The organism is Ancylobacter sp. TW_SC_1 (genome assembly GCF_056836805.1).
Map to the genome: position 1 here is coordinate 4,316,894 of NZ_CM166365.1, position 55,942 is coordinate 4,372,835.

Here is a 55,942-nt window from a genome sequence, read left to right on the forward strand (position 1 = left end):
AGCAGGGCTGGCAGGAGCGCGAGGCCAAGCTCAACCGCGACACCGACGAGGCCGTCGCCAAGTACCAGGACAAGAAGGATGAAGTGGCGCGCCTTGATCGCGATGAGCTTGATCGCCGTGCTGGCCGCTGGGTGCGCCAGCCGCCCGGCGGCACCGCCCCCTGATGCGTGGTGCCTCATGAACGCGCCACGCTACCCCAGCCCCGAGGTCTTCGCCGTCATGAGCGTCGGCGAGAAATCGGACCTCGTCGTTCACAACGAGACCGGCGAGCGGCTCTGCGGGTGGGAGGCAGCCCGCTGATGGCCGACGAGGTTGATCTCGCTCAGGCGCTCGAACAGCGGCAGCGGGAACTGGCGATCCTGCGGAACGCGGCGGCGATGGAAGGGGAAGGCCGTGCCAACTGCAGTGTGTGCGGCTTCCCCATTGGAGGGGAGCGCCGCCGAGTCATGCCCTCGGCGACGCGTTGTGTCGATTGCGAGGGGCGCCGTGAGCGCTGGCTCAAGGTGCGGAGAAGGTAATGCCGGACTGGTTGAAGGAGTGGTGGCCGGTTTTCGCCTTGCTGGGGCCGTTCGCTGTCGCAGTGCTGGGCTGGATCATCCGTCAGGGTCTTGCCTCGAAGGCCGACCTGAAGGCCGAGCAGGAAGCCCGGAGCCAGCAGATTGAGGCCGCGGAAAGCAGGATCGCCGCCTCGCTCAAGTCGGTCGCCGACACGGTCGGCAAGGTGGACGGCCGGGTCGCGAAACTGGAACACGACTTCCAGCACCTCCCGACGAAAGAGCAGGTCCACAAGCTGGAAGTCACCACGACCGAGATGAAGGGCGACGTGAAAGCGATGAACGAGATGGTCAAGGGCGTAGCGGGCACGGCAAGCCGGCTGGAGAGCTACCTGCTCAACGCCGAAAGCCGCCGGGGGACCGCGTAGGGAGCCGTCATGAGTTTCGAAAAGTTTCTCGCCGAAGACGCCCGCCTTGTCATTCTGCGCGAGCTGAAGGGCCAGCTGGACGGCCGGTTGAACGATACGCTCATCACCCGCGTGCTCGAAACCTTCGGCCACCGGCGATCACGCGAATGGGTCCGCACCCAATTGCTGGTTCTGAAGGACATCGGCGCCATTGGCATCACCGATGCCGGCACTGTCATGGTCGCAGAGCTGAAGCGGCCAGGCATTGACCATGTCGAGCGCCGCGCGCGGCTCGACGGGGTCGCCATCCCGAGCCCGGATGCGTGATCATGAGCGAAAGCGCTCGTCTCAACTCCGTGGATCTGCTGCCGGCCGAGGCCGAGGACGATGTCGTGTGGGTATGCCAGGAGCTGGCGAGCCGGAAGCGTACCCGCCTGGAGATCCTCGTCGAGTTCAACGAGCGCCTGACGGAAAAGGGGATCAAGCCGATTTCCCGGTCGGCGTTCTATCGCGCGGCGGTAGACCGAGCGGCCGCGGTCACGCGCATGCAGCGCGCGCGGGAGATGTTCAAGGGCATCGCCAGCCAGTTCACCGCCGAGGACGTCGACGAGAACACCATCATCCTCGGCGAGTTCATCAAGACGCTGATCATCGAGCTGACGGCGGACGGCGCCGGCGCCAAGTCGCCGAAATGCGCGATGGAGCTGGCGCGGGCCTTCCAGGCCACCGTAGCCGCGCAGAAGATCTCGACCGATCGACGCCAGAAGCTGCAGGCCGAGTTCACCAAGCGCACCGAGGCGACCATCGAGAAGGTAGCGCGCGAGGGCGGGCTTTCCGCCGATGTCGTCGCCCAGCTGCGCCGCGACTTCCTCGGCGTCCGGCCGAAGCCGGCAGCGGAGGGCGGCGATGCAAGCCCCGGATCCTGACAAGGTCGTCGGCCAGCCGGTTCTTGCCCGCACCGACGCCGGGCTGCCGGCCGAGCTGCCGCGCGGCGCGGAGATCCCGGAGGATCTCGATCCGCTGGCCGAGGGCGTGCTCATGCGCCACCAGGCCGACTGGCTGGAAGACGAATCCGACCTGAAGCTCGCCGAGAAGGGCCGGCGCACCGGCGTCACCTTCGCCGAGGCGCTTGACCACACGCTGATCGCCTCGCTGAAGAAGAGCGCGGGCGGGCAGAACTGTTTCTATATCGGCGACACCAAGGACAAGGGCCGGGAGTTCATCGGCTATGTCGCGCATTTCGCCCGCATCATCGCCGGCGAGCTGGGCAAGGTCGAAGAATTCATGTTCGACGACTACCGCGAGGACGGTAGCCTCGCGGGTCAGATCTCGGCTTTCCGTGTGCGCTTCTCCAGCGGGCGACGCGTCGAGGCCCTGTCGTCCCGGCCGGAAAACATTCGCGGCTTGCAGGGCACGGTGTGCGTCGACGAGGCGGCGTTCCACCGCGACGTGCGGGGCGTGCTGGACAGCGTCAACGCGCTGCTCATCTGGGGCGGCAAGATCCGCGTCATCAGCACGCACAACGGCGTGCTGAACCCGTTCAACGAGCTGATCCGCGAAGCCAAGGCCGGCAAGGTTCCGTTCTCGTGCCACTTCATCCCGTTCGGCAAGGCCGTGACGAACGGCCTGTTCCGGCGTGTCTGCGAGATGTCGGGCAGGACCTGGTCGCCGGAGGCCGAGGCCGAGTGGGAGGCGAAGATCCGCGGCGCCTATGGCGTTCGCAAGGCGGCCATGCGCCAGGAGCTGGACGCGATTCCCGCCGAGGCCGAGGGCGCCGCGCTCACGCGCGTGCAGATCGAGGCCCGCATGGACGGCTTGATCCCGATCCGCCGGTGGCAGCGCGACGACGATTTCAAGAACGCGCCGGAGCATGTGCGCAAGGCCGATGCCCGCGACTGGTGCGAGCGCGAGCTGAGGCCGATCCTGGAGGCGCTCGATCCGCGCCGCCCGCACTATTTCGGCGAGGACTTCGCCCGCTCCGGCGACGCGACCGCCATCCTGGTGTTGGAACAGGAACCCACGCTGGTTCGACGCTCGAAGCTGCTCGTCGAGCTGCGCAACGTGCCTTTCGACCAGCAGCGCGAGATCCTGTTCTATGTCGTCGATCGGCTTCCGCGCATGTCCGGCGGCGCGCTCGACGCCAACGGCAATGGCTCGTACCTCGCCGAGGTGGCGGCGCAGCGCTATGGCGCGCAGCGCATCGCCGAGGTGAAGGCCAGCCCGGACTGGTATCGCAAGAATTCGACCGCCTATGTCGAGGCGTTCGGCGACCAGACCATCGTGCTGCCCAGGCACGAGGACGTGCTCCAGGACCATCAGGCGCTCGCCTATGTCAACGGCGTGATCAAGGTGCCGGACGATCACCGCTTCAAGGGCGCGGATGGCTATGAGCGCCACGGCGACACCGCGATCGCCGGCACCATGGCGTGGTTCGCCAGCACCATGTCCCCGGTCGAATACGGCTACCGGGCCGCGCCGACGCCGCGCGAGGCTCTGGGCGGGGGCTCGTCGTCGAGCTGGTCGCGGCCGAACCATGATGATGACGACGATCGCCGTGGCGGCATCCTGCCCGGCCTGCGCGGAGGGATTTGATGGCGCGGCTCTCAACCATTCTCGGGCTGGACGGACGGCCGATCGACAAGGATCAGCTCTTCGGTGAGGCCAAGTCCGGTCCGACGCTCACGGGCGTGCGCTCGCCGATCTCCGGCCACCCCGCCGATGGGATGACGCCGCACCGCCTGGCGGCGATCCACCGCGCCGCGGCGTCCGGCGACCCGCTCTCCTATTTCGAGCTGGCCGAGGACATGGAGGAGCGCGACCTGCATTACGCCGCCGTGCTCGGCACCCGAAAGCGCCAGGTCTCGCAGATCCCGATCACGGTGGAGGCGGCAAGCGAGGACAAGGAACACGAGCGCCATGCCGACTTCGTGCGCGCCTGGCTGGCCGAGAAGGTGCTCGCCAACGCGCTTTTCGACATGCTCGACGCCATCGGCAAGGGCTTCTCGATCATGGAGATCGAGTGGTCGAGCACGAAGGAAGGCGTGACGCCGGCGGCCCTGCTCTGGCGCGAGCCGCGCTGGTTTGGTCTCGATGACATCTCGCTCGACGAACCGCTGCTGTGGGAGCCGGGCGGCAAGGAGCCGCTGGCGCCGTACCGCTATGTCGTCCACCGCCACAAGGCAAAATCGGGTTTGACCATCCGTGGCGGGCTCGCGCGAGTCGTGTCCTGGGCGTGGATGTACAAAGCCTTCACCCAACGCGACTGGGCGATCTTCGTGCAGAATTACGGCCAGCCCGTGCGCGTCGGCAAGTATCACCCCGGCGCCACCGGCGACGAGCGCGAGGTGCTCTGGTCGGCGGTGCGGAACATCGCCGGCGATTGCGCCGCCATCATCCCCGAGTCGATGACCATCGACTTCGTCGAGGTGAAGAACGCCTCGGATGGCTCGAAGGTCTATGAAAGCCGCGCGGCCTGGTACAACAGCGAGGTCTCCAAGGTCGTGCTCGGCCAGACCGCGACCACGGACGCGACGCCGGGCTCTCACGCGGCCGGTAAGACGCATCGGCTTACCCAGGAGGATCTTGAGCGCTTCGACGCGGGGCTCACCTCGACCACGGTGCAGCAGCAGCTGGTCGAGCGCATGGTCGCGTTCACCTACGGCCCGCAGGAGAAGTACCCGGTCGTCACCATCGGCCGGCCGGACGAGCTGCCGATCGAGGTCGTCGCCTCCGTGCTGGATAAGCTCGGGCCGCAGGGGCTTGAGATCGAGGAGAGCCAGATCCTCGATCGCTTGGGCTTTACCGGACCCGCCGAAAGCGCGAACGGCAAGCCGGTGCGGATGGTCGGCGGTCGCCGCCCGGCGCCGGCGGCAACGCCGCCGGCCAATCCCGAGCCGCCGTCGGACAAGAAGGCGCTGGAGTTGAACAGCCGCTTCCTCAACAGCCTGTTCGACCTGCATGCCCGGCAGAAGGAGCCCGAATATGTCGAGCGCCTGACGCAAGCGCTTGCCCAGGACGCCGCCGGCGCGTTGGCCGGGCTGAAGGACAAGATCCGCGCCGAGTTCGAAGCCGCCACCGACATGCCGGACCTGATGTCCCGGCTGGAGCGCCTGCAGCTCGATCCGGCCGAGCTGCGCGACGCGATGGGGCGTGGCATGGCGCTGGCGCATCTCGTCGGCCGCGCCGCCGTGCTGGACGAATTGCGCGAGGCGTGATCGCGTGACCACCACCCTCAGCGCGATCGACCTGCCGTTCGACGAGGCCATCGCCTATCTGCGCCAGAAGACCAACGTCACCTCGGAGCACTATGCCGACGTGTTCGGCGTCGCCAACGTGAAGAGCTTCACCGTTGCCGGCGCCGCCACCGAGGCGCTCGTCGGAGACTTTCGCGAGGAGGTGGCGAAGGCGCTGGAGAGCGGCATGTCGCTCGGCGCATTCCGCGGGGGCTTCGACGACATTGTGCGCCGGCGCGGCTGGGAGCACACCGGCACGCCCGGCTGGCGCGCCCGCGTCATCTACGAGACCAATCTCGGCATGGCCTATTCGGCCGGCCGCTTCGTCCAACAGACCGAGCCGGAGACGCTCGCCGCTTTTCCCTACTGGCAGTATGTCCATAGCGGCGCCACGCATCCCCGCCCCGAACATTTGGGCTGGAACGGCACGACGCTGCTGGCCAGCGATCCCTGGTGGAACACTCATTACGGCCCGAACGGCTGGGGCTGTGGCTGCTGGGTCCGCGCGCTCTCCGCGCGCCAGCGCGCGCGACAGGGCAAGATCGGGCCCGACACCACGCCGCCGATCGAGTGGCGCCCCTGGACGAACCCGCGCACCGGCGAAGTCGTCCAGGTACCGAAGGGAATCGATCCCGGCTTCGCCTACAATCCCGGCCGCGAGTGGAAGGCCGAGCGGGTCGACCTGCCGGCGAATGCCACGCTGACGCCGGGAAGGTCGATCGGCCCGGCTCCATCCCCAGTTGCCCAGCCCGCCATGCCGGCGGCGCTTCCCGCCGCGACTGTCCCGCCCGCGCCTGTTGGCGTTCCGCCGCCTCCGGCCCCAACGCCGCCGCCGATCCCGGTCAGAGCCGCGTCGCATGCGGACGCCGAGGCCGCCGATTGGCTGCTCACCTCCGACTTCGCCGGCTGGGCGCGCCGGCTGCGGCGCGACGAGATCAATGCCTTAAGCGGCTACAAGGGTGTGCTCTATCGCGAAATGAATGAGCAACTGCGCGGCGATCGCGTCATGTCCTATCTGCAGCCCGCTATTGACGCGCTCGATTCGGCGCTGGCGCGGGCACGGACGTCGCGGTCTATCACCGTGTTCCGCGGTGTCACCGGACGTGCGCCATATGTGCAGGCGCGGCTGGGCGACATCATCGAGGAGCGCGGATTCCTGTCGACGTCGGTCAGCCCCGACACAGCGCGAACATTCGCCTCTGCTCATGACGGCGCCGTCATTGAGATTCGCCTACCGCAAGCGTATGCTGGTGGCGCTTATGTTAATCATGTCCCGGACCTCGATCATCTGGAGTACGAGTTCCTGTTCCGGTCCGGTGCCCGTTTCCGGGTAGTGGAACGCTCCGGGTCCCGTATCGTCGTGGAGCCTGTCCGTCGTGCAAGCCGCCGAGCGTCAAAAGCTGCTGGATCGCCTGGTTGAGATCAACCGGGGCAACAGGTTTGTGGCCGACGCGTACTCGGCGGCAAGCGACGACGAGTTGCGCGCCGTGGTGCAGCGGCTCGAACAGACCGCTTCCCGCGCCCGCGCCGGCGGCCGTCTTGCGGACATGTGGAGCGACGACGAGAGCGCCGTCATCGTAGAGCGGGCCGAGAAGGCCGCGGCCGAGTAACGGCCGACATGGCCGGCGTGATCCTCGAAACCAAAGTCGTCGGCGATGCCGCGATCCGCGCCTTCGCCCAGCTCAGCCTGGTGGTGAGCAACACCACGCCGGTCATGCGCGCGATCGGCGTCGGCCTGGTCGGCATCCGCCATGACCGGTTCCAGCGCGGCTCCGGTCCGGACGGCATAGCGTGGGCACCGCTGAACCCCGGCTATGCCGCGATCAAGCGCGGACCGGGCATATTGCGCGAGAGCGGCATGCGTGGCGGCCTGATGGGCTCGATCACCAGCCGCGCCGGCAGCGACAGCGTGGAGATCGGCTCGAACAAGATCTATGCGGCAATCCACCAGTTCGGCGGCATCATCCGGCCGGTCTCGGCAGAGAAGCTGCGCTTTCCCCTCTTGGGCGGCCTGGTGGCGGTCGACCAGGTCGAAATTCCGGCGCGCCCCTATCTCGACATTGACCGCGAGGACGAAATAGTCATCCTCGAAACGCTGGTCGACGCGCTCGGTCGCGCCGCCGGGATCGGGCGGTGAAGCTCGTCGCGGGTTTTAAGAGCCCGTAAGAGCCGTAAGAGGCGCCATGGGCGCCCGATCGGCAGGCGCCGGCTAGATCGGCCCGGCCCGGTTCCCGCGAGCGGCCCACGGTCGCCCTGTGCGAGGCGCTCTAGACCGCGCCTGCGGTCATGAACTTCCCCCGCATGCCCCGCCACAGTGGCGGTCATGCTGACTGTCATCCTTCATAGCGCACTGCCCGCCGGTAATGGCGCGCCCCAATGGGTGCACCTCGTCCCGGCCGGCACGTTCACCGGCGCCGATGGGCGCGGGCCGTACCATGTCCGCGATGCGGCCGCAGTGATCGCGGCGTCGATGAAGGCCGTGCGCCTGCCGATCGACGAAAACCACAGCACCGATCTGAGCGCGCCGAAGGGCGGGCCGGCGCCGGCACGCGGCTGGATCGTCGAGCTTCAGCAGCGCGCCGACGGGATCTGGGGCCGCGTCGAGTGGACCGACGAGGGCCGCCGCATGGTGTCGGCCAAAGAGTACCGCGGAATCTCCCCCGCCATTTCGCGCACCGAGGGCGGCGAGATCGTCCAGGTGCTGCGCGCCTCGCTCACCAACACGCCGAACCTCACCCAGCTCGCAACCCTCCATAGCCGGAGCGACTCCATGGATCTCCTCGAACAGCTGCGGAAGCTGTACGGCCTCGGCGCCGATGTGCCCGAGGCCGACGTGCTCGCGGCGGTCACCGCCAACAAGACGGTGGTCGACAGCCATTCCGCCTCGATCAAGGCCATCGCCACGGCTGCCGGCCTTTCCGATGCCCTGGCGGCGGACGGCATCGTTACCGAGCTGCAGTCGCGTCAGGCAGGCGGTGACCAGGTGGCGGCCACGCTGCGCAGCGCCGTCGCCGATCTGCAGTCGCAGCTCACCACGCTGCAGGCGGACAGCGCCAAGAAGGAAGCTACCCGCTTCGTCGATGACGCGATCGCGCTCGGTCGCGCCGGCGTCGTGCCGCTGCGCGACCACTACATCGAACAGCACATGAAGGACCCGGCAAGGGTTGAGAAGGAGATCGGCGCGCTGCCGATCCTCAATTCGCGCCAGAGCCGCACGCCGGCGGCCGATCCGGCCGACCCCGTCGCCGCGCTCACCGATGATCAGCTCAAGGTCTGCGAGCTGATGGGCGTTGATCCGGCCGAATTCGCGAAGACCGCGAAGGCCCAGAAGGAGCTGGTGTGATGGCGGCAACCAAGGACCGCATGGTGCCGCAGCGCGACGGGCGTCGCTGCGGTTACCCGATCAAGGGCGCGACGCGCATCTTCGCCCGCACTCTTGTCGGCGTCACCGCCGCTGGGCTCGCCGTGCCGGGTGGCACCGCGGGCGCCGTCGTCATCGTCGGCTTCGCCGCGCACCATGCCGACAACCGGGATGGGGCGGACAGCGCCGGCGTGATCAGCGCCGAGCGCGGCGTGCTGCCCTTCGCCTTCGCGGGCGCGGCGCCGACCCCCGCCAATATCGGCGCGACCGTCTACGCGGTCGACGACGAAACCGTCTCTCTCGATTCCTCCTCCGGCACCCGGCTCGCCGCCGGCACGCTCGACGGCATCGAGGGTTCCATCTTCTGGGTCCGCGTCTGAGAGGGCACCATGGACGTCAATCCGCAGAACCTGCGCTCGATCTACACCGGCCTTTCGAACGCCTTCAACGCCCGCTTCGCCGCGACCCAGACGCTCTACGAGCGCGTCGCCATGACCGTGCCGTCGACCACGTCGAAGAACGAGTATCCGCGCCTCGACGACCTTCCCGGTTTCCGCGAGTGGATCGGCGACCGGCAGGTGCACGACGTCTCGGCGAACATGTTCGAGATCGTCAACCGCGACTTCGAGAAGACGATCAGCATCGACCGCAACAAGATCGAGGACGACAGCTTCGGCGTCTTCACGCCGATCGCGGCGCAGATGGGCCAGGACGCGAAGGCGTTTCCCGACCTGCTCACTTTCGGCCTGATGAAGAAGGGCGCCACCACGCCGTGCTTCGACGGCCAGAACTTCTTCGACACCGACCACCCCTCCTACGATTCCGAGGGGCAGGAGATTTCGGCCTCGAACTACCAGGCCGGCGCCAATCCGGCCTGGTACCTGGTCGATGACACGCAGGTGCTGAAGGCGCTGGTCTACCAGAAGCGCAAGGACTTCAAGTTCGTCAGCATGACCCGGCCGGAGGACCCGAACGTCTTCAACCAGAAGAAGTTCGTCTATGGCGTCGACGGTCGCTCGAATGTCGGCTTCGGCATGTGGCAGTGCGCCTTCATGTCCAAGGCCGAGCTGAGCACGCCGAATTTCGAGGCGAACCGCGCCACCTTCATGAGTCGGTTCAAGCGCTCGGGCGAGGCGATCCCCGTATCCCCCCGCGTGCTCGTCGTCCCTCCCGTGCTGGAGGGCGCGGCTCGCCGCGTCGTCGGCGCGGCGCTGATCGCCGGCGGCGAGACCAACGTCTGGGCCGGCACGGCCGAGATCCTCGTCGTTCCGCACCTCGCCTGAACGGAGGGCGCCGATGTCGACCATTCGCATCCTGTGTCGCCGCCCCGGCTTTCGCCGGGCCGGCATCGCCCACCCGGCGGTCAAGGACTACAAGCCGGGCGAGCTGACCGCCGGGCAGCTCGACGCCATCCGCGCCGAGCCGATGCTTACCCTCGTCGAGCTGCAGGACGATGCCGACGCCACGATCCGTGTCGGCAATGGCGAACTCGCGCTGGCCGAGCTGCGCGCGGCCGCCCGCGCGGCGTTCTTCATCGGCATCCCGGTCGCGGACTTCTCGTCCATCATCATGGGCTTCATCGCCGACGAGTGGAACGCGCTGCAGGCGGCAAAGCCGGAGGCCGAGATTGCCGATCAGCACGGCAATGAGGTCGTCAAGGCGTCGGGTTCCGAGGTCTCCAGCCTCCCGGATGAGGTCTCCAGCCTCGCCGTGCCGACGTTGACCGGCGAGGCGGAGGGGAGCGGCACGGCTGCGGCCGCCCCCGCCGCCGATCTCTCTCATCAGGATGCGGAGCAGCCGGCTAATGCCGGCGCCGCCCCGGCCGAGGGGGCAGGTGCCGCCGCTCCCTCGGCCAACCCTCCCGCCGCGAAGCCGGCCAAACCGCCCCGCAAGGGCAAGTAAGACCCCTCTTAGAGCGCCCTGACCCATGGCTTACGCGACCGTCGACGACATGATCCAGCGCTACGGGCAGGAGGAGATGATCCGCCTGTCCGTGGCCGATGGCGACGTGCCCGAGGCGATCGTGCCGGGGCGCATCGAGGGCGCGATCGGCGACGCGTCGAGCCTGATCGATTCCTATCTGAGGGCGCGCTATGCCACGCCGGTCCTGCCGTCGCCGCCCGAGCTGGTGCGCTCGGCTTGCCTGCTGGCCCGCTACGATCTGGCTCATGGTGGCCAGCGCGAGCCGACCGAGCAGATGCGCCTGGCGCGCAAGGAGGTCATCGCCTGGCTGCAGGCGCTGGCGGATGGCTCGACCTCGCTGGAAGGCGCCGTGGCGCTCAATTCAGGCGGCGGCGCGCGGACCTCCGATCGGCCGGCGGCTTTCACCACTCCCGCGAATGGGGGGCTTTGATCATGGTGGCTCTCGATCTTGCCGAGCTTGATCCGATCTCGGCCGTGTCGCTGGCACTGGCAGCGCGGGTCGCGCCTGTCTTCAAACCGCGCGAGTGGGGCAAGCCGAACGTCATCGGCCTGCCGTTGACCGCGGACGAGTTCAAGCGCCTCGCCGATTCGACGCCGCGCCTGCATATCGGCTTCGAAGGGTTCACCCCGAAAAACGCCGGAGCCCGTCAGTTTGCCGGCGAGCTGTCGTTCCGGCTCATCGCCGTGGTCAAGAACACCGGCAACCGCGAGGCCGTACAGCTCGGCGACCGCCTCGGGCCGGGACTCTATCCGGCGGCGATCGCGCTGGTCGTGCTGCTGCACGGCTGGACGATCGACGAGGACATCGGCTCGGCCGAGGTGACTGGCGTCAATCAGGCCACCATTGACGGCTGGCGTGCCGCCGGCACCGGGGCTGTCATCGTCGATTTCAAGGTGCACACCAAGCTCGGCGACGTGCTGGGCGAGGCGGCCTCGGCACCGGCCTTCCTGCGGTTCCTGTCCAATTTCGAGGTCAACACGCCCGCCGACGCCGAGGCGTCGGTTGCGGTCGAGGCCACCATTCTCCTTTCCGGAGCGCCCGCACCATGAGCCAGAAAGTCTATGTCGTGCCCGCGCTCGGTGAGCCGCTGCCCTATCCCGGCGGTGTCCTGCCGATCAAGGGCGATTGGGTCGATCCGACCGACACGTTCTGGCGCCGGCGCCTGGCCGACCAGGACGTCACCAAATCGAAGCCGCCGGCGGCGACCGATGCCGTCGAGGTGCCCGCCAGCTCGGCCGAGCCGGCCGCCCCCAGCAAGCCGAAGAAGTGAGGTGAGCCGTGCTGTCCTTTGACGAGATTCCGTACTCCTGGAAAAAGCCGGGCGTCTATACCGAGGTCAAGCCGGCCTATGACCGCATGGGCGTCGCCGACTATCCGGCGCGCACCCTGCTGATCGTGCAGAAGCTCGTAACCGGCGCCGCGATCGCCGGCCAGCTCTACCCGATCACCCGACCCGAGGAAGGCATCGGCTATTTCGGCGCAGGCTCTGTCGGCGCGGAGATGGTCGATTATTACAAGCGCGCCAACCGGACCACCGAGGTGTTCGCGCTCGCCCTGGCCGACAACGTCGCCGGCATCGCGGCGACGAAGACTTACACCTTCACCGGCACGGCCACGCTCGGCGGCGCCCTGGCGCTCTACATCGAATCGACGCGCATCCCGCTCGCCGTCGTGGTCGGGCAGACCGCAGCGCAGATAGCGACTGCGGCGGCGGCGGCCATCAACCTCCTGACCGACTGCCCGTACACCGCCGCAGCGGCCGCCGGCGTCGTGACCCTGACCGCCCGCCACAAGGGCGAGGTTGGCAACAATTACTCGGTCACGGTGGCGCGCCGTGTCGGCGACACCATCCCGCCCGGCATCGCGGTCGCGGTCGCTGCCGCCACCGCCGGCGCGACCAACCCGGACGTCCAGGCCGCGCTCGACGCGATCGCCAGCGAGTGGTTCACCGACATCGTCATCCCGTGGGACGATGCGACGAACCTCGGCAAGATCGCGGCGGACTTCGCCACCCGCTACAACGCCATGAGCAAGCGCGACGCACATGGCTATTTCGGGCACCGCGGCACCTATGCCGAGCTGGTCGCCAAGGGCGCGCTCACCAACTCGCCCTTCATGACCGGCATCGGCGCCAAGAACTCGCCGACCGCGCCGCACAAATGGGCGGCTTCGCTCGCCGGCGTCGCGGCCTTCCAGCTCACGAACGATCCCGCGCGCCAGCTGCGCTCGCTGGTGCTGCCGGGCGTCGAGGCGCCGGCGCCGATCGACACCTTCCTGGAGAGCGAGCAGAACCTTCTGCTCGGCAAGGGTATCTCGACCTTCAACCGGCTGCCGGATGGCACGGTGACGCTCGACCGCGTGGTGACCACGTACAAGGTGAGCGCCCTTAATGTGGCCGACACCGCCTGGCTGGACATCATGATCCCCAAGACGGCCAGCCGCATCCGCTACGACTGGGGCGCCTTCTGCACGCTGACCTATCCGCGGTCCAAGCTGGCCGATGACGACTCGATCGCCGCCAACCATGCCGCGAATGTCGCCACGCCGCGGCGCGTATGGGGCTCCTGGATGTCCCGTTGCACGCTCTATGAGCGGCTCGGCTGGATCGAGCAGTCGACCGAGACGGTCAAACACTCGATCTTCGAGCGCGATGTGAGCGACCGCAACCGCCTGAACTCGCGCCTGCGCATCATCATCATCGGCAATCTGATGGTGCTCGCCGGCTCGCTGGAATTCGAGGTCTGACGCGCCGCGCGCGCAAGAGGAGAGTGAGCCATGGCGCAGGTGCTCGGCATCGTCGACATCGTCTGGAAGGGCGTGAACATCCCGGTCGAGAAGGGGGCGAAGCTCCGGCTCGGCGGGCTCAAGAACAACCCCGTCACCTATGGCCGCAAGGTCGGGCGTGCCCAGGAGTTCCAGGGTTCAGAGGTCACGGCCAAGACGCATCTGCAGAAAGGCCAGCGCTGGAGCGACCTCTATGGCGAGGGGGAAGGCGAGTTGCAGGTGCATTGCGACACCGGCCAGATCTACACCTTCCCGGATGCCTTCCTCTCCGACGACATCCCCAGCATGACCGGCGGCGCCGGCGGCGAGATCGAACTCAAATGGTCCGCCGGCCAGTGGGAAGAAGTCGTTTCCTGATGATCGGTGCCGGCGCCGGACGCCGGCGCCTCCTTCCCTAGAGATCCGGCCGAGGAGCCACCATGACCCCGCGCACCGATTCCCCCGTCATCATCGAGGACGAGCCGGCCAAGAGCGCCGTCGTCGCCGCGCCGATCGTCGTGCAGGAGGCGGGCGATACCGCCGTCGTCAACGAGGATGCCGACGCTGGTTTCGAGCTTCCCGCGCGCGCAAAGCGTAACGACGACGGTACCATCACGCTGGCGCTGTACAGGCCGATTCCGGTCATCATCCGCAATTCGCGCAACGGCGAGCGTACCGAGAGCTATGACAGCCTCACCTTCGGCCGGCTGAATGGCGAGGCCATTACCGCCGTCACCAATGCCGCTGAAGCCAGCCGCCCGATCGTCATGCTGGCGAAGTCTGCGGTGATCAACGAGCAGCTGATGGCCGCGCTCTGGAAGAAGATGGACGGTGCGGACATCACCGCGGCGGTGGAGATCGTCGCGTCTTTTTTCGAGAGTGGCCCGAAGACCCGCCGCCCCAAGTGATCCTTGGCGGGCTGGCGGCCGAGAGCAGCTTCGGCCGGGCGGAGATCGAGGCGATGACGGCGGACGAGGCGCGCTGGTGGTGGAACGCGATCGGCGCCTTCCACCAGTTCGTCAAGGATCAAGCCTCGGACTGACAGGAGCATAAGCATGGCCGGCCGCACGATGGACGTCTCGGTGCTCGTGCGGCTGGTGGACCGCATCACCGGCCCGCTCGGCGCCATCCAGCGCAAATTCGCCCAGTTCGCCGCCATCGGCCAGCGCATCGGCATCCTCGGCGCTGCGGTTGCCGCACTCTCCTTCATGGGGCCGATCACCTCGGCCGCTCAGTTCGACCAGTCGCTGCGCGACATCGTGGTCACGGCGAACTATGTCGGCGATGCCGCGGAAAGGCGTATCGCAGCGCTTTCCAGCACGGTGTCCCAGCTCGCCCTGCAGGTCGGCATAGCGTCATCGTCCCTGGTCGACGCCGGCGGGCTGCTGATCGCCGCCGGCATGGACGAGGCGCTGGCGGAGCGCCTGCTCACCCCGATCGCCCGCGTGTCGAAGGCGGCGAGCGCACTGCCCAACGATGTGGCCAAGGTTGCCTTCGCGCTCAACAACAGCCTGCGCATTCCGGTAGAGCAGTCCGAGCTGGCTCTGGCGAAGCTGGTGACGGCGGGCAAGCTCGGCCGATTCGAGTTCCGCGACATGGCGCGCGAGATCCCCGAGCTGGCGGCGCAGTTCCAGAAGTTCGGCATCACCGGCATGGAGGCGGTCGAGACGATCGGCGCCTCGCTCCAGGTCGCGATGTTCGGCACCGACAACACCCAGGCGGCGGCGAACAACTTCAAGAATTTCCTCTCCAAGCTGCTTAGCCCGGAGACGAGGAAAAAGTTCGAGGATATGGGCGTCAACATCGCTGGCGTGATGCAGAACGCAGCGGCGCGCGGCATCAACCCGGTCGAGGCGGCGATCCAGAAGATCGTGACGCTGACGGGGCTATCCTCGGAGAAGCTGAGCGGCATTTTCCAGGCGAACAAAGCGAAGGGCTTGACTGACGCGGAGGCAACCGCCGCGGCGCTGGAACAGATCAAGAAGATCGCCGGCGCGGAGAAACTTGGCCAGTTGTTCGGCGACATGCAGGTGCTCGACTTCCTGCTGCCCATGCTGGCGAACATCGACGCCTATAAGAAGTTCAAGGAGGAGATCAAGAGCGCCGGGCTCGACGTGATCGCTCAGGACTACGCCACGCAATGGGCCGGCATCTCGACGCAGCTCGCCATTACCGGCGAGATCGGGACGCAGGCGATCAACCGCATCGGGCTCGCCTTTGCGAAGAACCTGCCCTGGATCAACGAGCTGGGCATCGCCGCGCTCGCCTGGGTGCGTGAGGTCGACGCGCAATATCCCGGCGTTATCGACCAGGTGCTCGCCATTGGCGGCGCCTTCCTCGCCGCGGTTGCCGGGCTCGCCATCATGGTGCCGGTGCTCACCGTCCTGTCCGCCGCCTTCGGTGTACTCGCGGGCGTGATCGGCTTCGTGCTCTCGCCGATCGGCCTGCTGGTCGCGGCCCTCGCGGGACTGGCCTATCTGATCTATTCGGAATGGGACGAGTTCGCGCCGTACTTCCAGGACATGTGGCACATGGTGACGGCCGCGTTCGACGCCGGCGTTGCCATGGTCAAGGCCCTGTTCGCCGGCGACTGGGCGGGCGCTCAGGCAGCCGGCGCGCAGGTGCTGGCGGCGTTGGGCGATCTCGGCAACACTGCGCTTGATGTGCTCTCGACGGCGCTCAGTCCGGTCATGGCCGCTGTCGACGAGAAGCTCGGCGGCATCCCCTCCAAGCTGGTGTCGATCGGCGCGGGCATCGGCACCGCGCTCGGCTCGGCGTGGGACGTGCTCGCCACCCGCTGGGGGCCGGGCATGGAGGCTGCGGCGCGCGGCGCGATCGACTGGGCGACCGGCTTGCCGGGCCGGATCGTCACGGCATTCGGCGGCGATGGCGGCGCGGTCAGCCAATGGTTCGCCGATCTCGGCCCTCGCGCCCTCACCGCCCTGTCGCAGATCGTCGATGAGCTCGCCGGCATGAGCGACGAGGAGTGGGCGGCGCTCGGCACGCGACTCGGCACCGCCATCGCCGACAGCGTGGAAAGGGCGGTCGACGGGCTCTCCTCGTTCTTCTCCGGCCTGCCCGGTCGCATCATGGGCTGGATCGGCAGCATCGACATCGGCAGCCTGATCAAATGGCCGTCGCTGCCGAGCTGGCTCGGCGGCACCGATGCCCCGGCCGGCGCGACGCCGCCGGCCGGCAATGACAATGCGCCAGGGGCGCCGAAAGAAGGTGGCGGGCGGTATGGGCAATCCCGCTTTGCGCCGGCCTCCTCTGTCGCGGCCAATGCTCAGGTCGGCGGGCAGATCGTGGTCTCGGCGGCGCCGGGAAGCCAGGTCGAGAGCGTCAAGAGCAGCAATCCGGCCGTGCCGCTGAAGCGTGCTGATAACGGCCGCGTCATCGGGAGGGTATGAGCCGTGTTCTGGGACAATTGGAGCGAACTGCTTCCCGGCCTCTTGCCCGCCTCTTACCGGGGCGTGCGCTTCCACGTCGTCAATTCCGATCATGAGGTCGGCCGGCGGCTGATCCTGACCTATTTCCCCGGCATCGATGCGCCGGCGGTCGACGATTTCGGCGCCTATGAAGGCGCGATACAGCTACGCGGCCTGGTTATCGGCGACGACTACATTGCCCAGGCGGCGGCGCTGGAGGCCGCCTTCAAGACGCGCGGCATCGGCACGCTCATGCATCCGTGGCTCGGCGAGAAACTGGTGCAGATGGAACAGCCGGCGCGCATCCGCTTCTCGGATCGCGAACTCCGCGTCGCGTGGTTCGAGGCGGGCTTTACCCCTGTCGTCATCTCGCTGGCGCCCATGGTCGACACCGCCTCGCTGGTGCTGGGCGGAGCGGACGCGCTGCTCGACGCGGCGGCGGGCTATCTCGGCGACGTGCTCGGCGCGTCCATGGCGGTCGCCACGCTCGCCCAGGCGCAGACCGCCGCCGGCGCGGTCGCCAGCCTCGTCGCCTCCCGCGTCGCGCTGGCGCCGGAGGCCGCCGGGCTCGTGCCGCTGGTGACGCCGGCGGTGGAGCTGGTCGGTACTGTGCTCTCCGGAGCGACCGCATGACCACGCTGGCCGAGGCCGTCACCGCCCTCACCGTACCGATTGCCGACGCGGCGCTGGATCGGCCGGCACCGGCGATCGGCGCCGCGGCCGGTTATGAGGCACCGGCGGCCGTGCTGACGCCGCGCCGGGCGGTATCGCTGCTGCGGGCGATCGCGACCGATATCGCCGCGCTGGACGTGATCGGGGCGGAGGCGGAAGCGGTGCGTCTTGCGGCCCGCTGCGCCGCCTTGGCGCAGGCGGTGCGGGCCGCCGTCGATATCGCCTATGAGAGCCGGCAGGACGCCGAGACAGTGCGCCAGGCGCTCGACGCGGATCTCGCCTCGGTCATTGAGGTGGCCGCCGAGGCGGCGCTTGCCTCACCCGGCTATGGGGCTGTGCTCTGGTCGGCCCTGCACGAGCTGCGCGCCCGGCTCTCGCGCGACCTGCACGAGATCATCGGCCGGCTGCCGGCGGTCATCACTGTGGCGCCACCCTATGGGATTTCGGCCTGGCTGATCGCCCAGCACTTCGCCGGCGACGATCCGCGCGGCGTGATCGCCATGTTCGGCGACATCGTCACCCGCAACCGGCTGCGCCATCCCGGCCTCATCACCGATGATGCGATCGAGGTGCTGCCATGATGATACGCGCGACGCGACGTTGGGCGCTGGTGCTCGCCGGCCAGATTTTCGACGAGTGGACCTCGGTCGAGATCAACCGCGACATCGAGGATCTGACAGGCAGCTTTTCATTCGAATTGCGCGACGCGGCGCGCTCCGGTGCCGCGCATCCCTTCGCGACGTTGGCCAGTTATCGTCGCATGGTGCCGGTCGGCCTTGAGGTCGAGATCCGGCTGGACGACCGGCCAATCCTCAAAGGCTGGATCGACCGCATCGCGCCGCATGCCGGCGAGGACGGCGCCAGCGTCACCATCGAGGGCTCGGACAAGGCGCGCGACCTGATCGACGGCGCGGCGACCGTCGACGGACCGAGCGAGTACCGGAACAAGACCGTGGACCAGGTCGGAAAGGAGATCGTGAAACCATATGGCCTCGACTTCCGTGCCGAGGTCGATCCGGGCGAGCCTTTTGAGCGCTACGTAATCGAGCCCGGCGAGACCGCGCTGTCGGCCATCGAGAAGGGCTTGCGCCAGCGCGGCGCCTTGCTCACCTCGGATGGTGTCGGTGCCGTGGTGATGACGAAGGCGGGCAAGGAGCGCGCCGGCGCGCTGCGCTATCCCGGCAATGTCACCTCGACCGATGGCGAGTTCTCGATAGAGGGACGCCACAGCGAATACTGCGTCAAGGGCCAGGCCGAGAAGGCGCAGGGTCAGCGCGGCGCAGCGCGATTGAGCGCCAGCGCCGCCCCGCTCGTCGGCGACCCGACCGCGTGGATCAATGCACAGCTCGACCGCGAGCTGGGCGGCGTCGCCATCGAAGGGCGCAAGAAGGACGCCGAGATGGTGCGCTATCGCCCGCTGGTGACGCTCGGCCGGACCCAGCTCACTGCCGAGGGCGCTCAGAAGCAGGCCGAATGGATGGAGCGCACGGCCAAGGGCCGCAGCGAGGAACTACGCCACCAGGTGAAGGGCTATCACGACGAGGACGGCAAGCTCTGGCGACCGAACACGCTGGCGCCGGTGTCGGACGCCTACCAGGACGTGGAGCGCGACATGCTGATCGCCGGCACCATCTACCGCTACAGCGAGGATGATGGCGAGGTGAGCGAGCTGCGCATCACCCCGCCGGACGCCTATGACACCGAGCCGGTGGCTGGCCGGCGTACCAACCGGACCAAGACCAAGAAGTCGGGCACCTCCGCCCCACTCGATTCGACGGCGAGCCCATTATGAAGCTTTGGGAGATCGCCCAGCAGCTGCGCGGCCTGGTGCGCCGCGGCGTGGTCAAGAAGACCGACGACGCTGGCGAAAGCCAGACGGTCAGCGGCACCATGTACAAGGGCCACGACTTCGCCGATGTCGAGGTGTTGTTCCCGAGCGGCTTCGTCTCGCGGCCGCCCAAGAATAGCCTCGCCATCTTGCTGGCGGTCGGCGGAGACGGCGGCGACCTGGTCGCGCTGCCGACCACGTCGCCGGGCAACCGCCTCGGCAATCTCGCCGAGGGCGAGGCGGCGATGTATTGCGTGTTCAACGGCTCACGCGTGCTCATCAAAGCAGACGGGACGGTGCATTCGTGGTCGACCAAGCGCGTGATCGCCCAGGTCGACGACAATGAGATCGACCTCTCGGCCGAGCTGATCCGCATGCGCCGGGGCACCGGCGAAAGCGCACCGCGCGTCACCGTCACCGACGAGGTGGTGAAGATGCGCCTGGCCAATGACTGGGTCGTGGTGCGCGACGGCCAGATCATCGTCTCGAAGGCGCCGATCGTCGGCCCGGACCCAGACCCGAACGTCTAGACCGCACATGCGGTCATGAACCGCGACGCGCGCGCGCGGGATGATCCGCGCCATGGCTGACTTCTTCGACCTCGCATTCACGTTCGATCCGGACACGCGCCGCTGCGACCTGCAGCTCGGCGCGGACGGCGATCTTGCGATCGACGAGACGCCGGCGACGGCCATGATCCTGTCGTATGGGCTCGATCGTCGCGCCCGGCCGGATGACGAGCTGCCCTCGGGCATTTCCGAACTCAACCAGCCTGTCAGCTTCGTCGAGCGGCGAGGCTGGGCCGGCGACGCGCTCGACATCGACTATCGGCAGGCCGGGTGCCGGCTGTGGCTGCTGGACCGCGCCAAGGAATGGCCGGCCACCACGCTCATGTGCACGCAATGGCTCAAGGAGGGTTTCGCCTGGGTCGCGGATGAAACGGGCAAGGCCGCCGAGATCGAGGTCGACTGGGTCTCGCGCGGCATCCTCGGCACCCGCATCGTCGTCGACGGCCGACCGCTCAAGGCCAACCTGCGAATCGGCGGGGGCACCTGATGGCCTTCCCGATTTCCGACCCACGCACGCTGACCCGACGTCTCGAAACTCTCATGGAGAGCGAGATCCGCACCGTGCGTCCGGACGTGGCGCCGGCGGCGATCGCGCGGGCGGTGCGCAGCCCGCGCGGCATGCTCGCCATCATCATCCGCACCTTCGTGCTCGGCCTCTACGAAGTGCATCTGCATCTGCGCTGGTGGGGCCAGCAGTATTTTCCCGATACCGCCGAGCTGGAGTTCTTGGCTCGGCACGCCTCGATCTGGGGCGTGGTGCGCCGGCCGGCGACCAAGGCGATCGGCAAGGTCGAGGTCGAGGGCACGCCCGGCACCATCGTCCCGGCCGGGCGGCTTCTCCAGGGCGCCGGAGGTACCTATGAGGTGCTCGCCTCCGAGACCATGGGCGACAATGGCGGGGCGGTGCTGGACGTGCGCGCCACCCTCGCCGGGCCGATCGGCAATGCGGCGGCCGACACGCCGCTCTCCTTCATCGAGGAGATTGCCGGGCTCTCGACCCAGGTCGCAACCGTCGACGCGTCGGGTCTCGCCGGCGGCGCTGATGTCGAGGTGCCCTCAGCACTGCTCGGCCGGCTGCTCGCCGAGATCCAGGATCCCGCCCATGGCGGCGCCAAATTCGACTATCCGCGCTGGGTCACCAACGTCTTCGCCGCCTCGCAGGTCGAAGCCTATGGCGACTGGGTCGGCCTGGGAACGGTCGGCGTCGTCGTCGCCATGGGCACCCTCTACGCGCCGCGCGTGCCGACCGAGGCGGAGCTGGACGCGATCGCCGCCGAGATTGAGGTCCAGCGGCCGGTCACCGCCGAGCGCGTCATCGTGCCGGTAGTGCTCAAGCCTGTACCGCTGTCGATCGAGATCGAGCCTCTCTCGGCGCCGGTCAAGGCCGCCGTCGAGGCGGCAATCCGCACCTTTTTCGCCGTCGAGAGCAAGATCGGTGGGAAGCTCTATCTCTCGCGCCTGTCGGAAGCGATTTCGTCGGCCGCCGGCGAGTATCGCCACCGGCTCGTCGCGCCGAGCGCGACCATCTCGACTGAGCGCTATGAGCTGGCCACGCCCGGCGCGATCAGCTGGAGCGCGCCGGAATGAGCCGCTCGGCCGAGGATGCCGATCACGAGCTGATGTCGCTGCTCCCGCCCGGCTGGATCATGCCGCGCGTCGGCGACGGCTCGCTGCTCGGCGCCGTGCTGGCCGCGCCGGCGCGGCTGATCGCTGAGGTCGAGGCGGTCGCCGAGGAAATGATGGATCAGGTCGACCCGCGCACGGCGACCTACACGCTGGGCGATTTCGAGCGCGTGCTCGGGCCGGACCCGTGCGGGCGCGACCCGGCGACGATGACACTCGCCGAGCGCCAGCAGCTCGCGCATCAGCGATGGACCGCGCGCGGCGGCCAGAGCATCGCCTACTTCACCGACCTTGCGGCAAAGCGGGGCGTGGAGATCCGCATCCGCGAGGCGCATCCCAGCCAGGTCGGCGTGCTCCTGGCGGGCGGCGAACTGGTGGAGACGCCGGAGCAATTCATCTGGCGGGTCGAGTTGCTGCTGGGCGAGTGGGACTATTTCCGGGCGGGCGAGCACGCCGCCGGCGACCTGCTCTACAGCTTCGAGCTTTCGGACATCGCCTGCGATCTGCAGCGGCTCCAGCCGGCACAGTCGCGGCTCATCTTCGCCACCCTGCCCGAGTTCACGGAGCTGGTCGGCCTGTGGGCCGAGGGCGAACCGCTTTTCTGCGATGGCGAGCAGCTCGCCGCCTACGTTCCCGAGGGGCAATGACATGGATCGCGTAGACGGACTCAATACGGTCGACATCGGCGCCGGCCGGCGCGGTTTCCGGGGGCGCAACGGTTCGGTCGGGCAGCCAGGCACCGAGGTAACGGAGGCGTGGCTCAACGACGTCCAGGAAGAGCTGCTCTATCTCTTCGAACCCGCGGGCATCCTGCCCGTGAAGGGCGATACAACGAGCGTGGCGCGGGGCCTGCGCACCCAGATCCTCAACTATGCGGTGGCGGGTGGAACGCCGAATGCCTTGGTGGTCGCTCTGGCGCCCGAGCTAACGGCGCATGTGCCGGGCATGCCGCTGAGGGTCAAGATCACCTCGGCCAACAGCGGGCCTGCCACGCTCGATGCCGGACCGGGCCCGCTGCCGATCCGGACGATGCGGGGCGCGGGCTTGGCCCGTGGTGATCTGCCCATCGGCGCGGTCATTACGGTGATCTGCACCGGCACGGCATGGGTGCTCGCCGGGCTGGCCTACTCCGAGACCCTGATCCCCGACGTGTCTCCAGTCTTGTATGTGCGCCCCGACGGCAACAACGCGAACGATGGTCAGGCGAACACGGCGGAATCCGCCCTCGCGACCATCGCCGAAGCGATCTCGCGGCTGCGGCGGTACATGCTGTTTAACGTCCCCGGTCGGGTCATCCTCGGCGTTATGGGGACCTACGCCGCGCCGGACGTGGTCGCGGTCAATGGCAACGTCGAGATCTCCGGCAATCCGGCCAACCAGAATGGCTACATCATCGAGTGCCAGCCCGGTCAAGCGAGTGTCATTACCGTCAATGGCGGGATCGTCACCACAAACGGCTGCTTTCTGCAGTCACCGGTAGATGGCACGTCTGTCGCGGGCGCGACGGATGGCGCCAGGTTGCGCCTCAATAACACGTCGCTAAAATTCACAACCGCCGCCGGAGCTTTCCTTGCATCCACTGCTTACGCCGGCCTGATCCAGGTCGGCGGCGGCTGCCAGTTGCGCGGGGCCGCCCAAAGCGCATTGCGAGCCGGAACCGGCTCGCAGATCCAGATCGCGGGCGCAGTTACCTACACGGATTCCGCAGCGTTTTCTGTCGCGAACGTCTACGCATCGACGGGGGCGGTGATCTCGCTGGGCGGCGGGGGGTCCGTCTCCGGCAGCGCTACCGGGAAACGATACAACGCGGTGTCGAACGCGGTGATTTCGACCTCTGGCGGTGGTGTAAATTTCTTCCCGGGCACGCTCGCCGGCACTGAAGATGGAGGCCGATATGTATGATCCCCGCGCCTGGTACTGGCGCGCCGACGACGGTGTGCGCCTCTATGCCTCGGCCGCCGGGGCGCTGATCGAGGACACTGACCCCGCCTATCTCGCATGGCAGGCGGGCGGGCATGTCGCCACGCGGTGGCCTTGTGACGATGCCGGCGAGCAGACGGACGCGGCGCTGCAGGCGGTGCTGGCGCCCTACCGGATCGGCGTCTCGCTCGCCACGCGCAAGGTGCTGCTAATGGCCGATGTGGATGCCGCAGCCGAGGTCGAGCGGGCACGCTACATCACGCCCGGCGCCGGGCAGGCGATGACCTATCAGGCCAAGGCGGACGAGGCGCGGCGGTTCGCGGACGCGGTCGCCCCCGATCCGGCGGACTACCCGCTGCTGTCGGCCGAGGTCGGCATCACCGCGCCGACGCTGGCGGAGGTGGCAGGCGTAGTGAGCGCCGCTCACCAGCAGTGGCAGCTGATCGGCGGGGCGATCGAGGCAGCCCGGCTCGGCGCGAAGAAGGCCATCGCGGCGGCGGAAACGGCAGAGGCGGCCGAGGCGGCGGCCGCCGTCGCGTGGCCGGGAGGCGCCGATGCGTGACATCACGTCGGCCGGCTTCCGGGAGGCATATCCCGGCACAATCAAAGCCCTGCGGTCGATCCTCGGACCTGTCGACGTCGTCCAGGTCAGCGGCCCTGTCGCCTACGATCCGGCGCTGCACCTGTGCGCCGTCCTGCGTCTGGATGCGGGGCTGGGCGAGGTGGTGATCACAGTGCCGGCGGACACACCGGCCGGGCACAGCTTCGCCGTGGCATCGCCGGCAGCGTCATGGCCCCGCATCGTCATGGCCGGCGGCGGCACGCTGGAGCACGCCTTCAGCCACGCGGCGGGCCTGCCGAGTGGGATGGTGTCGGTCATGATCGTTGCGAATGCGAGCGGCACGGCCGCCGTAGCGCAGCTGTTGGGAGTGACCCAGCCGTGACCTTCGCGGGCCTCGCCATGGCTCCCATGCTTTCCGCCCTCGCCGGCGCGACCGTGCACCCGCTGGAGGCCGCGCTGGTCGACACGCTGCGCGGCCGTGACGGCCTGGTGCTGGACTTTGCGCGCGGCCACGCCCTGCAGCGTCTGCCGGGCGGTTCGTTTCTCCGGCCGATCGGCGACGTGACCAGTTTCGCGCGCACATCGGCGGCGGGCCGCTGGCCGGCGGCCGGGCCCTACGAGATGGTCGGCAGCGGCGTGCTCCGCCACGACCACGACCCGGTCACCCGGACGCCGCTGGGCGCACGGATCGAGAGTTCTCTTTCATCGATTACCACGAGCACCGTGGCGTTCACGCTGGGTGACACAGACTGGGTAAGTGGTTTCTTCGCAGAAAACGTCGTGCCTGTTACAAGCGCCTTCACAGGCGGCGCAGCGAAGCACATTTGCCACGTCGGGGGCTCTCAGGCTCGATATCAGACCGTGACCATGACCGCCGGGCAAAGCTATCGCTTGGATGTCATCTTGGAGAGGCTGCCCGACCAGGCCCCGTATTCTACGTTTGGCTTGCTGGCCGGATCGTGGCTGGGGCTGCTCTTCTATAACTGGTCAACCGGGGCGGTGACCGTCCCTCAGGGCGCCGCTACCGACATCGTTGTCGAGCATCTTGGCTCCGGCCCCAACGGCGGCCAGATGGTCCGGCTATCTGCTGTGATCAACGCGGGCGCGAACGCTTCTGCGCTCGTCTACGTGTATCCCAACGGGTCGTCGGGCGCTGTCACTGGTCAGGAGTGCATCCTTCACTACGCCTGTGCCTCTACCGGCACGTTGTACAGCTCGCCGCTTGTCGTACCGGTAGGCAGCCTGCAAGCGCGTGCGTCCGACAATTTGAGCATGGTCTCCCCGGTCGCCCTCGCGGACGGTTTCACTTTCGCCGTCGCCGCTCGCAGGCCGGTCTTTCAGAATGTGGGCGACGAAAACGCTCTGATCAATTGGACGCCACCAAGCGGCTTCGCGGATCGTTTCACACTCGGGCGGTCGAGCAATCAACTCACTGTCTACAATTACGTTTCGAACGCGTATCGCGGTAGCCTCTCGCTCAGCGGGGCCTCAGCACTGGTAGCCGACCAGCCATTTTGGCTTGCCGTATCGTGGTCGGAGGCACAGGGCCTGCGCGGGACCCTACTCGGCGGGGCGGTCGGCCACGCTACGCTCGCATCTCCTCCGGCGGCCACGCTCACGCGGCTCGGGATCGGCAGTCGTCAGGGTGCTGCGGCTTGGAACAGCACCGTCGAGCGACTGGCTGTGTGGCCGCACGACAATTTCACCGACGACCAGCTACGGGAACTGATGGCGACATGATCGACCACCTCTTGCGCTATGCGGACCAGGCGTCCGCCATGGACGCGCTGCCGGCCTATGCCATCGAGGGCATCGAGCCGGGCGAACGGCATTGGGATGCGTCCTGCGTCATCTCTGCGGTCGGCGTCTATCGTGTGACCGGTACCGAGACCGTCGATGTGCCCGACGTCGGTCCCATCGCGCAGGAGATCCGCGCCTACCTGCCCGGCTGGTACATCATCATCGCCCGGCCGGCGCGCGACGCGGCACTCGAAGGCGCGGCCTGCGTGCTGATCGCCGACCGCGAGACGGGCGCGGTTCTCTACACCATCACAACGTCGGAGGATCTAGCGACGCTGCGCGTCGAGCCGGTCTTCGCCGGCAGCGTCTACCCGTTCGGAGCGCCCATCATCGCTGACGGGTGACGGGGTCCGGGTTTCCCCGGCGCGGGACTGGTTTGGCGACTTACCCCGCGAGCGGCCACACGACATAACCGCCACCCCGCCCCTGTGCTCTGGTGAGCAGCGGCGACGTGGCACGACTCGGCAATCATAGGCAATGGAGAATGTGCGCTGCGGGTGCGGAGCCCTCTTGTTCCGCGCCGGCCATGGAGCGATCCATGGCAAGATCGAAATCAAGTGCCGCCGCTGCGGCACGCTCAACTCCCTGAGGCCGGCAGAGCCCTCAAACGAACGCCGCGAGCGTCCTTCAGAAAGAGACGCATGCGCTTCCATCGCGAGACGATAGGCAACGCCACCCTGTATCTCGGCGACGCCCTTGAGGTGCTCGCCACCCTTGAGACCGGGTCATTCGGCGCGGTGCTGACCGATCCGCCCTATTCGAGCGGCGGTCTTCACTTCGGTCAGAGGACCCTGCGCACCACGGCAAAGTATCTGTCGACGCAACGCGAGGTGTATCCCGAGTTTCAGGGCGACACCCGCGACCAGCGGTCCTATCTGGCCTGGTCGACGCTCTGGCTCGGCCGAGCGCGCGAGCTGGCACGGCCCGGCGCGATTTGCGCGACCTTCACCGACTGGCGTCAGTTGCCCGTCACCACCGATGCCCTGCAGTGCGCGGGGTGGATTTGGCGGGGTATCTGCCCGTGGGACAAGACCGAATTCGGCGGCCGGCCGCAGTTAGGCCGCTATCGGCCCCAGGCCGAATATGTGGTGTGGGGATCCAACGGACCCCGCCCGCTCGCCGGCCCGGTGGCGCCGGGCGTTTTCCGCGAGGCGGTGCCGAAGACCAAGCACCATATCGCGGGCAAACCGGTGGGGCTGATGACCGGGCTGCTCCGCATCATGGACGGCCCGATCCTCGACCCGTTCATGGGATCGGGCACGGTGGGCCTTGCCTGCGCCGAGCTGGGGTTGCCCTATGTCGGCATCGAGGTCGAACCGGCCTATTTCGAGATCGCCTGTAGACGGCTGAGGGAGGCTTCGGATAATGGCGCCTTCAAGAGCCCTCTTAGAGCGGCTTCATAGGGGTCTTAAGCGTGGGATCGAGCGGTGCAAAATCATCTGTCCCACGCTGCAGATTCAAAAGTCGCGCTTCACGAGGGGTGAGACGGCCCCCACCTCCCTCTCCCCGCGGGGAGAGGGAGAAGTGGCGACACTCACGGCTCCACCACGAATCCCGCCGCCAGTTCCTCCCCCACCAGCGCCGACAGCGCCGGGCGCTCGGCGGCGAGGCGCGCGCGGCAGAAGGCGGCGACCTCACGCGGCAGGCGGCCAAGCTCCTGCCGGCGGGCGATCAGCGTCAGGTGCCGGGTCAGGCCCGGCCCCGGCAGCGCATGGCAGGCGAGGCCGTCCAGCGGCAGCCCCGCCTCGATGAGGCATAAGGGCGTGGTGACGGCGAAGCCGGCCCCGTCCGCCACGGCCGCCGTCACGCCGTAGGGCGTGTCGAATTCCAGCGGGCGCGGCAGGTCGAGCCGCAGCCGGCGCAGGTGCCGCTCGACCTCCATGCCGGTCTTGGAACGGGCCGAGAAGCGCACCAGCGGCACCTCGCGGGCCAGTTCCGCCATCTCGGCGGCGCTGGCGGGGGCCGGCAGGGCCGCCGGCAGCAGCAGCACATAAGGCTCGGTGATGAGCGGCCAGCGCTCCAGCCCCTCGATCTCGTCGAGGTCGTCGGCGCCGACCAGAAGGTCGAGCTGGCGGGTCAGCAGCGCCCCGGCATGCGAGGCGGTGAGGCCCGAGAGCAGCGAGACCTGCTCGGCCTTCTCGGCCAGAGCCCGCGCCAGCGGCGCCATCAGCACGCGCGAGAGCGAATCCACGAGGCCGGCGCGCACCAGCGGCAGCCGCGCATGCTCGGCCTCGCGCAGCAGCGGCGCGATCTGCCGGGCTTCCGAGATGAGCGCGCTGGCGCGCTGGCGCAGCGCGCCGCCGGCGGCGGTGAGCGCCAGCGGCCGGGCGCGGCGGTCGAACAGCGCGATGCCCATGCGCCGCTCCATGTCGGCGATGGCCTGCGAGATGGCCGGCTGGGTCAGGCCAAGCCGGCGCGCCGCCTGCGCCATGGTGCCGGCGTCGCAGACGGCGAGGAACAGCTCCAGCGCGCGCAGGTCGAAGGGAAGGGTGTCGGGTGGAGGCATGTGCGGGGCCTGTTCCTTGATGTTTCCTCTCCCCGTCGGGGAGAGGTGGCCCGCGAAGCGGGTCGGTGAGGGGCGCCATGCCGGTGGAGCATCGAAGACCCCTCACCCCATCCCTCTCCCCGACGGGGAGAGGGAGCCGGAAACATCCGCTGGCTCCACCCGGCGACCACGGTCCTGCCGCCTCTATAACCAAAACTTATATTATCACCGGATCGGCGGTGATCTATAGCTTTCCGCCGTGTCCGGCAGCGAGCCCCAAGCGAACGCCCCAGCGAGCCCCTATGCGCTATTCCTTCCTCAGCATTCTCGCCAACGGCCTCTCCGGCCAGTCCGGCTGGACGCCCGCCTGGCGCGACGCCGCGCCTAGGCCCGCCTATGACGTGATCATCATCGGCGGCGGCGGGCACGGGCTGGCCACCGCCTATTACCTCGCCAAAGTCCACGGCATCACCAATGTGGCGGTGATCGAGAAGGGATATATCGGCTCCGGCAATGCCGGGCGGAACACCACCATCATCCGCTCCAACTACCTGCTGCCGGGCAATGAGCCGTTCTACGAATGGTCGATGAAGCTGTGGGAAGGGCTGGAGCAGGAGCTGAACTACAACGCGATGGTGAGCCAGCGCGGTATCCTCAACCTGTTCCATTCCGACGCCCAGCGCGACGCCTATGCAAGGCGCGGCAACGCCATGCGGCTCGCCGGTGCGGATTCGCAGCTGCTGGACAGGCGGCAGGTGCGGGCCATGTACCCGTTCCTCGACTTCGACAATGCGCGCTTTCCCGTGCAGGGCGGCCTGCTGCAGGCCCGCGCCGGCACCGCCCGCCACGACGCGGTGGTGTGGGGCTATGCGCGGGGCGCCGACCAGCGCGGCGTCGACATCGTGCAGAACTGCGAAGTGACCGGGTTCTTGCGCGAGGGCGACGCCATTGTCGGCGTGCAGACGTCGCGCGGCGAAATCCGCGCGGGCAAGGTCGCGGTGGCGGTCGCCGGCAATTCCTCGCGCGTCGCCGGCATGGCCGGGCTGCGCCTGCCGATCGAGAGCCATGTGCTGCAGGCCTTCGTCTCCGAGGGGCTGAAGCCGATGGTCGACGGCGTGATCACCTTCGGCGCCGGGCATTTCTACATCTCGCAGTCCGACAAGGGCGGCCTGGTCTTCGGCGGCGACATCGACGGCTATAATTCCTACGCCCAGCGCGGCAACCTCCCCGTGGTCGAGGACGTCGCCGAGGGCGGCATGGCGCTGATGCCGCGCATCGGCCGGCTGCGGCTGCTGCGCATGTGGGGCGGCATCATGGACATGTCGATGGACGGCTCGCCGATCATCGACCGGGCGCCGGTGCCAGGGCTCTATCTCAATGCCGGCTGGTGCTATGGCGGCTTCAAGGCGACCCCGGCCTCGGGCTGGTGCTTCGCCCATCTGATCGCCCGCGACGCGCCGCACGAGGTCGCCGGCGCCTTCCGGCTCGACCGCTTCCGCACCGGCCATCTCATCGACGAGAAGGGAGTCGGCGCCCAGCCGAACCTGCACTGATGATGGCGTGTTTTCCGATGCCGACGCCTGCGGCGGAATTTCCCCTGGATCCCGGATCGGCGCTGCGTGTCGCGCAGCTTGTCCGGGAAACGGATCGTTCCCTGTTTCCCGGACAAGCGACGGCGCAGCCGGAGCGCCGATCCGGGAAACAGCGCAAAACCCCGCGTAGCGCCCTTATCCCCTTCGCCTCTGCCCAAGGTGCCGCCTGATGCGTATTCCCTGCCCCTATTGCGGCGAACGCGACGCTCACGAATTCAGCTATCTCGGCGACGCCACGCTGGCGCGGCCGGACCCGTCGGCGCCCGACGCCGAGGCGCGCTTTCACGACTACGTCTATCTGCGCGACAACCCGGCCGGGGCGCACAGCGAGTGGTGGTACCACGCCAATGGCTGCCGCCAGTGGCTGCGCGTCGCCCGCGACACCCGCACCCATGCCATCGCCGGTGCCCTCGCCGCCCGTGCGTCGGGAGGCGCCGCATGAGCCGCCAGAACCGCAACCGGCTGGAGACCGGCGGCCTCATCGACCGTTCGACGCCGCTCGCCTTCAGCTTCGACGGCCGCCGCTACCACGGCTATGCCGGCGACACGCTGGCCTCGGCGCTGCTGGCCAACGGGGTGCGGCTGGTCGGCCGCTCGTTCAAGTACCATCGCCCGCGCGGCATCTTCTCCGCCGGCGCGGAGGAGCCGAACGCCCTGGTCGAGCTGCGCACCGGCGCGCGGCGCGAGCCCAATACCCGCGCCACCGTCGCCGAGCTCTATGACGGGCTGGAGGCCACCAGCCAGAACCGCTGGCCCTCGCTCGGCCTCGACCTGCTGAGCCTCAACCGCTTCGTCTCGCCCTTCCTCGGCGCCGGCTTCTACTACAAGACCTTCATGTGGCCGGCGAGCTTCTGGGAGAAGCTCTACGAGCCGATCATCCGCCGCGCCGCCGGCTTGGGGCGCGCCGCCGCCGAGGCCGATCCCGACCATTACGAGAAGGCCACCGCCTTCTGCGACGTGCTCGTCGTCGGCGCCGGCCCGGCCGGGCTGATGGCGGCGCTCGCCGCCGGGCGCACCGGCGCGCGGGTCATCCTCGCGGATGAGGATTTCCTGCCGGGCGGCAGCCTCAACGCCGACCCCGCCGAGGTGCACGGCCAGTCCGGCGCCGCCTTCGCCGCCCAGGTCGCGGCGGAGCTGGCGAGCCTGCCCAATGTGCGGGTGATGACCCGCACCACCGTGTTCGGCGTCTATGACGGCGGCACCTATGGCGCGCTGGAGCGGGTGAGCGACCATCTGCCGGTGCCCGCGCCGTTCCAGCCGCGCCAGCGCCTGTGGCGGATCGTGGCCCGGCGCGCCGTGCTCGCCGCCGGCGCCACCGAGCGGCCCATCGTGTTCGGCGGCAATGACCGGCCGGGGGTGATGCTGGCCGGCGCGGTCGGCACCTATGTGCACCGCCATGCCGTGCTGCCGGGCCGCCGCATGGCGCTGTTCGCCAATAACGACGCGGCGTGGCGCGGCATCCTCAAGGCCAGCACGGCCGGCGCCACCGTCGAGACCATCGTCGACGTGCGGCCGGACGTGGCGCCCGGCCTCGTCGAGGCGGCCCGCGCGCGCGGCATCCGCGTCTTCACCGGCGCGCGCGTCGTCGCCACCCAGGGCGGCAGGCTGCGCACCATCGACATCGCCGCGCCCGGCGGACGCGAGCGGCTGGCGATCGACACGCTCGCCGTCTCCGGCGGCTGGTCGCCCTGCGTGCACCTCACCTGCCACCATGGCGGCAAGCCGGCATGGGACGAGGCCATCGCCGCCTTCGTGCCGGGCACGACGCCCCCCGGCCTCGCCGTGGCGGGCGCCGCCAACGGCGCCTTCGGCCTCGGCGCCTGCCTGAGCCAGGGCGCCGCGCAGGGTGCCGAGGCCGCGCGGGCGCTCGGCTTCCCGGTGCCGCCGCTCGACGTGCCCACGGTCGAGGACGAGGCCTTCGTCCTCACGCCGTTCTGGCATGTGGCGGATTCGAGGGGCGCCGCCTTCGTCGACCTGCAGAACGACGTCACCGCCAAGGATATCGGCATCGCCCACAAGGAGGGCTTCCGCTCGGTCGAGCACCTCAAGCGCTACACCACGCTGGGCATGGCGACCGACCAGGGCCGCACCTCCAACGTGACCGGCCTCGCCATCATGGCGAGCCTCACCGGCGCCTCGATCCCGGAGACCGGCACCACCATCTTCCGCCCGCCCTACACGCCGGTCTCATTGGGCGCGCTGGCCGGTCATCACCGGGGCAAGGATTTCCGCCCGGTCCGGCTCACCCCGACGCATGACTGGGCGAAGGCGCTCGGCGCCGTCTTCGTCGAGACCGGCCCGTGGCTGCGGGCGCAGTACTTCCCGCGCAAGGGCGAGAAGGACTGGCTGGAGACGGTGTCGCGCGAGGTCACGGCGGTGCGCTCCTCGGTCGGGCTGATCGACGTGTCGACCTTCGGCAAGATCGACCTGCAGGGGGCCGATGTCGGCACCTTCCTCGACCGCGTCTACATCAACGGCTTCGCCGCCCTCGCCGTCGGCAAGGCGCGCTATGGCGTGATGCTGCGCGAGGACGGCATGGTGATGGACGACGGCACCACGGCACGGCTCGCCCCCGAGCACTACGTGATGACGACGACCACCGCCAACGCCGCCAAGGTCTTCCAGCACCTCGAATTCTGCCTGCAGGTGCTGTGGCCGGAACTCGACGTGTCGCTCGCCTCGATTTCCGAGCAATGGGCGCAGATCGCCATCGCCGGGCCGCGTGCCCGCGACGTGCTGGCGCGCGTGGCGGATGGCGACGTCTCGAACGAGGCGCTGCCCTTCATGGGCGCCATCGAGGGCACGGTGATGGGCGGGGTGAAGGCGCGGCTGTTCCGCCTCTCCTTCTCCGGCGAGCTGGGCTACGAGATCGCCGTGCCCGCCCGTCATGGCGCGGCGCTCGCCGCGGCGCTGATGCAGGCCGGCGAGGAATTCGGCATCACCCCCTACGGCACCGAGGCGCTCGGCGTCATGCGCATCGAGAAGGGCCATGTCTCCGGCAACGAACTCACCGGCCAGACCACGGCGCGCGACCTCGGCCTCGGCCGCATGGCCTCGACCAAGAAGGACTATGTCGGCCGCGTCATGGCCGGCCGGCCCGGCCTCGTCGATCCGGCACGCCCGAGCTTCATGGGCTTCAAGCCGGTCGACCGCACCCGCCGGCTGCGCGCGGGGGCGCATTTCCTCGGCCTCGGCGCCCGGCCCGAGACCGCCAATGACGAGGGTTACATGACCTCCGTCGCCTATTCGCCGCATCTGGCGCACTGGATCGGCCTCGGCCTCATCACGCGCGGACCGGAGCGCATCGGCGAGCGGGTGCGCGCCTATGACCCGGTGCGCGGCGAGGAATTCGAGGTAGAAATCTGCGCGCCCGGCTTCATCGATCCGGAGGGAGAACGTCTCCGTGGCTGACCGTTCGTCTCACGACCCGCTCGCCGGCATCGCCTTCGACCGCGTGCCGCCGGCCGGCGCCTATGGCGCGGCAGGCACGCCCGGCATCCTTGTCTCCACCGCCGAGGCGCCGTTCATCGCGCTGGTCGTCGCCCGGCAGGGCTTCGCCGCGAGCGTGACCGACCGGCTGCGGCGCGCCTTCGGCGTCGAGCTGTCCGACCGCCCGCACGCGGCGATCGAGGGCAACAGCACCGTCGTCGGCACGGCGCCCGGCCGCTTCCTCGTGCTGTCGAAGAGCGAGGCGGACCTCGCCGGCACGCTGCGCGCGGTGCTCGGCACCGAGGCGGCGGTGACGGAACAGGGCGACGGCTACGTCACCTTCGACCTCTCCGGCCCCCGGGTGCCGGAACTTCTCGCCAAGGGCGCGCTGATCGACCTCGACCCGCGGGTATTCCGGCCCGGCGACGCGGCCACCACCGTTCTCGGCCATGTCGGCGTGACCCTGTGGCGGACCGATGAGACGTCCTTCCGCGTGCTGGTGGGGCGCAGCTTCGAGGCCGCGTTCACCCACTTCCTCATCGCCGGCGGCGCCGAATTCGGTCTGCGTCTGCAGGGACGAGGTTGAAGGCGGCGCGCCGCGCGCTTCCCTGAACACCTCATCTCCCCTAAAACCCGCCCGGCTGCCCCCCGCGCTGGCGTCGGCGTTGCGACGAGACCGACATGACCGAGAACACCCAGCCTTACGTCCTCACCCTCTCCTGCCCCGACCGCCCGGGCATCGTCGCCACGGTCGCCAGTTTCCTGTTCGAGCATGGCGGCAACATCCTCGAAGCCCAGCAGTTCGACGACACCGAAAGCGGCCGCTTCTTCATGCGCGTCATGTTCGACCGCGCCGCCGGCTCGGGCACGCTGGAGGCGCTGAAGGCCGATTTCGCCGAGGTGGCGCAGAAATTCGCGCTCGACTGGCGCCTGCGCCCGCGCGGCCAGAAGCGCCGGGTGATGCTGCTGGTCTCCAAATTCGACCATTGCCTGGCCGACCTGCTCTACCGCTGGCGCATCAACGAGATCCCGATGGAAATCGTCGCCATCGCCGCCAACTACCCGCGCGAGACCTACGCCCATCTCGATTTCGCGGACATCCCGTTCCACCATCTGCCGGTCACCAAGGCGACCAAGATGGAGCAGGAAGCCCAGCTCTGGGAGCTGTTCCAGTCGAGCGGGGCGGAAGTGGCGGTGCTGGCGCGCTACATGCAGGTGCTGTCCGACGGGCTGTCGGCCAAGCTGTCCGGGCGCTGCATCAACATCCACCACTCCTTCCTGCCGGGCTTCAAGGGCGCCAAGCCCTATCACCAGGCGCATGAGCGCGGGGTGAAGCTGATCGGCGCCACCGCCCATTACGTCACCTCCGACCTCGACGAAGGCCCGATCATCGAGCAGGACGTGGAGCGCATCAGCCACCAGGACTCCGCCGAGGACCTGGTGCGCAAGGGCCGCGACATCGAGCGCCGCGTGCTCGCCCGGGCGCTGGCCTGGCACCTCGACGACCGCGTGCTGATGAACGGGCACAAGACCGTCGTGTTCCGCGACTGAGAGGGATATGCGTGCTTCGAGACGCGGGGCGCTGCCCCGCTCCTCAGCATGACGATGTCGTTCGACGCGCCCGCACCCCGGGAGTGGGCGTAGCCGTCATCCTGAGGTGCCCGGCTTGCCGGGCCTCGAAGGACGCAGGATGAGTGCCGCCCTGGCAAGGGCACCGCGCTGGAGGAAAAAATGGTCGAGACCCGCCTGATCGACGGCAAGGCGTTCGCCGAAGGAATGCGCGCCCGCCTCAAGGACGAGGTGGCGGCGTTCGAGACGGAGACCGGCGTCACCCCCGGCCTCGCCGTGGTGCTCGTCGGCGAGGATCCGGCGAGCGCGGTCTATGTCCGCAACAAGGGCAAGCAGACGGTGGAGGCCGGCATGGCCTCGATCGAGCACAAGCTGCCGGCCGACACCTCGCAGGAGGACGTGCTGGCGCTGGTGCGCGCGCTCAACGCCGATGCGAGCGTGCACGGCATCCTCGTGCAGCTTCCCCTGCCCGGCCACATCGACGCGCAGGCGGTGCTCGCCACCATCGACCCGGCCAAGGATGTCGACGGCTTCCATGTGGTGAATGCCGGCCGCCTCGCGGTCGGGCTCGACGCGCTGGTGCCCTGCACGCCGCTCGGCTGCGTCATGCTGCTGAAGGACACGCTCGGCTCGCTCGCCGGGCTGGAGGCGGTGGTGGTGGGGCGCTCCAACATCGTCGGCAAGCCGCTGGCGCAGCTGCTGCTGCGCGAGGACGCCACCGTCACCATCGCCCATTCGCGCACCCGCGATCTTCCGTCCGTGTGCCGGCGCGCCGACATACTGATCGGTGCGGTGGGGCGGCCGGAGATGATCAAGGGCGACTGGATCAAGCCGGGCGCGACGGTGATCGATGTCGGCATCAACCGCGTCGAGAAGCCCGGCGGCGGCACGCGCCTCGTCGGCGACGTCGCCTTCGACGAGGCGCAGGGCATCGCCGGCGCCATCACCCCGGTGCCCGGCGGCGTCGGCCCGATGACCATCGCCTGCCTGTTGGCCAACACGCTGACGGCGGCACGGCGGCAGGTGAAGGGGTGACGGTGCCGGGCCGAAGGTGATCGCAAGGTGCATATGCGGCGAACGACTTTCCTTCCCTCTCCCCGTGGGGGAGAGGTGGCCCGCGAAGCGGGTCGGTGAGGGACTGCGCGATTGCGGAGCGTCTAAGACCCCTCACCCCAACCCTCTCCCCGTGGGGGAGAGGGAGAAACCGCTGTCGTTGCTGACGTTTGCGACTATGAGCAGGCTCTCGGGATAGAGGTCTTCTTTCGATTGAGATGGACCTCATCCTGAGGCGCGCGCGCTGCGAGCCTCGAAGGATGGTTCTCTCACGCACCCGGACGAGCCTCCTACGCGGCCCGGCCTGTGGCCGGGCTCCTCAGGAGGACGTCGCGAACAGCCAAGGAGGGCGCCCCCTCACGCCCGCGGCATGCGGTTCCAGGCGTCGAGGCCGGCGATCTTGTAGGCCTCGGCGAGGGTGGGGTAGTTGAACGTGTTCTCGATGAAATAGTCGATCGTGCCCTTCAGGTTCAGCACCGCCTGGCCGATGTGGATCAGCTCGGTGGCGCCCTCGCCGACGATGTGCACGCCGAGCAGGCGGCGCGTCTTCACCGAGAAGATCATCTTCATCATTCCGTTGTTCAGCCCCATGATGTGGCCGCGCGAGGTCTCGCGGAAGCGGGCGATGCCGCACTCATAGGGAATCTCGCGCTTGCGCACCTCCTCCTCGCTCATGCCGACGGTGGACATTTCCGGCACCGAATAGATGCCATAGGGGAAGAATTCCGGCGGCGGCGGCGGCTGCAGCCCGAAGGCGTGGCAGGCGGCGACCCGGCCCTGCTCCATCGAGGTCGAGGCGAGGCTGGGGAAGCCGATGACGTCGCCGGCGGCGTAGATGTGCGGCACGGCGGTCTGCAGCGTCTTCGGTTCCACCGCGATGCGCCCGCGATGGTCGACGGCGAGCCCGGCCGCCTCCAGGTTGAGCCGGTCGGTGGCGCCGACCCGGCCGGCGGCGAAGAGCAGCATGTCGGACTGCACCGAGCGCCCGTCGGCGAGCCTGCAGACCGGCCGCTCGTCCGGGCCGAGTTCGATGGACGTGACCGCGGCGCCGAAGCGCAGCCCCATATTGCGATCGCGCAGATCGTGGATGAACTCCTCGATCAGTTCCTTGTCGATGAAGTCGAGAAAGGTGGAGCGCGGCTCGATCAGCGTCACCGCCACGTCGAGCGCGCTGAAGATGGAGGCGTATTCGACGCCGATGACGCCGGCGCCGATGACCGCGAGGCTGCGCGGCAGCTTGGGCAGGTCGACGATCTCGTCGCTGTCGAACACGCTCATGCCGTTGAACGGCACGTAATCGGGCCGGAACGGGCGGGTGCCGACGGCGATGAGCACATGCGCGCCGGTGACGGTGTCGACGTCGCCGGCCTCGCCGGTGATCTCGACGGTGTGCGGGTCGACGAATCGGGCCTCGCCGCGCGCGGTCTTCACGCCGTTGCGGGCAAACTGGTGCTCCAGCACGTCGACCTCGTGGTCCAGCGTCTTGTGCAGGCGCGACATCAGATCGCCGGCGGCGATGTCCTGCTTCACCCGGTAGGAGCGGCCGTAGAAGCCGCGCTCGCGCCAGCCGGAGAGGTTGAGCACCGTCTCGCGCAGCGTCTTGGAGGGAATGGTGCCGGTATGGACCGAGACTCCGCCGACGCGGCGGCCCTTTTCCACCACCAGCACGGACTTGCCGATCTTGGCCGACTGGACGGCGGCGCGGCGGCCGGAGGGGCCGCTGCCGATGACAATCATGTCGAAATCGTACATGGAGACGTCGGACCATTTTCTGGCAGCAGGGGACTACCGTTCATCGATGCACGATGAATGCCAAGCTTCGATGACGGGGTCCTGCACGCCGCGCTTGGCTTTTGCCGCGGAAACGGCTCCCATCGGTCGTCCGATGCACAGGGAGAAGCCAAGGTGAACGAGACGCCACGCAAGCGCGCAGCCCGGACGGCGGACGGCAAGGTCGCCGCCGTCGCGAGCGTCGGCGAGGAGCTGACCACCGGCTCGGGCGCGCCGCTGGTCAATGAGCGCACGCTGGAACAGGCGCTCGGCCAGCAGGTGCGCGCCATACGCCGCGAGCTCGACCTCACCGTCTCCGACCTCGCCAGCGCGGCCGGCATCTCGGTCGGCATGCTGTCGAAGATCGAGAACGGCCTGATCTCGCCGTCGCTGGCGACGCTGCAGGCGATCTCCAACGTGCTGAACGTGCCGATCTCGACGCTGTTCACCACCTTCGAGGAGAAGCGGGACTGCTCCTTCGTGCCGGCCGGACAGGGCGTGCACATCGAGCGGCGCGGCACCAAGGTGGGGCACCAATACGAGCTGCTCGGCCACGCGCTGGGCGGCGAGGTGGCGGTCGAGCCCTATCTCATCACGCTGAGCGAGGAGGCGGTGCCCTATACCGGCTTCCGCCATGCCGGGGTGGAGTTCATCCACATGCTCACCGGCGAGGTGATCTACCGCCACGGCGACCGCACCTATCACCTGCGGCCGGGCGATTCGCTGCTGTTCGATTCCGCCGCCACGCATGGGCCGGAGGAACTGCTGGTGCGGCCGATGAGCTACCTCTCCATCATCATCTACCCGCGCATGCCGGACCGCTAAAGGTTTCCTCAGAAGAAAATTTTATTCTCCTATTATTGACGCCCGCGCCGGCGGCTCCTAAAAGATTGGGCACGTCCTTCCACCGCCCTTTCCACCTTGCCTGCCAGGAGTTCCGCCATGTGCGGCATTGTCGGCCTGTTCCTGAAGCAGCCGAAGCTGGAGCCGGAACTCGGCGCCATGCTTTCGGAAATGCTCGACATCATGTGTGACCGCGGGCCGGATTCGGCCGGTTTCGCCGTCTACGGCGCCGGCACGCCCGGTTTCGTGAAGCTCACGCTGCGCGGCCCCGCCGGCACGGATTTTTCCGCGCTCGGCGCCGAGATCGGCCACCTCGTCACCCCGCGCGACACCCATGCGGTGCTGAGCGTGCCCGCCGCCGAGGAAGCCACCGTCCGCGCGGCGCTGGCGCGCCTCGCGCCTGAGGTCCGCGTCGTCGGCACCGGGGCGCGCATGGAGCTCTACAAGGAAGTCGGCCTGCCCGCCGACGTCGCCAAACGCTTCAAGCTGGAATCGATGAGCGGCACCCACGCCATCGGCCACACCCGCATGGCGACCGAGAGCGCCGTGACCACGGACGGCGCCCACCCCTTCTCCACCGGCCCCGACCAGTGCCTCGTGCACAATGGCTCGCTGTCCAACCATGCCGGCGTGCGCCGGCTGCTGGCCCGTGAGGGGCTGGAAGTGACGACCGAGAACGACAGCGAGGTCGCGGCCGCCTACCTCACCTACCGCATGCGCGGCGGCGACACTCTGGGCGAGGCGCTGGAGCACTCGCTCGACGACCTCGACGGCTTCTACACCTTCGTCGTCGGCACCGAGAGCGGCTTCGGCGTGCTGCGCGACCCGATCGCCTGCAAGCCGGCCGTCATGGCCGAGACCGACGACTACGTCGCCTTCGCCTCCGAATACCGCGCGCTCGCCGGGCTGCCGGGCATCGAGACCGCGCGGGTGTTCGAGCCGGAACCGGCGCGTGTCTATTTCTGGGATCGTGCAGCATGAGCCTGAAGCTGAAGCCCCTCGCCGCCACCGGCGAAACCTTTTTCGATCTTGCCGTCTCTCCGCTGCGCGAGCTGAACGCGACCCTGCACGGGCTGCCGGCGGACACCAACGAGACCTGGTGGAAGATCGCCAACCCGGCCGGCCGCCACGCCATCGCGGCGGGGCTCGACGTGCCCGTCACCGTCGAGATCGACGGACCGGTCGGCTATTACTGCGCCGGCATGAACAAGCAGGCGCACGTCATCATCAACGGCAATGCCGGGGTGGGCGTGGCCGAGAACATGATGAGCGGCCTCGTTCATGTGAAGGGCGATGCCAGCCAGTCGGCCGGCGCCACCGCCCATGGCGGCCTGCTCGTCGTCGACGGCAACGCCTCGGCGCGCTGCGGCATCTCGATGAAGGGCATCGACATCGTGGTGAAGGGCGCCATCGGCCATATGAGCGCCTTCATGGCGCAGGCCGGCACCCTCACCGTGCTGGGCGACGCCGGCGAGGCGCTGGGCGACAGCCTGTACGAGGCCAAGCTGTTCGTGCGCGGCTCGGTCGCCAGTCTCGGCGCCGACTGCGTCGAGAAGGAGATGCGCGAGGAGCACAAGGCGCTGCTGGCCGAGAAGCTCGCGGCCGCCGGCATCCTCGGCGAGGTCGATATCTCGGAATTCCGCCGCTACGGCTCGGCCCGCACGCTCTACCATTTCCACGTCGACAACGTGTCGAGCTACTGAGGGCGCCGCGATGAACGACCACAGCAACATTCCGCGCACCACCCCTCGCGCCTCCGCCACCTTCGACGAGTACACGCTGTCGGAAATCCGCCGCGCCGCGGCCACCGGCATCTACGACATCCGCGGCGGCGGCGCCAAGCGCAAGGTTCCGCATTTCGACGACCTGCTGTTCCTCGGCGCGTCGATGTCGCGCTACCCGCTGGAGGGCTATCGCGAGAAGTGCTCCACCGAGGTCGTGCTCGGCACCCGCTTCGCCAAGAAGCCGATCGAGCTGAAGATCCCGATCACCATCGCCGGCATGAGCTTCGGCTCGCTCTCGGCCAACGCCAAGGAAGCGCTCGGGCGCGGCGCCTCGGCCATGGGCACCTCCACCACCACCGGCGATGGCGGCATGACCAATGAGGAGCGCGGGCACTCGACCCAGCTCGTCTACCAGTATCTGCCCTCGCGCTACGGCATGAACCCGGACGACCTCAAGCGCGCTGACGCCATCGAGGTGGTGGTCGGCCAGGGCGCCAAGCCCGGCGGCGGCGGCATGCTGCTCGGCCAGAAGATCACCGAGCGCGTCGCCGGCATGCGCACGCTCCCCGTCGGCATCGACCAGCGCTCGGCCTGCCGCCACCCGGACTGGACCGGCCCGGACGACCTCGAGATCAAGATCGAGGAACTGCGCGAGATCACCGACTGGGAGAAGCCGATCTATGTGAAGGTCGGCGCCGCCCGGCCCTATTACGACACCGCGCTGGCGGTGAAGTCGGGCGCCGACGTGGTGGTGGTCGACGGCATGCAGGGCGGCACCGCCGCCACGCAGGAAATCTTCATCGAGCATGTCGGCATCCCCACGCTCGCCGCCGTGCGGCAGGCGGTGAAGGCGCTGCAGGATCTCGGCATGCACCGCAAGGTGCAGCTCGTCGTCTCCGGCGGCATCCGCAACGGGGCGGACGTGGCCAAGGCGCTGGCGCTCGGCGCCGACGCGGTCGCCATCGGCACCGCGGCCCTCGTGGCGCTCGGCGACAACGACCCCCATTACCAGGCCGAGTACGAGGCGCTCGGCACCCGCGCCGGCGCCTATGACGACTGGCACGAGGGACGCGACCCCGCCGGCATCACCACGCAGGACCCGGCGCTGATGGCCCGGCTCGACCCCATCGCCGCCGGCCGCCGGCTCGCCAACTATCTCGCCGTGCTGACGCTGGAGTGCCAGACCATCGCCCGCGCCTGCGGCAAGAGCCACGTCCACAACCTGGAGCCCGAGGACCTGGTGGCCCTCACCATCGAGGCCGCCGCCATGGCCAATGTGCCGCTGGCGGGCACCGACTGGATACCGGGGAAGACGGGCGGGTTCTGAGGGGACGTTCCGACATGACGCGCGTCATTCGGGTCGGGCTCGACCTTCTGTCCTCTCCCCATCGGGGAGAGGTGGCCCGCGAAGCGGATCGGTGGGGCGACAAGCTGGGATAGCGCAGAGCCCCCTCACCCCACCCTCTCCCCACGGGGAGAGGGCGAAGACCCCGGGCAAGTTTCCGCGCCCGGCGCGAGACTTGCACGACCACCAACGAGCCCCAACGGGCCGGGGAACAGCGAAACCGGATTGAACCATGGCCAATGATCTCGCCCACGCCGCCAAGGAACTCGGCATCAAGTATTTCCTGATCTCCTATGTCGACCTGTTCGGGGGGCTGCGGGCGAAACTGGTGCCCTCCGCCGCCATCGGCGGCATGCAGAGGGCCGGCGCGGGCTTTGCCGGCTTCGCCACCTGGCTCGACATGAGCCCGGCCGACGCCGACCTGTTCGCGGTCCCCGACCCGGAGAGCCTGATCCAGCTGCCGTGGAAGCCGGAAGTCGGCTGGCTCGCCTCCGACCTCGTGATGAACGACGAATTGGTGGCGCAGGCGCCGCGCAACGTGCTGAAGTCGACCATGCTCGGCGCCGACAGCGTCGGCTACCTGATGAAGACCGGCGTCGAGTGCGAGTTCTTCCTCACCAATGCCGACGGCACCAAGATCTCCGACGCCGCCGACAACGCCACCAAGCCCTGCTACGACCAGTCCGCCCTGATGCGCCGCTACGACGTCATCAAGGAAATCTGCGACTGCATGCTCGCGCTGGGCTGGGGCCCCTACCAGAACGACCACGAGGACGCCAACGGCCAGTTCGAGATGAACTGGGACTTCGCCGACGCGCTCGTCACCGCCGACCGCCACGTCTTCTTCAAGTACATGGCGCGCTCCATCGCCGAGAAGCACGGGCTGCGCGCCACCTTCATGCCCAAGCCGTTCATCGACCTCACCGGCTCGGGCTGCCACATGCACACCTCGCTGTGGGGCCCGGACGGCGCCAACCTGTTCGAGGACGAGGACGGCGAGCTCGGCCTTTCCGACATCGGCTATAATTTCATCGGCGGCCTGATCCACTCGGCCGACGCGCTGTGCGCCTTCACCAACCCGACGGTGAACTCCTACAAGCGCATCAACGCGCCGCGCACCGTCTCCGGCGCCACCTGGGCGCCCAACACCGTCACCTATACCGGCAACAACCGCACCCACATGATCCGCATCCCCGACGCGGGCCGGCTGGAGCTGCGCCTGCCCGACGGCGCGGCCAACCCCTATCTCGCCCCCGCCGCCGTGCTCGCCGCCGGCCTCGACGGCATCCAGAACCAGCGCGACCCGGGCAAGCGGCTCGACATCAACATGTACACGGACGGCCACAAGGTGCGCGGCGCCAAGAAGCTGCCGCTCAACCTGCTCGACGCCATCCGCGCGCTGGAGAAGTCCTCGGTGCTGCGCAATGCGCTCGGCGCGCCGCTGCTCGACGGCTACATCAAGCTGAAGACCGAGGAGTGGAACGCCTATTCGCGCCACCTCACCCAGTGGGAGCGCGACAACACGCTCGACATCTGACGCGGCGCGGCACGGGCCCGCCACAATCCCCAGGGCCCGACCCTGGGGATTTGTCGCCGTCGATTGTCCCCAGTTCAAAGCCGCTTTAGGGCGCGATACGGTATTCTATACCTCGCGCACGGTTGGCGGCGGTGTAGGCTCAGACCGCAATCGGGACATCCAGACGCACGGATTCGGAGCCACAGTTGAAGCATCACGTACTGATCACGGGAACGGGACGCGCCGGAACGTCGTTTCTGGTTCAACTACTTACCAATCTTGGTCTCGACACCGGGTTCAAGTCGAAAAAACTCTCGCTCGACCCCATCGCCCATGCCGGCCTCGAGAAGAATCCGAGGGCGAGCGATGCGCCCTACATCGTCAAGAACCCCTGGATCTGCGATTCCATCGAGGAAATCCTGACCGATACGTCGATCCGCATCGACCACGTCTTCATTCCGGTGCGGAACTTCGAGGCCGCCGCCGCCAGCCGCCGATACGTGCAGAAGGCCAATACCGGCAGCGAGGACCTGCTGCGCCCGGTCGCCGGCGGGCTCTGGCACGTGGAGAAGGGAGCCGATCAGGGCGAACTCCTGCGGCGTCAGTTCACCCGGCTCGTCGAGCAGCTCGTCCGCTTCGACATCGACATGACCTTCATCTGGTACCCGCGGCTCACCGAAGACCCCGCCTATCTCCATTCCAAGCTCGCCGAAGGGCTGAAAATGCCGGATCTGGCGACCTTCGAGACCGTCTTCGCCCGCACCGTCCGGCCGGACTGGGTCCACCAGTTCGGCGCCGAGGACACGAACGGGCCCGCCTGACCACGCGGTCCGGCACGCGTCCGGCGTTCAGTCCCGCACCGAGAACGGCACCACCCCGCGCCGGTCGGGATCGAGCGTGATCTCGCGGTCGAGCGGCGGGAAGGCGCGCTCCGGGCAGGTGGCGCGCGGGCAGATGCGGCAATTGACGCCGAGCGGCGCCACCGCCGCCGACTTCAGGTCGAGCCCGTCGGCATAGACCAGCTCGGCGGCGTAGGAAATCTCGCAGCCGATGCCCAGCGCGAAGCGCCGCTCGCGCTGGCCGTGGCGGATCGCCGGCTTCGACGCGCCGCGCGCCAGGCACAGATAGCGCACCCCGTCCGGCATCTCGCCGACCTGCACCAACGTGCGCGAGGGCTGCTCGAACGCCTCGTGCACGTTCCACACCGGGCAGGCGCCGCCATAGCGGGCGAACTGGAAGCGCGTGGCGCTGTGGCGCTTGATGACGTTGCCGGCGCGGTCGACCTTCAGGAAGTAGAACGGCACGCCCTTCTCGCCCGGCCGCTGCAGGGTGGAGAGGCGGTGGCAGACCTGTTCCAGGCTCGCCCCGGTCATGGCGGCGAGCAGGTCGAGATCGTGGCGCTTCTCCCGCGCGAGGCGCGCGAAGCGGCGATAGGGCAGGATCAGCGCCCCGGCATAGTAGTTCTGCAGCGACAGCCGGCAGACCTCGCGCGCCGTGGCGCTGCGGAAGCCGGCCTCGATGACGTGCCGGTCGATCAGCTCGCTCTGCTCGAAGCGGGCGATGAGCGCGGCCAGCCGGAAGGCCTGGCTGGCACGCCCCTGCGTGCGCGCCAGCGTCGCCACCCGCCGGTGGCGGTCATAGGCGAGCAGCGGCGCGTCGAGCTCGCCGGCCGGGGCCATGTCGACGACGATGTCGTGGCGCTGGCGCAGATGCTGCACCAGCACCGCCACCGCGTCGTCGCGGGCGAAGAGATCGAGCGCGGCGTTGCGCTCCTCCGCCGCGCGGTCGAGCCCGTCGACATAATTGTCGATGTAATGGAAGTGGTCGCGCACCTCCTCATAGGGCGCGAGATGGCGCGCCTCCTCGTGCGGCGCCCCCCCGCGCACCTCGCCATCGACTTCACGCGCGACCGAGACCACCGCGTCGTCGAGCGCGGCGCGGCGCTCCTCCAGCCGGCGCATCGCGCCGTGCAGGCGCAGGAAGGCATGGGCGAAGGCCGGCGCGTGGGTGGTGGCGTTCTTCAGGTCCTGCAGGCTCGGCTCCAGCCCGCGGAACACCGGATCGGCCAGCGCCTCGCGCAGATCCGCCACGATCCGATCGAGATCGTCCGCGCCGAAACGTGTAATGTCGAGGTCGAAGGTGCGGCTGATGGCGAGCAGCACCGCGGCCGTCACCGGGCGCTGGTTGCTCTCGATCTGGTTGATGTAGCTCGGCGACAGCGAGAGCCGCCGCGCGAAGTCGATCTGGGTCAGCCCCAGCCGCTCGCGGACATTGCGCACCGCATGGCCCGCGAACACCTTCTTCGACATGGCCGCTGCTCCGTAACCCGCGGGAAGTGCCTCAACTTTCCCCTCTCCCCGTCGGGGAGAGGTGGCCCGCGAAGCGGGTCGGTGAGGGGTTCTAGCGATTGCGGAGCGGTAGAGCCCCCTCTCCCCGTCTGGGAGAGGGAGAAGACCGTCCGCAGGCTCGTGTCGATTTTGTGAATTTTTTACAATTTTACGATCCGCATTTTCACATCTTATGTTTTTTGCCGCAAGGGCCTAGAAGCGAAACATGTGGCAGCAACGCGACCGAAGGTCCCGAAGAAACGCCAAGGGAAGCGCCCGATGAAGCATATTCTCGACGAGCTCGAACAGCGCCGCGCCGGCGCCCGCCTCGGGGGCGGCGAAAAGCGCATCGACGCCCAGCACAGGCGCGGCAAGCTCACCGCCCGCGAACGCATCGAGCTGCTGCTCGACACCGGCTCCTTCGAGGAGTTCGACACCTTCGTGCAGCACCGCTGCACCGATTTCGGCATGGAGAAGGCCAAGACCCCCGGCGACGGCGTCGTCACCGGCTGGGGCACGGTGAACGGCCGGCAGGTCTTCGTCTTCGCCAAGGACTTCACCGTGTTCGGCGGCTCGCTGTCCGAGGCGCACGCCGCCAAGATCACCAAGATCCAGGACCTCGCGCTGAAGACCCGCGCGCCGATCATCGGCCTGTTCGATGCCGGCGGGGCGCGCATCCAGGAAGGCGTCGCCGCGCTCGGGGGCTATGGCGAGGTGTTCCGGCGCAACGTGCTGGCGTCCGGCGTCATCCCGCAGATCTCCGTCATCATGGGCCCCTGCGCCGGCGGCGACGTCTATTCGCCGGCGATGACCGACTTCATCTTCATGGTGCGCGACACCTCCTACATGTTCGTCACCGGCCCGGAGGTGGTGAAGACCGTCACCAACGAGACCGTGACCTCCGAGGAGCTGGGCGGCGCCAAGGTGCACACCACCAAGTCCTCGGTGGCCGACGGCGCCTATGAGAACGACATCGAGTGCCTGCTGCAGATGCGCCGGCTGATCGACTTCCTGCCCGCCAACAACCAGTCCGGCCCGCCGGCCTGGCCGAGCTTCGACGATGGCGAGCGCATCGACGCCTCGCTCGACACGCTGGTGCCGGACAATCCGAACAAGCCCTACGACATGAAGGAACTGATCGCGAAGGTGGTCGACGAGGGCGACTTCTTCGAGATCCAGGGGGCCTTCGCCCGCAACATCATCACCGGCTTCGGCCGCGTCGAGGGGCGGACCGTCGGGATCGTCGCCAACCAGCCGATGGCGCTGGCGGGAGTTCTCGATGCGGATGCCTCGCGCAAGGCCGCACGCTTCGTGCGCTTCTGCGACGCCTTCGAGATTCCGATCGTCACCTTCGTCGACGTGCCCGGCTTCCTGCCCGGCACGGCGCAGGAATATGGCGGCCTGATCAAGCACGGCGCCAAGCTGCTCTTCGCCTATAGCGAGGCGACGGTGCCGCTGGTCACCGTCATCACCCGCAAGGCCTTTGGCGGCGCCTATGACGTCATGGCCTCCAAGCATATCGGCGGCGACGTCAACTATGCCTGGCCGACGGCGCAGATCGCCGTGATGGGCGCCAAGGGGGCGGTGGAGATCATCTTCCGCGCCGATATCGACGATCCCGAGAAGATCGCCGCCCGGACGAAGGAATATGAGGAACGCTTCCTCTCGCCCTTCGTCGCGGCCGAGCGCGGCTATATCGACGAGGTGATCACGCCGCGCACGACGAGGAAGCGCATCGCCCGCGCGCTCGCCATGCTCGCCTCCAAGAAGGTCGAGGCGCCGGCGAAGAAGCACGATAATCTGCCGTTGTAGCGACCTACTCCCTCTCCCCGCGGGGAGAGGGGTGGGGTGAGGGGCGAGACCGCCTCGACGCCCCGGAGCCGCCTTCCCCCTCACCCGGCGCTCCGCGCCGACCTCTCCCCTCGGGAGAGGTGAAGTAAAGGCCCGAGAACCGATGTTCTCCAAGATCCTCATCGCCAACCGTGGCGAGATCGCCTGCCGGGTCATCAAGACCGCCCGGCGCATGGGCATCAAGACGGTCGCGGTCTATTCCGACGCCGACAAGGACGCGCTGCATGTCGAGATGGCGGACGAGGCGGTGCCTATCGGGCCCGCCCCGGCCGCGCAGTCCTATCTGCTGGCGGAAAAGATCATCGAGGCGGCGAAGCGGACCGGCGCCGAGGCGGTGCATCCGGGCTACGGCTTCCTGTCCGAGCGCGCCAGCTTCGCCACCGCGCTGAAGGAAGCGGGGCTCGTCTTCATCGGCCCGAACCCGCAAGCCATCGAGGCGATGGGCGACAAGATCGAATCCAAGAAGGCGGCGGCGGCGGCGAATGTCTCCACCGTGCCGGGCTATCTCGGCGTGATCGAGGACGCGGGGCACGCCGCGCGCATCGCCGACGAGATCGGCTATCCCGTGATGATCAAGGCCTCCGCCGGCGGCGGCGGCAAGGGCATGCGCATCGCCAACTCCCGCGACGAGGTGGAAGAGGGGTTCGACCGCGCCCGCTCGGAGGCGAAGTCCTCCTTCGGCGACGACCGCGTGTTCGTCGAGAAGTTCATCGTCCAGCCGCGCCATATCGAGATCCAGGTGCTGGGCGACAAGCACGGCAACGTCGTCTATCTCGGCGAGCGCGAATGCTCGATCCAGCGCCGCAACCAGAAGGTCGTCGAGGAGGCGCCCTCGCCGCTGCTCGACGAGGCCACCCGCAAGAAGATGGGCGAGCAGGCCGTCGCGTTGGCCAAGGCGGTGAACTACGACAGCGCCGGCACGGTGGAATTCGTCGCCGGACAGGACAAGTCGTTCTACTTCCTCGAAATGAACACCCGCCTGCAGGTCGAGCACCCGGTGACCGAGCTGATCACCGGCATCGACCTGGTCGAGCAGATGATCCGCGTCGCCGCCGGCGAGAAGCTCGCCATCGCGCAGGACGACGTGACGCTGAACGGCTGGGCGGTGGAGAGCCGGGTCTATGCCGAGGATCCCTATCGCGGCTTCCTGCCCTCCATCGGCCGGCTCACCCGCTACAGGCCCCCGGCGGAAGGCGTGACCAACGCCATCACCGTGCGCAACGACACCGGCGTCTATGAGGGCGGGGAGATCTCGCTCTATTACGACCCGATGATCGCCAAGCTGATCACCCACGCGCCGACCCGCGAGGAGGCGATCGAGGCGCAGGCGGACGCGCTCGACGCCTTCGCCATCGACGGCATCCAGCACAACATCCCGTTCCTCTCGGCGCTGATGACGCATGAGCGCTGGCGGGCGGGGCGGCTCTCCACCGGCTTCATCGCCGAGGAATACCCCGACGGCTTCCACGCCACGGCGCCGACCCCGGCGCTGGCCCGCAAGCTCGCGGCGGTGGCGGCGGTGATCGACAATGTCGGCAATGCGCGCAAGCGCAAGATCTCCGGCCAGCTCGCCGGCCGGCCGGTGGTGTTCGAGCATCAGCGCGTGGTGCGGCTCGGCGATCTCAGCCTTGCCTGCGAGGTCGACCGCGCGGCGGGCGGCTTCATCGTCACCTTCCTCGACGGCGAGGGCCGGCCCAACGGCACGCATGAGCTGCGCTCCGGCTGGCAGCCGGGCGAGCCGGTGTGGAACGGCGTGTTCGACGACGAGGCGATCGCCGTGCAGGTGCGCCCGCGCCTCAACGGCGTGGCGCTGGCCCATCGCGGCATCGCCGCCGACGCGCTGGTCTATACGCGGCGCGAGGCGGAGCTGGCCGCGCTGATGCCGGTGAAGGAACAGGCCGGCAGCGGCAAGCAGCTTCTCTGCCCGATGCCCGGCCTCGTCGTCTCGGTCGCCGTCTCCGAGGGGCAGGAGGTGAAGGCCGGCGAGGCGCTCGCCATCGTCGAGGCGATGAAGATGGAGAACGTGCTGCGCGCCGAACGCGACGCCACGGTCAGCCGGATTCTGGCGAAGGCGGGCGACAGCCTCGCCGTCGACGCCGTGATCCTCGAATTCGCCTGAACCGGGAGCGCCGCGATGGAACGCCCTCTCGACCTCGCCGCCTTCCCCGCCGCCAGCCGCACGGACTGGCTGAAGCTGGTCGAGGGCGTGCTGAAGGGCGCGCCCTACGACAAGCGCATGCTGACCCGCACGGCGGACGGCTATGCGCTCGACGCGCTGCCCGAGCGCCGGCGCGCGGCGACGCCCATCGCCGGGCGCCTGGCCGGCGCGCCGTGGCGGGTGATCGCGCGCATCGACCATGACGACCCGGCGGCGGCCAATGCGCAGCTTCTGGAAGACCTCAATGGCGGCGCCGACGGCGCCACGCTGGTCTTCGCCTCGGCGCCCTCGGCCGGCGGCTTCGGCCTGCCGACCCGTTTCGAGGAGATCGTGCGGGCGCTGGACGGGGTGATGCCGGAGATCGCGACGCTGCGCGTCGAGGCCGGCGGCTTTCAGGGCCGTGACATCGCGCTGGCGCTGGCAAGGCTGTTCGAGAAGGCCGATCCGGCCGCGCTCGACCTGCGCTTCGGCCTCGATCCGATCGGTGATTTCGCCGCCCTCGGGGCCGCGCCGATCGAATGGGAGGCGCTTTCCGCCCGCCTCGGCCAGACGGTCACGGCGCTGCGCGGGCGCGGCCTCACCGCGCCGATGGTGCGCGCGGACGGACGCCTGCACCATGGCGCCGGCGCCACCGACGCGCAGGAACTCGCCGGCGTGCTCGCCACCGCCATCGCCTATCTGCGGGCGCTGGACGCGGCCGGCCTGCCGCTGGAGGATGCCGCGTCCGCCATCGAGGTGACGCTGACTGCCGATGTCGACCAGTTCGGCACGCTGGCCAAGCCGCGCGCCTTCCGCCAGCTCTGGGCGGCGGCGCTCGGCGCCTGCGGCCTCACGGCGAAGCCGGTGGCGATCCACATGGAGACCGCGTGGCGTTCGCTCACCCGGCAGGACCCCTATGTGAACCTGCTGCGCGGCACCGTCGCCGCCTTCGCCGCTGGCGTGGGCGGGGCGGACAGCCTCACTGTGCTGCCGTTCACGCAGGCCATCGGCCTGCCGGACGACTTCGCCCGGCGGCTGGCGCGCAACACGCAGATCATCCTGATGGAGGAAGCCAACGTCCACCGCGTCGCCGATCCCGGCGCCGGGGCCGGCGCCATCGAGGAGCGCACCGAAAAGCTCGCGCCGGCGGCGTGGGAGCTTTTCCGCCAGATCGAGCGCGAGGGCGGCATGGTGGAGGCCCTGGCCTCCGGCGCCTGGCAGGGCCGGCTCGCGGCGGCGCGGGCCGCGCGATTGAGGGACATCGCCACGCGCCGCCTGCCGCTCACCGGCACCTCGGAATTCCCGCTGCTCGGCGAGGCCGTGCCGCCGGTTCTCGCCCCCGCCCGCCGCCGCGCCGCACCCGCCCCATCCGAGGGCGCGCTGCTGTGCGAGCCACTGGCGGGCGAGCGCCTGGCCGCGCCGTTCGAACGGCTGCGCGACGCGGCGGCGGCGACGGCGCCGCGCGTCTTCCTCGCCAATCTCGGCACCCCGGCCGACTTCACCCCCCGCGCCGGCTTTGCCCGCGCCGCCTTCGAGGCCGGCGGCATCGCCGCCCTCTCGAATGACGGCTTCACCGACTGGAACGTGCTTGCCGAGGCTTTCCGCGCCTCCGGCGCGCGCCTCGCCTGCCTGTGCTCGTCGGACGCGGTCTATGCCGCGGCGGCGGAGAAGGCGGCCAAGGCGCTGAAGGCGGCGGGCGCGTCGACCCTCGTCCTCGCCGGCAAGCCCGGCGAAGACGAAGCGGCCCAGCGCGCCGCCGGCATCGACGCCTATCTCTTCGCCGGCGTCGACCTCGTCGCCTTCCTCGGGGAAGCGCAGGCACGGCTCGGCATCACCGCAACGCGGGAGGGCTCGCAATGACCAGCACCGCTCGTCGCATCCCCGACTTCGCGGCGCTCGACTGGCGCGCGCCGCACCTGCCCGCGCCGGCCGCCGGCACGGACGACTGGACGACGCCCGAGGGCATCGCGGTGAAGCCGCTCTACGGGCCCGACGACATTGCCGGCCTCGGCTTCGTCGACAGCTATCCCGGCATCGCGCCCTATCTGCGCGGGCCCTACCCGACCATGTACGCGACCCAGCCCTGGACGATCCGGCAATATGCCGGCTTCTCCACGGCGGAGGATTCCAACGCCTTCTACCGCCGCAACCTGGCCGCCGGGCAGAAGGGGCTCTCGGTCGCCTTCGACCTCGCCACCCATCGCGGCTATGACTCCGATCATCCCCGCGTCGCCGGCGATGTCGGCATGGCGGGCGTGGCCATCGACTCGATCTACGACATGCGCACGCTGTTCTCCGGCATCCCGCTGGACCAGATGAGCGTGTCGATGACCATGAACGGCGCGGTGCTGCCGATCCTCGCGCTCTATGTCGTCGCGGCCGAGGAGCAGGGCGTGACGCCGGCCCAGCTCTCCGGCACCATCCAGAACGACATCCTCAAGGAGTTCATGGTCCGCAACACCTATATCTACCCGCCCGGCCCCTCGATGCGGATCATCTCCGACATCTTCGCCTTCACCTCGGCGAACATGCCGCGCTTCAACTCGATCTCGATCTCCGGCTATCACATGCAGGAAGCCGGGGCGACGCAGGACCTGGAGCTCGCCTACACGCTGGCGGACGGGCTGGAATATGCCCGCGCCGGCGTCGCGGCCGGCCTTCCCATAGACGTCTTCGCGCCGCGCCTGTCGTTCTTCTGGGCGATCGGCATGAACTTCTTCATGGAGGTCGCCAAGCTGCGCGCCGCCCGGCTGATCTGGGCCAGGCTGATGAAGGATCTCGGCGCGCAGAACCCCAAGTCGCTGCCGCTGCGCACCCATTGCCAGACCTCCGGCTGGAGCCTGACCGCGCAGGACGTGTTCAACAACGTCATGCGCACCATGGTCGAGGCGATGGCGGCGACGCAGGGCCATACCCAGTCGCTGCACACCAACGCCCTCGACGAGGCGCTGGCGCTGCCCACCGACTTCTCCGCCCGCATCGCCCGCAACACCCAGCTCCTGCTGCAGCAGGAAAGCGGCACCACCCGCGCCATCGACCCGTGGGGCGGCTCCTTCCATGTCGAGCGCCTGACCGCCGACCTCGCCGAGCGGGCACTCGCCCATATCGCCGAGGTGGAAGCGCTCGGCGGCATGGCCAAGGCGATCGAGGCCGGCATCCCCAAGCTGCGCATCGAGGAGGCCGCCGCCACGACGCAGGCGCGCATCGATTCCGGCGCCCAGACCGTGGTCGGCGTCAACAAGTACCGGCCCGAGCGCGAGACGCCGATCGACGTGCTCAAGGTCGACAATTCGGCCGTGCGCGCCGCCCAGCTGGAAAAGCTCGCGCGGCTCAGGGCCGAGCGCGACCCGAAGGCGGTGGAAGCGGCGCTCGCGGCGCTGGAGAATGGTGCGCGCGCAGATGCCAACCTTCTCGCGCTCGCCATCGATGCGGCCCGCGCCAAGGCGACGGTGGGCGAGATCTCCGACGCGCTGGAGCGCGTCTTCGGCCGGCACCGGGCGGAAATCCGCGCGGTCTCCGGCGTCTATCGTCGGGAGGCGGGAGCGATGACGGACAGGGTGTCCCGCGTGCGCGAGCGCGTCGAGGCCTTCGAGCACGAGGAAGGCCGCCGCCCGCGCATCCTCGTCGCCAAGGTCGGGCAAGACGGGCATGACCGAGGCCAGAAGGTGATCGCCTCCGCCTTCGCCGACCTCGGCTTCGATGTCGATATCGGCCCGCTCTTCGCCACGCCGGAGGAAGCCGCGCGGCAGGCGGTGGAGAACGACGTGCACGTCATCGGCATCTCGTCGCTGGCCGCCGGCCATCTCACGCTGGTGCCGCAGGTGAAGGCGGCGCTCGCCGCCGAGGGGCGGCCGGACATCATGGTCGTGGTCGGCGGCGTGGTGCCGCCGCAGGATTACGACGCCGTCCATGCCGCCGGCGCCGAGGCGATCTATCCGCCCGGCACGGTGATCGCGGACGCCGCCGAGCAGCTCGTCGACAAGCTGGCGCAGCGGCTCGGCCACAAGCGGCAGGCGGCGGAGTAGGCAGCGACCCGCTGCCCCTCGCAGCGGCAGGCAGGGCGGCCTGACTGAATAAGCGGCATACTGCGCGGTTCGTGTGCCATCGGCGTGACCGGCGCACCTATCCGGCCGCTCATCCCGCGAGCCTCGCCCGCAGGTGCCATTCCCGCGGGATGGACGTCATCCTGAGGTGTCCGGCCAGCGGCCGGGCCTCGAAGGAGGCTCGCCCGCGCGCCAGAAACCCAATTCCTTTCGAGGCCACCTGCGGCGGCGCCTCGGGATGACGGCGCCTCGTCCGGGGCGCGACCCTAGGCCGGGCTTGCGGAGCCCTTCAACGCAATGACCCGCCTTGGCACGTCGTTTGCTTACAGGCTTGTATACAAGTTTGTAAGCAAGAGTGCGGGCCCAGCCTGATGAACCCAGCCACCGCCAATATCGAGGAGGCGATCCTTTCCGCCATCCTCGCCGGCCGCATCAATCCGGGCACGCGGCTCGGCGAGCAGAAGCTCGCCGACCTGTTCGGCGTGTCACGCACCCGCGTGCGCGAGGCGATGATGCGGCTGGAGACGCGCGGCGTGGTGCAGGTGAGCGCCCGGCGCGGCTGGTACGTGGTCGAGCCTTCCGCCGAGGAGGCGCGCGAGGCGTTCCAGACCCGCCGCGTGATCGAGACCGGCCTGCTGCATTCCCTGCGCGCGGTCCCGCCCGAGGTGCTGAAAAGCCTGAAGGACCACGTCGCCATGGAGCGCGACGCCATCGGCGCCGGCGACGTGCATTCGCGCGCCTGCCTGCTCGGCGATTTCCACATCCATCTCGCCGACGCGCTCGGCAACCGGCTGCTGACCGAGATCGTGCGCGATCTCACCGCCCGCACCACGCTGATCTCGATGCTCTATCAGCCGACCGACAAGGCCGAGGAATCCAGCCACGACCATGAGGACATCGTCGCCGCCATGGAGGCCGGCGACCTCGCTCTGGCCGCAAGGCTGATGGACGAGCACATCGGCAAGGTCGAGGCCGGGCTCGACCTCACCGCCCGGCCCGATCCGCTCGCCGGGCTGCGCGCCCTGCTCTCGCCGGCGGCCTTCGCCGGCAACGCTCCTTCCGTCCCGCACATCCACGACCATACCCACGGCCATCCGGCCACCAAGGAGGATTGACCGCATGAACCGTCGCACCCTTCTCGCTTTCGCCGCCGGCGCGCTGCTCGCCGCCACCCAGCTGCCCCTGCCCGCCTCCGCCGACGCGCTCGCCACCATCGAGGCGAACAAGGTGATCCGCATCGCCGTGCCGCAGGATTTCCCGCCCTTCGGCACGGTCGGCGCCGACATGGAGCCCAAGGGCTACGACGTCGACATGGCCAAGCTGATCGCCGAGAAGCTCGGCGTGAAGCTGGAGCTGGTGCCCGTCACCAGCGCCAACCGCATCCCGTACCTTCAGACCAACAAGGTCGACCTCGTCATCTCCTCGCTGGGCAAGAACGCCGAGCGCGAGAAGGTGATCGACTTCACCACCGCCTATGCGCCCTTCTTCAACGGCGTGTTCGCGCCGGCGGATGTCGCGGTGAAGGACGCGGCCGGTCTCGCCGGCAAGACGATCGGCGTCACCCGCGGTTCGGTCGAGGACCTGGAGCTGACCAAGATCGCCCCGGCCGACGCCACCATCAAGCGCTACGAGGACAATAACGGCACCATCTCCGCCTTCCTTTCCGGGCAGGTCGAGCTGATCGCCACCGGCAATGTGGTGGCCGCCGCCATTCTCGCGCGCAACCCGCCGAAGAAGCCGGAGATCAAGTTCCTGATCAAGAACTCGCCCTGCTACATCGGCCTCAACAAGAACGAGCCCGCCCTGCTCGCCAAGGTCGATTCCATCATCGCCGGGGCGAAGAAGGACGGCGCGCTCGACGCCATCTCGCAGAAGTGGCTCGGCGCCAAGCTGCCGGCGGATCTCTAGGATTCTGTGTCCCGGCCCAGCGCAGGCGAAGCCGGAGCGCCGAGCCGGGATCCAGCGCAAGAATCCGCCGAAGGCGCTTGCCTGAAGGGATTCCGAGGCTTCGCCCAGTCTCCCCTGGCCCCCGGATCGGCGCCACGCGTCGCGCGGCTTGTCCGGGGAACAGCCGTCTTCCCTCACCCACGCAGCGGGAGTTCACCGGCATGAACTACGCGTTCGATTATGGCTGGCTGTTCGAGTACTGGCCGGTTCTCGTGAAGGGCATCGGCATCACGCTCGAGCTCACGCTGGTCGGCGGGGTGCTCGGGGTCATGCTGGGCATCGCCTGCGCCTGGGCGCGGGCGCTCGGGCCGGGCTGGCTGCGCCCGGTGGTGGCGACCTATGTCGAGCTGATCCGCAACACCCCGTTCCTGATCCAGCTGTTCTTCATCTTCTTCGGCCTGCCGGCGCTCGGCCTGCGCATGGGCGAGCTGGAGGCGGCCAACCTCGCCATGGTGATCAATCTCGGCGCCTATGGCTGCGAGATCATCCGCGCCGGCATCCAGGCGACGCCGAACGGCCAGTTCGAGGCCGGCGCCTCGCTCGGCATGAGCCGGCTGCAGACCTTCTGGTACGTCGTGCTGATCCCGGCGCTGCAGCGCATCTGGCCGGCGCTCTCCTCGCAGATCGTCATCGTCATGCTGGGCTCGGCGGCGGTGTCGCAAATCGCCGCGGAGGACCTGACCTTCGCGGCCAACTTCATCCAGTCACGCACCTTCCGCGCCTTCGAA

59 protein-coding genes (2 of these 59 cut by a window edge) are annotated in these 55,942 nt (G+C 68.8%); 56 read left to right on the forward strand and 3 right to left on the reverse strand.

What is annotated here, in order from left to right; genetic code table 11:
* The 37 genes from AC1PZ7_RS20490 to AC1PZ7_RS20670 form a co-directional block, all read left to right on the forward strand.
* A protein-coding gene (locus tag AC1PZ7_RS20490) for a hypothetical protein (protein WP_482357030.1) crosses the window boundary here: on the forward strand, positions 1-164 show its final stretch. 190 nt of this gene lie to the left of the window's left edge; 164 of the gene's 354 nt are visible here — the last part of the coding sequence; its start codon lies off the left edge, out of view; it ends in the stop codon at positions 162-164.
* A 13-nt stretch (positions 165-177) separates the two neighbouring features.
* Positions 178-300, forward strand: coding sequence for a hypothetical protein (locus AC1PZ7_RS20495; RefSeq protein WP_482357031.1), 123 nt, complete (start codon positions 178-180; stop codon positions 298-300).
* Complete coding sequence (locus AC1PZ7_RS20500; RefSeq protein WP_482357032.1) at positions 300-518, forward strand: TraR/DksA C4-type zinc finger protein; 219 nt, start codon at positions 300-302, stop codon at positions 516-518. Before AC1PZ7_RS20495 ends, AC1PZ7_RS20500 begins: the two co-directional genes overlap by 1 nt.
* Entirely contained in the window at positions 518-922 is a 405-nt protein-coding gene (locus tag AC1PZ7_RS20505; RefSeq protein WP_482357033.1) for a DUF2730 family protein, read from the forward strand. The genes AC1PZ7_RS20500 and AC1PZ7_RS20505 overlap by 1 nt, the downstream gene beginning before the upstream one ends.
* Positions 923-931: 9 nt before the next feature.
* Entirely contained in the window at positions 932-1,228 is a 297-nt protein-coding gene (locus AC1PZ7_RS20510) for a VpaChn25_0724 family phage protein (RefSeq protein ID WP_482357034.1), read from the forward strand.
* Positions 1,229-1,230: 2 nt separating this feature from the next.
* Positions 1,231-1,827, forward strand: coding sequence for a DUF3486 family protein (locus AC1PZ7_RS20515; RefSeq protein ID WP_482357035.1), 597 nt, complete (start codon positions 1,231-1,233; stop codon positions 1,825-1,827).
* Complete coding sequence (locus AC1PZ7_RS20520) at positions 1,808-3,493, forward strand: hypothetical protein (protein WP_482357036.1); 1,686 nt, start codon at positions 1,808-1,810, stop codon at positions 3,491-3,493. The genes AC1PZ7_RS20515 and AC1PZ7_RS20520 overlap by 20 nt, the downstream gene beginning before the upstream one ends.
* Positions 3,493-5,115: a DUF935 domain-containing protein gene (locus tag AC1PZ7_RS20525; RefSeq protein ID WP_482357037.1), complete on the forward strand. Its 1,623-nt coding sequence runs from the start codon at positions 3,493-3,495 to the stop codon at positions 5,113-5,115. Before AC1PZ7_RS20520 ends, AC1PZ7_RS20525 begins: the two co-directional genes overlap by 1 nt.
* A gap of 4 nt (positions 5,116-5,119) precedes the next feature.
* A complete protein-coding gene (locus AC1PZ7_RS20530; RefSeq protein ID WP_482357038.1) occupies positions 5,120-6,553 on the forward strand; it encodes an ADP-ribosyltransferase in 1,434 nt (477 codons plus the stop codon).
* Positions 6,510-6,743: a hypothetical protein gene (locus AC1PZ7_RS20535; protein ID WP_482357039.1), complete on the forward strand. Its 234-nt coding sequence runs from the start codon at positions 6,510-6,512 to the stop codon at positions 6,741-6,743. Before AC1PZ7_RS20530 ends, AC1PZ7_RS20535 begins: the two co-directional genes overlap by 44 nt.
* Positions 6,744-6,751: 8 nt before the next feature.
* Positions 6,752-7,270, forward strand: coding sequence for a phage virion morphogenesis protein (locus AC1PZ7_RS20540; RefSeq protein WP_482357040.1), 519 nt, complete (start codon positions 6,752-6,754; stop codon positions 7,268-7,270).
* A 186-nt stretch (positions 7,271-7,456) separates the two neighbouring features.
* Positions 7,457-8,476 (forward strand): phage protease, encoded by a 1,020-nt coding sequence (locus AC1PZ7_RS20545; protein ID WP_482357041.1) that lies wholly within the window; start codon positions 7,457-7,459, stop codon positions 8,474-8,476.
* Positions 8,476-8,874: a hypothetical protein gene (locus AC1PZ7_RS20550; protein WP_482357042.1), complete on the forward strand. Its 399-nt coding sequence runs from the start codon at positions 8,476-8,478 to the stop codon at positions 8,872-8,874. Before AC1PZ7_RS20545 ends, AC1PZ7_RS20550 begins: the two co-directional genes overlap by 1 nt.
* A gap of 9 nt (positions 8,875-8,883) precedes the next feature.
* Complete coding sequence (locus AC1PZ7_RS20555) at positions 8,884-9,777, forward strand: Mu-like prophage major head subunit gpT family protein (RefSeq protein WP_482357043.1); 894 nt, start codon at positions 8,884-8,886, stop codon at positions 9,775-9,777.
* Positions 9,778-9,790: 13 nt separating this feature from the next.
* Positions 9,791-10,396 carry a hypothetical protein gene (locus AC1PZ7_RS20560; protein ID WP_482357044.1) on the forward strand — a complete coding sequence of 202 codons (606 nt, stop codon included), beginning with the start codon at positions 9,791-9,793 and terminating at the stop codon, positions 10,394-10,396.
* 25 nt (positions 10,397-10,421) lie between these two features.
* On the forward strand, positions 10,422-10,847 hold the full coding sequence (locus AC1PZ7_RS20565) for a gp436 family protein (RefSeq protein WP_482357045.1): 426 nt from the start codon (positions 10,422-10,424) through the stop codon (positions 10,845-10,847).
* A gap of 44 nt (positions 10,848-10,891) precedes the next feature.
* Positions 10,892-11,467 carry a hypothetical protein gene (locus tag AC1PZ7_RS20570; RefSeq protein WP_482357046.1) on the forward strand — a complete coding sequence of 192 codons (576 nt, stop codon included), beginning with the start codon at positions 10,892-10,894 and terminating at the stop codon, positions 11,465-11,467.
* A complete protein-coding gene (locus AC1PZ7_RS20575; RefSeq protein WP_482357047.1) occupies positions 11,464-11,688 on the forward strand; it encodes a DUF2635 domain-containing protein in 225 nt (74 codons plus the stop codon). The genes AC1PZ7_RS20570 and AC1PZ7_RS20575 overlap by 4 nt, the downstream gene beginning before the upstream one ends.
* A gap of 8 nt (positions 11,689-11,696) precedes the next feature.
* Positions 11,697-13,163, forward strand: a complete 1,467-nt coding sequence (locus tag AC1PZ7_RS20580) for a phage tail sheath subtilisin-like domain-containing protein (protein WP_482357048.1) — start codon at positions 11,697-11,699, stop codon at positions 13,161-13,163.
* Positions 13,164-13,193: 30 nt separating this feature from the next.
* Positions 13,194-13,559 (forward strand): phage tail tube protein, encoded by a 366-nt coding sequence (locus AC1PZ7_RS20585; protein ID WP_482357049.1) that lies wholly within the window; start codon positions 13,194-13,196, stop codon positions 13,557-13,559.
* Positions 13,560-13,621: 62 nt separating this feature from the next.
* Positions 13,622-14,089: a hypothetical protein gene (locus AC1PZ7_RS20590; protein ID WP_482357050.1), complete on the forward strand. Its 468-nt coding sequence runs from the start codon at positions 13,622-13,624 to the stop codon at positions 14,087-14,089.
* Positions 14,086-14,223 carry a hypothetical protein gene (locus AC1PZ7_RS20595; protein WP_482357051.1) on the forward strand — a complete coding sequence of 46 codons (138 nt, stop codon included), beginning with the start codon at positions 14,086-14,088 and terminating at the stop codon, positions 14,221-14,223. Before AC1PZ7_RS20590 ends, AC1PZ7_RS20595 begins: the two co-directional genes overlap by 4 nt.
* A 13-nt stretch (positions 14,224-14,236) precedes the next feature.
* Entirely contained in the window at positions 14,237-16,591 is a 2,355-nt protein-coding gene (locus AC1PZ7_RS20600) for a phage tail tape measure protein (protein WP_482357052.1), read from the forward strand.
* A gap of 3 nt (positions 16,592-16,594) precedes the next feature.
* A complete protein-coding gene (locus AC1PZ7_RS20605; RefSeq protein ID WP_482357053.1) occupies positions 16,595-17,242 on the forward strand; it encodes a DNA circularization N-terminal domain-containing protein in 648 nt (215 codons plus the stop codon).
* Positions 17,239-17,862, forward strand: a complete 624-nt coding sequence (locus tag AC1PZ7_RS20610; protein WP_482357054.1) for a hypothetical protein — start codon at positions 17,239-17,241, stop codon at positions 17,860-17,862. The genes AC1PZ7_RS20605 and AC1PZ7_RS20610 overlap by 4 nt, the downstream gene beginning before the upstream one ends.
* Positions 17,859-19,073 (forward strand): phage baseplate assembly protein, encoded by a 1,215-nt coding sequence (locus tag AC1PZ7_RS20615; RefSeq protein ID WP_482357055.1) that lies wholly within the window; start codon positions 17,859-17,861, stop codon positions 19,071-19,073. Before AC1PZ7_RS20610 ends, AC1PZ7_RS20615 begins: the two co-directional genes overlap by 4 nt.
* Positions 19,070-19,639: a phage baseplate assembly protein domain-containing protein gene (locus AC1PZ7_RS20620; protein WP_482357056.1), complete on the forward strand. Its 570-nt coding sequence runs from the start codon at positions 19,070-19,072 to the stop codon at positions 19,637-19,639. Before AC1PZ7_RS20615 ends, AC1PZ7_RS20620 begins: the two co-directional genes overlap by 4 nt.
* 40 nt (positions 19,640-19,679) lie before the next feature.
* The gene (locus AC1PZ7_RS20625; RefSeq protein WP_482357057.1) at positions 19,680-20,165 is read left to right on the forward strand and encodes a phage GP46 family protein; all 486 of its coding nucleotides are present in this window, start codon (positions 19,680-19,682) and stop codon (positions 20,163-20,165) included.
* Positions 20,165-21,265: a baseplate J/gp47 family protein gene (locus AC1PZ7_RS20630; RefSeq protein WP_482357058.1), complete on the forward strand. Its 1,101-nt coding sequence runs from the start codon at positions 20,165-20,167 to the stop codon at positions 21,263-21,265. The genes AC1PZ7_RS20625 and AC1PZ7_RS20630 overlap by 1 nt, the downstream gene beginning before the upstream one ends.
* Positions 21,262-21,948, forward strand: a complete 687-nt coding sequence (locus tag AC1PZ7_RS20635) for a YmfQ family protein (protein WP_482357059.1) — start codon at positions 21,262-21,264, stop codon at positions 21,946-21,948. Before AC1PZ7_RS20630 ends, AC1PZ7_RS20635 begins: the two co-directional genes overlap by 4 nt.
* 1 nt (position 21,949) lies before the next feature.
* Positions 21,950-23,203 carry a hypothetical protein gene (locus AC1PZ7_RS20640; RefSeq protein ID WP_482357060.1) on the forward strand — a complete coding sequence of 418 codons (1,254 nt, stop codon included), beginning with the start codon at positions 21,950-21,952 and terminating at the stop codon, positions 23,201-23,203.
* Positions 23,196-23,783 carry a hypothetical protein gene (locus AC1PZ7_RS20645; RefSeq protein ID WP_482357061.1) on the forward strand — a complete coding sequence of 196 codons (588 nt, stop codon included), beginning with the start codon at positions 23,196-23,198 and terminating at the stop codon, positions 23,781-23,783. The genes AC1PZ7_RS20640 and AC1PZ7_RS20645 overlap by 8 nt, the downstream gene beginning before the upstream one ends.
* Entirely contained in the window at positions 23,776-24,165 is a 390-nt protein-coding gene (locus AC1PZ7_RS20650) for a hypothetical protein (protein ID WP_482357062.1), read from the forward strand. The genes AC1PZ7_RS20645 and AC1PZ7_RS20650 overlap by 8 nt, the downstream gene beginning before the upstream one ends.
* Positions 24,162-25,523 (forward strand): hypothetical protein, encoded by a 1,362-nt coding sequence (locus AC1PZ7_RS20655; protein ID WP_482357063.1) that lies wholly within the window; start codon positions 24,162-24,164, stop codon positions 25,521-25,523. The genes AC1PZ7_RS20650 and AC1PZ7_RS20655 overlap by 4 nt, the downstream gene beginning before the upstream one ends.
* Complete coding sequence (locus AC1PZ7_RS20660) at positions 25,520-25,927, forward strand: hypothetical protein (RefSeq protein WP_482357064.1); 408 nt, start codon at positions 25,520-25,522, stop codon at positions 25,925-25,927. Before AC1PZ7_RS20655 ends, AC1PZ7_RS20660 begins: the two co-directional genes overlap by 4 nt.
* A gap of 133 nt (positions 25,928-26,060) precedes the next feature.
* Entirely contained in the window at positions 26,061-26,249 is a 189-nt protein-coding gene (locus AC1PZ7_RS20665; protein ID WP_482357065.1) for a Com family DNA-binding transcriptional regulator, read from the forward strand.
* Entirely contained in the window at positions 26,225-26,986 is a 762-nt protein-coding gene (locus AC1PZ7_RS20670) for a DNA-methyltransferase (RefSeq protein ID WP_482357066.1), read from the forward strand. Before AC1PZ7_RS20665 ends, AC1PZ7_RS20670 begins: the two co-directional genes overlap by 25 nt.
* Positions 26,987-27,117: 131 nt before the next feature.
* Here AC1PZ7_RS20670 and AC1PZ7_RS20675 read toward each other — a convergent pair whose 3' ends face one another.
* On the reverse strand, positions 27,118-28,089 hold the full coding sequence (locus tag AC1PZ7_RS20675; protein WP_482357067.1) for a LysR family transcriptional regulator: 972 nt from the start codon (positions 28,087-28,089) through the stop codon (positions 27,118-27,120).
* A gap of 281 nt (positions 28,090-28,370) precedes the next feature.
* Between AC1PZ7_RS20675 and AC1PZ7_RS20680 the strand changes: the two genes are divergently transcribed.
* The 6 genes from AC1PZ7_RS20680 (at position 28,371) to folD (ending at position 35,693) form a co-directional block, all read left to right on the forward strand.
* On the forward strand, positions 28,371-29,621 hold the full coding sequence (locus AC1PZ7_RS20680) for a sarcosine oxidase subunit beta family protein (protein ID WP_482357068.1): 1,251 nt from the start codon (positions 28,371-28,373) through the stop codon (positions 29,619-29,621).
* 208 nt (positions 29,622-29,829) lie between these two features.
* Complete coding sequence (locus tag AC1PZ7_RS20685; protein ID WP_482357069.1) at positions 29,830-30,102, forward strand: sarcosine oxidase subunit delta; 273 nt, start codon at positions 29,830-29,832, stop codon at positions 30,100-30,102.
* Positions 30,099-33,071, forward strand: a complete 2,973-nt coding sequence (locus AC1PZ7_RS20690) for a sarcosine oxidase subunit alpha family protein (RefSeq protein ID WP_482357070.1) — start codon at positions 30,099-30,101, stop codon at positions 33,069-33,071. The genes AC1PZ7_RS20685 and AC1PZ7_RS20690 overlap by 4 nt, the downstream gene beginning before the upstream one ends.
* On the forward strand, positions 33,064-33,675 hold the full coding sequence (locus AC1PZ7_RS20695) for a sarcosine oxidase subunit gamma (RefSeq protein WP_482357071.1): 612 nt from the start codon (positions 33,064-33,066) through the stop codon (positions 33,673-33,675). The genes AC1PZ7_RS20690 and AC1PZ7_RS20695 overlap by 8 nt, the downstream gene beginning before the upstream one ends.
* A gap of 95 nt (positions 33,676-33,770) precedes the next feature.
* Complete coding sequence (gene purU, locus AC1PZ7_RS20700) at positions 33,771-34,640, forward strand: formyltetrahydrofolate deformylase (protein WP_482357072.1); 870 nt, start codon at positions 33,771-33,773, stop codon at positions 34,638-34,640.
* 180 nt (positions 34,641-34,820) lie between these two features.
* Positions 34,821-35,693, forward strand: coding sequence for a bifunctional methylenetetrahydrofolate dehydrogenase/methenyltetrahydrofolate cyclohydrolase FolD (folD, locus tag AC1PZ7_RS20705; protein ID WP_482357073.1), 873 nt, complete (start codon positions 34,821-34,823; stop codon positions 35,691-35,693).
* A gap of 375 nt (positions 35,694-36,068) precedes the next feature.
* On the opposite strand, the gene sthA is transcribed toward folD, so the two are convergent.
* Positions 36,069-37,463, reverse strand: a complete 1,395-nt coding sequence (sthA, locus tag AC1PZ7_RS20710; RefSeq protein ID WP_482357074.1) for a Si-specific NAD(P)(+) transhydrogenase — start codon at positions 37,461-37,463, stop codon at positions 36,069-36,071.
* 153 nt (positions 37,464-37,616) lie between these two features.
* Between sthA and AC1PZ7_RS20715 the strand changes: the two genes are divergently transcribed.
* The 6 genes from AC1PZ7_RS20715 (at position 37,617) to AC1PZ7_RS20740 (ending at position 43,730) form a co-directional block, all read left to right on the forward strand.
* Positions 37,617-38,306, forward strand: a complete 690-nt coding sequence (locus AC1PZ7_RS20715) for a helix-turn-helix domain-containing protein (RefSeq protein WP_482357075.1) — start codon at positions 37,617-37,619, stop codon at positions 38,304-38,306.
* Positions 38,307-38,423: 117 nt separating this feature from the next.
* Positions 38,424-39,305 (forward strand): class II glutamine amidotransferase, encoded by an 882-nt coding sequence (locus AC1PZ7_RS20720; RefSeq protein WP_482357076.1) that lies wholly within the window; start codon positions 38,424-38,426, stop codon positions 39,303-39,305.
* Entirely contained in the window at positions 39,302-40,027 is a 726-nt protein-coding gene (locus tag AC1PZ7_RS20725; RefSeq protein WP_482357077.1) for a protein glxC, read from the forward strand. Before AC1PZ7_RS20720 ends, AC1PZ7_RS20725 begins: the two co-directional genes overlap by 4 nt.
* Positions 40,028-40,037: 10 nt before the next feature.
* Positions 40,038-41,375 (forward strand): FMN-binding glutamate synthase family protein, encoded by a 1,338-nt coding sequence (locus AC1PZ7_RS20730; RefSeq protein WP_482357078.1) that lies wholly within the window; start codon positions 40,038-40,040, stop codon positions 41,373-41,375.
* Between the two features lie 250 nt (positions 41,376-41,625).
* Entirely contained in the window at positions 41,626-42,930 is a 1,305-nt protein-coding gene (gene glnT, locus AC1PZ7_RS20735) for a type III glutamate--ammonia ligase (RefSeq protein ID WP_482357079.1), read from the forward strand.
* Positions 42,931-43,115: 185 nt separating this feature from the next.
* On the forward strand, positions 43,116-43,730 hold the full coding sequence (locus tag AC1PZ7_RS20740; RefSeq protein WP_482357080.1) for a hypothetical protein: 615 nt from the start codon (positions 43,116-43,118) through the stop codon (positions 43,728-43,730).
* 27 nt (positions 43,731-43,757) lie between these two features.
* On the opposite strand, the gene AC1PZ7_RS20745 is transcribed toward AC1PZ7_RS20740, so the two are convergent.
* Positions 43,758-45,218 (reverse strand): helix-turn-helix domain-containing protein, encoded by a 1,461-nt coding sequence (locus tag AC1PZ7_RS20745; protein ID WP_482357081.1) that lies wholly within the window; start codon positions 45,216-45,218, stop codon positions 43,758-43,760.
* A 297-nt stretch (positions 45,219-45,515) separates the two neighbouring features.
* On the opposite strand from AC1PZ7_RS20745, the gene AC1PZ7_RS20750 reads away from it, so the two are divergent.
* The 7 genes from AC1PZ7_RS20750 to AC1PZ7_RS20780 form a co-directional block, all read left to right on the forward strand.
* Positions 45,516-47,048 (forward strand): acyl-CoA carboxylase subunit beta, encoded by a 1,533-nt coding sequence (locus tag AC1PZ7_RS20750; protein WP_482357082.1) that lies wholly within the window; start codon positions 45,516-45,518, stop codon positions 47,046-47,048.
* A gap of 142 nt (positions 47,049-47,190) precedes the next feature.
* Complete coding sequence (locus AC1PZ7_RS20755) at positions 47,191-49,206, forward strand: acetyl-CoA carboxylase biotin carboxylase subunit (protein ID WP_482357083.1); 2,016 nt, start codon at positions 47,191-47,193, stop codon at positions 49,204-49,206.
* A 15-nt stretch (positions 49,207-49,221) separates the two neighbouring features.
* Positions 49,222-51,084, forward strand: coding sequence for a methylmalonyl-CoA mutase family protein (locus AC1PZ7_RS20760; RefSeq protein ID WP_482357084.1), 1,863 nt, complete (start codon positions 49,222-49,224; stop codon positions 51,082-51,084).
* The gene (gene scpA / locus AC1PZ7_RS20765; RefSeq protein ID WP_482357085.1) at positions 51,081-53,249 is read left to right on the forward strand and encodes a methylmalonyl-CoA mutase; all 2,169 of its coding nucleotides are present in this window, start codon (positions 51,081-51,083) and stop codon (positions 53,247-53,249) included. The genes AC1PZ7_RS20760 and scpA overlap by 4 nt, the downstream gene beginning before the upstream one ends.
* A gap of 389 nt (positions 53,250-53,638) precedes the next feature.
* A complete protein-coding gene (locus AC1PZ7_RS20770; protein ID WP_482357086.1) occupies positions 53,639-54,382 on the forward strand; it encodes a GntR family transcriptional regulator in 744 nt (247 codons plus the stop codon).
* Between the two features lie 4 nt (positions 54,383-54,386).
* Positions 54,387-55,175 (forward strand): transporter substrate-binding domain-containing protein, encoded by a 789-nt coding sequence (locus tag AC1PZ7_RS20775; RefSeq protein WP_482357087.1) that lies wholly within the window; start codon positions 54,387-54,389, stop codon positions 55,173-55,175.
* Between the two features lie 200 nt (positions 55,176-55,375).
* Positions 55,376-55,942 carry the 5' portion of an amino acid ABC transporter permease gene (locus AC1PZ7_RS20780; RefSeq protein ID WP_482357088.1) on the forward strand. It continues 105 nt past the right edge of the window, so only the first 567 of its 672 coding nucleotides appear in the window; it begins with the start codon at positions 55,376-55,378; the stop codon falls past the right edge of the window.

Coding starts and splice junctions, on each gene's coding strand:
- AC1PZ7_RS20495 (WP_482357031.1), top strand. CDS start 178: ATGAACGCGCCACGCTACCCCAGCCCCGAGGTCTTCGCCGTCATGAGC.
- AC1PZ7_RS20500 (WP_482357032.1), top strand. CDS start 300: ATGGCCGACGAGGTTGATCTCGCTCAGGCGCTCGAACAGCGGCAGCGG.
- AC1PZ7_RS20505 (WP_482357033.1), top strand. CDS start 518: ATGCCGGACTGGTTGAAGGAGTGGTGGCCGGTTTTCGCCTTGCTGGGG.
- AC1PZ7_RS20510 (WP_482357034.1), top strand. CDS start 932: ATGAGTTTCGAAAAGTTTCTCGCCGAAGACGCCCGCCTTGTCATTCTG.
- AC1PZ7_RS20515 (WP_482357035.1), top strand. CDS start 1,231: ATGAGCGAAAGCGCTCGTCTCAACTCCGTGGATCTGCTGCCGGCCGAG.
- AC1PZ7_RS20520 (WP_482357036.1), top strand. CDS start 1,808: ATGCAAGCCCCGGATCCTGACAAGGTCGTCGGCCAGCCGGTTCTTGCC.
- AC1PZ7_RS20525 (WP_482357037.1), top strand. CDS start 3,493: ATGGCGCGGCTCTCAACCATTCTCGGGCTGGACGGACGGCCGATCGAC.
- AC1PZ7_RS20540 (WP_482357040.1), top strand. CDS start 6,752: ATGGCCGGCGTGATCCTCGAAACCAAAGTCGTCGGCGATGCCGCGATC.
- AC1PZ7_RS20545 (WP_482357041.1), top strand. CDS start 7,457: ATGCTGACTGTCATCCTTCATAGCGCACTGCCCGCCGGTAATGGCGCG.
- AC1PZ7_RS20550 (WP_482357042.1), top strand. CDS start 8,476: ATGGCGGCAACCAAGGACCGCATGGTGCCGCAGCGCGACGGGCGTCGC.
- AC1PZ7_RS20555 (WP_482357043.1), top strand. CDS start 8,884: ATGGACGTCAATCCGCAGAACCTGCGCTCGATCTACACCGGCCTTTCG.
- AC1PZ7_RS20560 (WP_482357044.1), top strand. CDS start 9,791: ATGTCGACCATTCGCATCCTGTGTCGCCGCCCCGGCTTTCGCCGGGCC.
- AC1PZ7_RS20565 (WP_482357045.1), top strand. CDS start 10,422: ATGGCTTACGCGACCGTCGACGACATGATCCAGCGCTACGGGCAGGAG.
- AC1PZ7_RS20575 (WP_482357047.1), top strand. CDS start 11,464: ATGAGCCAGAAAGTCTATGTCGTGCCCGCGCTCGGTGAGCCGCTGCCC.
- AC1PZ7_RS20585 (WP_482357049.1), top strand. CDS start 13,194: ATGGCGCAGGTGCTCGGCATCGTCGACATCGTCTGGAAGGGCGTGAAC.
- AC1PZ7_RS20590 (WP_482357050.1), top strand. CDS start 13,622: ATGACCCCGCGCACCGATTCCCCCGTCATCATCGAGGACGAGCCGGCC.
- AC1PZ7_RS20600 (WP_482357052.1), top strand. CDS start 14,237: ATGGCCGGCCGCACGATGGACGTCTCGGTGCTCGTGCGGCTGGTGGAC.
- AC1PZ7_RS20610 (WP_482357054.1), top strand. CDS start 17,239: ATGACCACGCTGGCCGAGGCCGTCACCGCCCTCACCGTACCGATTGCC.
- AC1PZ7_RS20615 (WP_482357055.1), top strand. CDS start 17,859: ATGATGATACGCGCGACGCGACGTTGGGCGCTGGTGCTCGCCGGCCAG.
- AC1PZ7_RS20620 (WP_482357056.1), top strand. CDS start 19,070: ATGAAGCTTTGGGAGATCGCCCAGCAGCTGCGCGGCCTGGTGCGCCGC.
- AC1PZ7_RS20625 (WP_482357057.1), top strand. CDS start 19,680: ATGATCCGCGCCATGGCTGACTTCTTCGACCTCGCATTCACGTTCGAT.
- AC1PZ7_RS20630 (WP_482357058.1), top strand. CDS start 20,165: ATGGCCTTCCCGATTTCCGACCCACGCACGCTGACCCGACGTCTCGAA.
- AC1PZ7_RS20635 (WP_482357059.1), top strand. CDS start 21,262: ATGAGCCGCTCGGCCGAGGATGCCGATCACGAGCTGATGTCGCTGCTC.
- AC1PZ7_RS20640 (WP_482357060.1), top strand. CDS start 21,950: ATGGATCGCGTAGACGGACTCAATACGGTCGACATCGGCGCCGGCCGG.
- AC1PZ7_RS20645 (WP_482357061.1), top strand. CDS start 23,196: ATGTATGATCCCCGCGCCTGGTACTGGCGCGCCGACGACGGTGTGCGC.
- AC1PZ7_RS20650 (WP_482357062.1), top strand. CDS start 23,776: ATGCGTGACATCACGTCGGCCGGCTTCCGGGAGGCATATCCCGGCACA.
- AC1PZ7_RS20660 (WP_482357064.1), top strand. CDS start 25,520: ATGATCGACCACCTCTTGCGCTATGCGGACCAGGCGTCCGCCATGGAC.
- AC1PZ7_RS20665 (WP_482357065.1), top strand. CDS start 26,061: ATGGAGAATGTGCGCTGCGGGTGCGGAGCCCTCTTGTTCCGCGCCGGC.
- AC1PZ7_RS20670 (WP_482357066.1), top strand. CDS start 26,225: ATGCGCTTCCATCGCGAGACGATAGGCAACGCCACCCTGTATCTCGGC.
- AC1PZ7_RS20675 (WP_482357067.1), bottom strand. CDS start 28,089: ATGCCTCCACCCGACACCCTTCCCTTCGACCTGCGCGCGCTGGAGCTG.
- AC1PZ7_RS20680 (WP_482357068.1), top strand. CDS start 28,371: ATGCGCTATTCCTTCCTCAGCATTCTCGCCAACGGCCTCTCCGGCCAG.
- AC1PZ7_RS20685 (WP_482357069.1), top strand. CDS start 29,830: ATGCGTATTCCCTGCCCCTATTGCGGCGAACGCGACGCTCACGAATTC.
- AC1PZ7_RS20690 (WP_482357070.1), top strand. CDS start 30,099: ATGAGCCGCCAGAACCGCAACCGGCTGGAGACCGGCGGCCTCATCGAC.
- purU (WP_482357072.1), top strand. CDS start 33,771: ATGACCGAGAACACCCAGCCTTACGTCCTCACCCTCTCCTGCCCCGAC.
- folD (WP_482357073.1), top strand. CDS start 34,821: ATGGTCGAGACCCGCCTGATCGACGGCAAGGCGTTCGCCGAAGGAATG.
- sthA (WP_482357074.1), bottom strand. CDS start 37,463: ATGTACGATTTCGACATGATTGTCATCGGCAGCGGCCCCTCCGGCCGC.
- AC1PZ7_RS20720 (WP_482357076.1), top strand. CDS start 38,424: ATGTGCGGCATTGTCGGCCTGTTCCTGAAGCAGCCGAAGCTGGAGCCG.
- AC1PZ7_RS20725 (WP_482357077.1), top strand. CDS start 39,302: ATGAGCCTGAAGCTGAAGCCCCTCGCCGCCACCGGCGAAACCTTTTTC.
- AC1PZ7_RS20730 (WP_482357078.1), top strand. CDS start 40,038: ATGAACGACCACAGCAACATTCCGCGCACCACCCCTCGCGCCTCCGCC.
- glnT (WP_482357079.1), top strand. CDS start 41,626: ATGGCCAATGATCTCGCCCACGCCGCCAAGGAACTCGGCATCAAGTAT.
- AC1PZ7_RS20745 (WP_482357081.1), bottom strand. CDS start 45,218: ATGTCGAAGAAGGTGTTCGCGGGCCATGCGGTGCGCAATGTCCGCGAG.
- AC1PZ7_RS20750 (WP_482357082.1), top strand. CDS start 45,516: ATGAAGCATATTCTCGACGAGCTCGAACAGCGCCGCGCCGGCGCCCGC.
- AC1PZ7_RS20755 (WP_482357083.1), top strand. CDS start 47,191: ATGTTCTCCAAGATCCTCATCGCCAACCGTGGCGAGATCGCCTGCCGG.
- AC1PZ7_RS20760 (WP_482357084.1), top strand. CDS start 49,222: ATGGAACGCCCTCTCGACCTCGCCGCCTTCCCCGCCGCCAGCCGCACG.
- scpA (WP_482357085.1), top strand. CDS start 51,081: ATGACCAGCACCGCTCGTCGCATCCCCGACTTCGCGGCGCTCGACTGG.
- AC1PZ7_RS20770 (WP_482357086.1), top strand. CDS start 53,639: ATGAACCCAGCCACCGCCAATATCGAGGAGGCGATCCTTTCCGCCATC.
- AC1PZ7_RS20775 (WP_482357087.1), top strand. CDS start 54,387: ATGAACCGTCGCACCCTTCTCGCTTTCGCCGCCGGCGCGCTGCTCGCC.